56 protein-coding genes are annotated in these 49388 nt (G+C 33.7%); 43 read left to right on the top strand and 13 right to left on the bottom strand.

The window, feature by feature from the left end:
* Window positions 1–135: 135 nt before the first annotated feature.
* From FHL05_RS06825 to FHL05_RS06815, 3 genes are all read right to left on the bottom strand, one after another.
* Window positions 136–582, bottom strand: coding sequence for an SHOCT domain-containing protein (locus FHL05_RS06825; protein ID WP_153384554.1), 447 nt, complete (start codon window positions 580–582; stop codon window positions 136–138).
* A gap of 425 nt (window positions 583–1007) precedes the next feature.
* Window positions 1008–2270, bottom strand: coding sequence for an alpha-L-fucosidase (locus FHL05_RS06820; protein WP_153384555.1), 1263 nt, complete (start codon window positions 2268–2270; stop codon window positions 1008–1010).
* A 48-nt stretch (window positions 2271–2318) separates the two neighbouring features.
* Entirely contained in the window at window positions 2319–3032 is a 714-nt protein-coding gene (locus tag FHL05_RS06815) for a GntR family transcriptional regulator (RefSeq protein ID WP_153384556.1), read from the bottom strand.
* Between the two features lie 143 nt (window positions 3033–3175).
* Here FHL05_RS06815 and FHL05_RS06810 point away from each other — a divergent pair, with 143 nt between their 5' ends.
* From FHL05_RS06810 to FHL05_RS06775, 8 genes are all read left to right on the top strand, one after another.
* Window positions 3176–3580 (top strand): PTS sugar transporter subunit IIA, encoded by a 405-nt coding sequence (locus FHL05_RS06810; protein WP_153384557.1) that lies wholly within the window; start codon window positions 3176–3178, stop codon window positions 3578–3580.
* A complete protein-coding gene (locus tag FHL05_RS06805) occupies window positions 3580–4080 on the top strand; it encodes a PTS sugar transporter subunit IIB (RefSeq protein WP_153384558.1) in 501 nt (166 codons plus the stop codon). The genes FHL05_RS06810 and FHL05_RS06805 overlap by 1 nt, the downstream gene beginning before the upstream one ends.
* Window positions 4081–4899: a PTS mannose/fructose/sorbose/N-acetylgalactosamine transporter subunit IIC gene (locus tag FHL05_RS06800; RefSeq protein ID WP_153522329.1), complete on the top strand. Its 819-nt coding sequence runs from the start codon at window positions 4081–4083 to the stop codon at window positions 4897–4899.
* Window positions 4877–5686, top strand: coding sequence for a PTS system mannose/fructose/sorbose family transporter subunit IID (locus tag FHL05_RS06795; RefSeq protein ID WP_202879061.1), 810 nt, complete (start codon window positions 4877–4879; stop codon window positions 5684–5686). Before FHL05_RS06800 ends, FHL05_RS06795 begins: the two co-directional genes overlap by 23 nt.
* Window positions 5687–5703: 17 nt before the next feature.
* Complete coding sequence (locus tag FHL05_RS06790; protein ID WP_153384561.1) at window positions 5704–6405, top strand: SIS domain-containing protein; 702 nt, start codon at window positions 5704–5706, stop codon at window positions 6403–6405.
* A gap of 116 nt (window positions 6406–6521) precedes the next feature.
* Window positions 6522–7550: a serine hydrolase domain-containing protein gene (locus tag FHL05_RS06785; RefSeq protein ID WP_153384562.1), complete on the top strand. Its 1029-nt coding sequence runs from the start codon at window positions 6522–6524 to the stop codon at window positions 7548–7550.
* Window positions 7537–8616 (top strand): dipeptide epimerase, encoded by a 1080-nt coding sequence (locus FHL05_RS06780; protein WP_153384563.1) that lies wholly within the window; start codon window positions 7537–7539, stop codon window positions 8614–8616. The genes FHL05_RS06785 and FHL05_RS06780 overlap by 14 nt, the downstream gene beginning before the upstream one ends.
* On the top strand, window positions 8606–9376 hold the full coding sequence (locus FHL05_RS06775; protein WP_153384564.1) for a serine hydrolase: 771 nt from the start codon (window positions 8606–8608) through the stop codon (window positions 9374–9376). Before FHL05_RS06780 ends, FHL05_RS06775 begins: the two co-directional genes overlap by 11 nt.
* A gap of 48 nt (window positions 9377–9424) precedes the next feature.
* Here FHL05_RS06775 and FHL05_RS06770 read toward each other — a convergent pair whose 3' ends face one another.
* Window positions 9425–10024: a KpsF/GutQ family sugar-phosphate isomerase gene (locus FHL05_RS06770; RefSeq protein WP_153384565.1), complete on the bottom strand. Its 600-nt coding sequence runs from the start codon at window positions 10022–10024 to the stop codon at window positions 9425–9427.
* A 285-nt stretch (window positions 10025–10309) separates the two neighbouring features.
* On the opposite strand from FHL05_RS06770, the gene FHL05_RS06765 reads away from it, so the two are divergent.
* The 6 genes from FHL05_RS06765 to FHL05_RS06740 all read left to right on the top strand — a co-directional run bounded on the left by FHL05_RS06765 (window position 10310) and on the right by FHL05_RS06740 (window position 16078).
* Window positions 10310–10777, top strand: coding sequence for a PTS sugar transporter subunit IIA (locus tag FHL05_RS06765; RefSeq protein ID WP_153384566.1), 468 nt, complete (start codon window positions 10310–10312; stop codon window positions 10775–10777).
* Window positions 10778–10795: 18 nt separating this feature from the next.
* Window positions 10796–11083: a PTS sugar transporter subunit IIB gene (locus tag FHL05_RS06760; RefSeq protein ID WP_153384567.1), complete on the top strand. Its 288-nt coding sequence runs from the start codon at window positions 10796–10798 to the stop codon at window positions 11081–11083.
* A 39-nt stretch (window positions 11084–11122) separates the two neighbouring features.
* On the top strand, window positions 11123–12382 hold the full coding sequence (locus FHL05_RS06755) for a PTS ascorbate transporter subunit IIC (RefSeq protein WP_153384568.1): 1260 nt from the start codon (window positions 11123–11125) through the stop codon (window positions 12380–12382).
* 22 nt (window positions 12383–12404) lie between these two features.
* A complete protein-coding gene (gene dapA, locus FHL05_RS06750; protein ID WP_153522328.1) occupies window positions 12405–13304 on the top strand; it encodes a 4-hydroxy-tetrahydrodipicolinate synthase in 900 nt (299 codons plus the stop codon).
* Window positions 13305–13307: 3 nt separating this feature from the next.
* The gene (locus FHL05_RS06745) at window positions 13308–13940 is read left to right on the top strand and encodes a beta/alpha barrel domain-containing protein (protein WP_153384570.1); all 633 of its coding nucleotides are present in this window, start codon (window positions 13308–13310) and stop codon (window positions 13938–13940) included.
* Window positions 13941–14026: 86 nt separating this feature from the next.
* The gene (locus FHL05_RS06740) at window positions 14027–16078 is read left to right on the top strand and encodes a BglG family transcription antiterminator (protein ID WP_153522327.1); all 2052 of its coding nucleotides are present in this window, start codon (window positions 14027–14029) and stop codon (window positions 16076–16078) included.
* A 132-nt stretch (window positions 16079–16210) separates the two neighbouring features.
* Here the strand turns inward: FHL05_RS06740 and FHL05_RS06735 are convergent, their stop codons facing one another.
* Window positions 16211–16747: a hypothetical protein gene (locus FHL05_RS06735; protein WP_153384571.1), complete on the bottom strand. Its 537-nt coding sequence runs from the start codon at window positions 16745–16747 to the stop codon at window positions 16211–16213.
* Window positions 16748–16878: 131 nt separating this feature from the next.
* Window positions 16879–17640: a potassium channel family protein gene (locus FHL05_RS06730; protein ID WP_153384572.1), complete on the bottom strand. Its 762-nt coding sequence runs from the start codon at window positions 17638–17640 to the stop codon at window positions 16879–16881.
* Between the two features lie 130 nt (window positions 17641–17770).
* Between FHL05_RS06730 and FHL05_RS06725 the strand changes: the two genes are divergently transcribed.
* A complete protein-coding gene (locus FHL05_RS06725) occupies window positions 17771–18550 on the top strand; it encodes a TraX family protein (RefSeq protein WP_153384573.1) in 780 nt (259 codons plus the stop codon).
* Here the strand turns inward: FHL05_RS06725 and FHL05_RS06720 are convergent.
* Window positions 18547–18843 (bottom strand): hypothetical protein, encoded by a 297-nt coding sequence (locus FHL05_RS06720; protein WP_153384574.1) that lies wholly within the window; start codon window positions 18841–18843, stop codon window positions 18547–18549. The genes FHL05_RS06725 and FHL05_RS06720 overlap by 4 nt on opposite strands.
* A gap of 136 nt (window positions 18844–18979) precedes the next feature.
* Here FHL05_RS06720 and FHL05_RS06715 point away from each other — a divergent pair, with 136 nt between their 5' ends.
* Complete coding sequence (locus FHL05_RS06715) at window positions 18980–19327, top strand: universal stress protein (protein WP_153384575.1); 348 nt, start codon at window positions 18980–18982, stop codon at window positions 19325–19327.
* 36 nt (window positions 19328–19363) lie between these two features.
* Here the strand turns inward: FHL05_RS06715 and FHL05_RS06710 are convergent, their stop codons facing one another.
* Window positions 19364–19891 (bottom strand): phosphatidylglycerophosphatase A family protein, encoded by a 528-nt coding sequence (locus tag FHL05_RS06710; protein WP_153384576.1) that lies wholly within the window; start codon window positions 19889–19891, stop codon window positions 19364–19366.
* A 21-nt stretch (window positions 19892–19912) separates the two neighbouring features.
* A complete protein-coding gene (locus FHL05_RS06705; protein ID WP_153384577.1) occupies window positions 19913–20569 on the bottom strand; it encodes an HD domain-containing protein in 657 nt (218 codons plus the stop codon).
* Between the two features lie 170 nt (window positions 20570–20739).
* Between FHL05_RS06705 and FHL05_RS06700 the strand changes: the two genes are divergently transcribed.
* The 4 genes from FHL05_RS06700 to FHL05_RS06685 all read left to right on the top strand — a co-directional run bounded on the left by FHL05_RS06700 (window position 20740) and on the right by FHL05_RS06685 (window position 24432).
* Window positions 20740–21303, top strand: coding sequence for a peroxiredoxin (locus FHL05_RS06700; RefSeq protein ID WP_153384578.1), 564 nt, complete (start codon window positions 20740–20742; stop codon window positions 21301–21303).
* A 449-nt stretch (window positions 21304–21752) separates the two neighbouring features.
* Complete coding sequence (gene pnuC, locus FHL05_RS06695) at window positions 21753–22502, top strand: nicotinamide riboside transporter PnuC (RefSeq protein ID WP_153384579.1); 750 nt, start codon at window positions 21753–21755, stop codon at window positions 22500–22502.
* 82 nt (window positions 22503–22584) lie between these two features.
* The gene (locus FHL05_RS06690; protein ID WP_153384580.1) at window positions 22585–23499 is read left to right on the top strand and encodes an alpha/beta hydrolase; all 915 of its coding nucleotides are present in this window, start codon (window positions 22585–22587) and stop codon (window positions 23497–23499) included.
* A gap of 195 nt (window positions 23500–23694) precedes the next feature.
* Complete coding sequence (locus FHL05_RS06685) at window positions 23695–24432, top strand: MerR family transcriptional regulator (RefSeq protein ID WP_153522326.1); 738 nt, start codon at window positions 23695–23697, stop codon at window positions 24430–24432.
* A 59-nt stretch (window positions 24433–24491) separates the two neighbouring features.
* On the opposite strand, the gene FHL05_RS06680 is transcribed toward FHL05_RS06685, so the two are convergent.
* From FHL05_RS06680 to FHL05_RS06670, 3 genes are all read right to left on the bottom strand, one after another.
* Window positions 24492–25724 carry a GH25 family lysozyme gene (locus FHL05_RS06680; RefSeq protein ID WP_153384582.1) on the bottom strand — a complete coding sequence of 411 codons (1233 nt, stop codon included), beginning with the start codon at window positions 25722–25724 and terminating at the stop codon, window positions 24492–24494.
* A gap of 152 nt (window positions 25725–25876) precedes the next feature.
* The gene (locus tag FHL05_RS06675) at window positions 25877–26260 is read right to left on the bottom strand and encodes a YxeA family protein (protein WP_162000238.1); all 384 of its coding nucleotides are present in this window, start codon (window positions 26258–26260) and stop codon (window positions 25877–25879) included.
* 123 nt (window positions 26261–26383) lie between these two features.
* Window positions 26384–26719 carry a hypothetical protein gene (locus FHL05_RS06670; protein ID WP_153522324.1) on the bottom strand — a complete coding sequence of 112 codons (336 nt, stop codon included), beginning with the start codon at window positions 26717–26719 and terminating at the stop codon, window positions 26384–26386.
* A 334-nt stretch (window positions 26720–27053) separates the two neighbouring features.
* Here FHL05_RS06670 and FHL05_RS06665 point away from each other — a divergent pair, with 334 nt between their 5' ends.
* The 15 genes from FHL05_RS06665 to FHL05_RS06595 all read left to right on the top strand — a co-directional run bounded on the left by FHL05_RS06665 (window position 27054) and on the right by FHL05_RS06595 (window position 42670).
* Entirely contained in the window at window positions 27054–28001 is a 948-nt protein-coding gene (locus FHL05_RS06665; RefSeq protein ID WP_153384585.1) for a LacI family DNA-binding transcriptional regulator, read from the top strand.
* A gap of 93 nt (window positions 28002–28094) precedes the next feature.
* Window positions 28095–29756 (top strand): alpha-amylase family glycosyl hydrolase, encoded by a 1662-nt coding sequence (locus FHL05_RS12765; RefSeq protein ID WP_153522322.1) that lies wholly within the window; start codon window positions 28095–28097, stop codon window positions 29754–29756.
* Window positions 29757–29768: 12 nt separating this feature from the next.
* Complete coding sequence (locus FHL05_RS06655; protein ID WP_153522320.1) at window positions 29769–31064, top strand: alpha-amylase family glycosyl hydrolase; 1296 nt, start codon at window positions 29769–29771, stop codon at window positions 31062–31064.
* Window positions 31065–31232: 168 nt separating this feature from the next.
* Window positions 31233–32543 carry an ABC transporter substrate-binding protein gene (locus FHL05_RS06650; protein WP_153384588.1) on the top strand — a complete coding sequence of 437 codons (1311 nt, stop codon included), beginning with the start codon at window positions 31233–31235 and terminating at the stop codon, window positions 32541–32543.
* Window positions 32544–32571: 28 nt separating this feature from the next.
* A complete protein-coding gene (locus FHL05_RS06645) occupies window positions 32572–33432 on the top strand; it encodes a carbohydrate ABC transporter permease (protein ID WP_153522318.1) in 861 nt (286 codons plus the stop codon).
* The gene (locus tag FHL05_RS06640) at window positions 33432–34244 is read left to right on the top strand and encodes a carbohydrate ABC transporter permease (protein WP_153384590.1); all 813 of its coding nucleotides are present in this window, start codon (window positions 33432–33434) and stop codon (window positions 34242–34244) included. The genes FHL05_RS06645 and FHL05_RS06640 overlap by 1 nt, the downstream gene beginning before the upstream one ends.
* Window positions 34245–34266: 22 nt before the next feature.
* Window positions 34267–34923, top strand: a complete 657-nt coding sequence (locus FHL05_RS06635; protein WP_153384591.1) for a hypothetical protein — start codon at window positions 34267–34269, stop codon at window positions 34921–34923.
* Window positions 34924–35011: 88 nt separating this feature from the next.
* Window positions 35012–36115, top strand: coding sequence for an ABC transporter ATP-binding protein (locus FHL05_RS06630; protein WP_153384592.1), 1104 nt, complete (start codon window positions 35012–35014; stop codon window positions 36113–36115).
* A 66-nt stretch (window positions 36116–36181) separates the two neighbouring features.
* Window positions 36182–38425, top strand: a complete 2244-nt coding sequence (locus FHL05_RS06625) for a glycoside hydrolase family 65 protein (protein ID WP_153522316.1) — start codon at window positions 36182–36184, stop codon at window positions 38423–38425.
* A gap of 67 nt (window positions 38426–38492) precedes the next feature.
* Window positions 38493–39179 (top strand): beta-phosphoglucomutase, encoded by a 687-nt coding sequence (gene pgmB, locus FHL05_RS06620; protein WP_153384594.1) that lies wholly within the window; start codon window positions 38493–38495, stop codon window positions 39177–39179.
* Window positions 39180–39223: 44 nt separating this feature from the next.
* A complete protein-coding gene (locus FHL05_RS06615) occupies window positions 39224–40207 on the top strand; it encodes an aldose epimerase family protein (RefSeq protein ID WP_153384595.1) in 984 nt (327 codons plus the stop codon).
* A gap of 31 nt (window positions 40208–40238) precedes the next feature.
* On the top strand, window positions 40239–40622 hold the full coding sequence (locus tag FHL05_RS06610; protein WP_153384596.1) for a VOC family protein: 384 nt from the start codon (window positions 40239–40241) through the stop codon (window positions 40620–40622).
* Between the two features lie 220 nt (window positions 40623–40842).
* Window positions 40843–41424: an LbetaH domain-containing protein gene (locus FHL05_RS06605; RefSeq protein ID WP_153384597.1), complete on the top strand. Its 582-nt coding sequence runs from the start codon at window positions 40843–40845 to the stop codon at window positions 41422–41424.
* 21 nt (window positions 41425–41445) lie between these two features.
* Window positions 41446–42045 (top strand): sugar O-acetyltransferase, encoded by a 600-nt coding sequence (locus FHL05_RS06600; protein ID WP_153384598.1) that lies wholly within the window; start codon window positions 41446–41448, stop codon window positions 42043–42045.
* A gap of 1 nt (window position 42046) precedes the next feature.
* Window positions 42047–42670, top strand: coding sequence for a putative quinol monooxygenase (locus FHL05_RS06595; protein WP_153384599.1), 624 nt, complete (start codon window positions 42047–42049; stop codon window positions 42668–42670).
* Between the two features lie 64 nt (window positions 42671–42734).
* Here the strand turns inward: FHL05_RS06595 and FHL05_RS06590 are convergent, their stop codons facing one another.
* On the bottom strand, window positions 42735–43022 hold the full coding sequence (locus FHL05_RS06590) for a hypothetical protein (protein WP_153384600.1): 288 nt from the start codon (window positions 43020–43022) through the stop codon (window positions 42735–42737).
* A gap of 413 nt (window positions 43023–43435) precedes the next feature.
* Between FHL05_RS06590 and FHL05_RS06585 the strand changes: the two genes are divergently transcribed.
* The 8 genes from FHL05_RS06585 (at window position 43436) to FHL05_RS06555 (ending at window position 49254) form a co-directional block, all read left to right on the top strand.
* Window positions 43436–45070 carry a PTS transporter subunit EIIC gene (locus FHL05_RS06585; protein WP_153522314.1) on the top strand — a complete coding sequence of 545 codons (1635 nt, stop codon included), beginning with the start codon at window positions 43436–43438 and terminating at the stop codon, window positions 45068–45070.
* On the top strand, window positions 45070–45549 hold the full coding sequence (locus FHL05_RS06580) for a PTS sugar transporter subunit IIA (protein ID WP_153384601.1): 480 nt from the start codon (window positions 45070–45072) through the stop codon (window positions 45547–45549). The genes FHL05_RS06585 and FHL05_RS06580 overlap by 1 nt, the downstream gene beginning before the upstream one ends.
* Window positions 45550–45616: 67 nt before the next feature.
* A complete protein-coding gene (locus FHL05_RS06575; RefSeq protein WP_153384602.1) occupies window positions 45617–46075 on the top strand; it encodes a helix-turn-helix domain-containing protein in 459 nt (152 codons plus the stop codon).
* A complete protein-coding gene (locus FHL05_RS06570) occupies window positions 46072–46404 on the top strand; it encodes an IS3 family transposase (protein WP_153384603.1) in 333 nt (110 codons plus the stop codon). Before FHL05_RS06575 ends, FHL05_RS06570 begins: the two co-directional genes overlap by 4 nt.
* 56 nt (window positions 46405–46460) lie before the next feature.
* Window positions 46461–47234 (top strand): DeoR/GlpR family DNA-binding transcription regulator, encoded by a 774-nt coding sequence (locus FHL05_RS06565; protein WP_153384604.1) that lies wholly within the window; start codon window positions 46461–46463, stop codon window positions 47232–47234.
* 157 nt (window positions 47235–47391) lie between these two features.
* Complete coding sequence (locus FHL05_RS12710) at window positions 47392–47517, top strand: hypothetical protein (protein ID WP_272950435.1); 126 nt, start codon at window positions 47392–47394, stop codon at window positions 47515–47517.
* 90 nt (window positions 47518–47607) lie between these two features.
* A complete protein-coding gene (locus FHL05_RS06560; protein WP_153384605.1) occupies window positions 47608–48414 on the top strand; it encodes an HAD family hydrolase in 807 nt (268 codons plus the stop codon).
* Between the two features lie 96 nt (window positions 48415–48510).
* The gene (locus FHL05_RS06555) at window positions 48511–49254 is read left to right on the top strand and encodes an SDR family oxidoreductase (protein ID WP_153384606.1); all 744 of its coding nucleotides are present in this window, start codon (window positions 48511–48513) and stop codon (window positions 49252–49254) included.
* Window positions 49255–49388 lie beyond the last annotated feature (134 nt).

Below are 49388 nucleotides of genomic sequence, written 5' to 3'. Positions count from 1 at the left end.
CTTGCATCAAGACGAAAAACCTCTTTCATTGTTTGTGGAGAACTCCAATGATACCTGATTTTTTCGTCTTGGTGTTTTTATTTTGGAATTTTATTGAAAGTGGCTAACTTGATTATAAAATTCGCCATTAAATGATTATAAATTAAGTATTTCTTTCTTTTTATCGTCAAATTCTTCTTGAGTAATAGCACCGTCATCAAGAAGTTTTTTTAATTTGTCGATACTATTAATATCGTTATTGTTCATTGAACTGTTTTGAAATGGCTTGATATTATTATTTACATATTGTTTTGAAAGTAAAATATTTTTATCCGATTCACTTTGTGGTCTAAATCCCTTTTCGATTAAATCTTTTGTATACCATTGATTATAGAAAAAAGCGATTGCAATATGAGCAATTAGAGTACCAAATCCCAATGTAAAAGATGTTAGCAAAATATTTACGATAAACAAAATTGCAAACCATTTAAAATCCCCTCTAAACAATGGAGACAAACTTCCAAAAAAGAATTCTGTCCAAGAGAAACCAACTTTTACTTGCTTAGTCTGGTGAGTTAATTGGTTTGTTAAGAGTGCATGCATAATATAAAATCCCCCTATAAGTCAGCTTTTAGTGTCAATCAGATTTTGGACATTATATAAACAATTTAAATGAAGCATTATTTACATGACAACGTTTTATTAAAAAGTATAAAAAGAACCCATTAGTTACTAAAACAAAACATTCATTGATTTAGAAATGGGTTAGATCAATTAGTGATATAAATCATCAAGAATTAAAGAATAATTTCAAATTGATTTTTATATAATATCGGAAAAAGTTGCCAATACAGTAATTTATTACAATTATGATAACAAAAAATAAGCATATCATGTGAAAAAATTATAATAAAAAGTCAAAAAAACGTTTACAAAATATGAATAAAAAAGGTTTTAATATAAATTTATTTATTAATAAAAAGTGGATACATTAATTGACAATAATTAATGTATCCACTTTTTTTATATTATGATTTGAACTGTACTTTAGCTACTCTGATGATCCAGTTACTGCCATATGTGAAGCCATTAGCATCTATTGTTAGGAACCCATTTGATTTATCATGCATAAATTTTAAATCTTGATTATTATCCAGCCAAGTGATTTTGGAAATTGGTTTATAAATATTCGTGAAAGATCTTAAATTTGTACCTTCACCACCAAGTACAACATTATCGTTTCCAACATTACCTAGACCATCTATAAAAAGATATAACGAATTATTTTTATCTTTTACCATATTCAAAGTATGATTGAAATTGTTCAATCCAAAAGGTTTTACACTATAAATTGCTGATGAATTGGTTTTCAACCATTTACCGATTATCATCATGTAATCTTGACTAAATCTAGGTATACTTCCGTCTCCATTTAAACCTATATTAATCAGGATATTTGCGCCTACGCATCTGGCTTGAACAATTGACTTGATTATTTCAGCCGGTGATTTGTAATTTATATCATCTGTCGCAAGGCCCCAATGTTTATTTAAGGTTAGTGATATTTCGCCAGCAACATATTTCTTACCGTTTCCGATATGATTTATTGATTTAGGATTTCCTCTTTCATAAGTTAAAACATCAACATTTTCATTTTCAAGAATGCCACGTTTTTTAAGACCAGTGTTATTGATGATAATAGCTTCAGGTTGTTTCTTGCGTATTATTTCATAAAGTTTATCCATTTCCCAGTTTGCTTCTTTCTTATTCCAATTACCATCAAACCAAAATCCTCCAATTTTTCCATAATTTGAACAAAGAATATCAACTGACTTTCTTAAATATTTTAGATAATCTTCAAAATTTTTCTCATAGTTATCAGTGTGCCAATCATAAGTGGCCATATAAATAAATGGTTTGATATTTTCCTTGTGGCACGCATTTACAAATTCTTTAATAAAATCACGTTTTGCCGCACTATGAATTGAGTCAAAGTTGCTTAAGCCTTTGGAATCATATAAAAAGAAGCCTTCATGATGTTTAGATGTTAATACAATATATTTTGCTCCCATTTTCTTTGCTGATTGCACTATCTTATTTGCATCAAAATGAGTGGCAGTGAATTTTTGTATTAACTTTTCATAATTTTTTTTATCTCTATTATGAATTAATTCTGTCCATTCACCTTTACCAAGTAAAGAATATAATCCCCAGTGAATAAACAAACCAACACCCATATTTTCATAGTTTCGTATTCTTTTGATTGGTATGATTTTTGGATAGCTATTCATAATTAACACTCTTTTCATGATATTTAAAAAATAATTTAAAATTGTATATTAACTATTAAAATTGCCTCTGGATAGTATTTGATAAAAGAATTCTGTGTTTTTATAATCTTTTATAAACTCTAAAATAGATCCGTCATTTAAGTATGTTGTTCTTTCTTGAAGGAAACAGTAATTTGATTTCTTTGATTTGTCAAAAGAATTTATTAAAAAATGTGATGGTAGTGTTGTAATAGTGTTTCGTTGTGTAAAAGGAAGAACATATGCATTAATATTGAAATCACTTTTATAGAGTTCATAGATAGAATAAAAATCTTGAATTTTATTTAAATGCTTTTTATTTACATAATATTCAGGTATATAGGATAAATTAACATCTGAAATTATGTCATCACCAACAAAATAGATTCGTATTATTTCATAATAAAAACCTGTTATGTTTAATTTTTTTTGAATCTCTGAGTCTGATTTCTTTTTTACTGAGAGTACTTTAATATTTCTTATTAATTTATTTCTTAGAGGAATATCGGAAACTTGTAATAGTTCATTGTGGTTTAATTTATTGACATACGTTCCTTTTCCTTGAAATCTTTCAATTTTACCAAGGTTAACCAATGTTTCCATTACTTTTACTGCGGTAGTTGAACTGACATTATAGATAGATTTAAGTTGAGATTCACTATAAAATTTATCGCCCTTTTTAAAAATACCAGAATTAATTTTCTCTATTAAATCGTTAGAAATTATTTTATATTTGGGTTCCATAAAATCACCTCCACCTCTTTAAGTAATGATAAGGATATTAAGGTGTTAAGTCAATAATTAGTGAAAGCGCTTGCAACTATTTATTCATGGGGTTATCCTATAGTTGTTTATAAGTTAACACGTTAAGTCAGAGGGTGATAGAAATGAATTATATAATTAGTTCTCACGGGGGATATGCGATTGCTGCTTTACATAGCTGTGAGATGATTACTGGTGATTTACCAAACTTTTATACTTATTCATTTAAAGGTCAAAATAATATAAATGATGTTAAAAAAGATTATGAAGATATCATAGATAGAAATAATTTGAATTATAAAAGTACAATCATTTTAACGGACATTAATTCTGGCACACCAAATAATGCAGCAATAATGTTGGCAGCAGAAAAAAAGATTAAATCCATTTATACAGGTTTTTCCCTTAGTGATTTGGTCTTTATTGCTATGGGGGAAGAAATAGATAAAGTTTTTGAATCAAAACTTGAAAATTCAGGAAAAATTAAGATACCCGAAATTGATGAAAATGAAGAAGAGGAAGAAGACTAATGTCAGAAATTGAAGATCTTGGGATAAAGAACATTAGAATAGATGAACGTCTGATTCATGGTCAAGTGGCTACTATGTGGACCAATAGTTTGAAAGCTAGTCGGATTATGGTAGTGGGTGATGATGTCGTTCATGATAGTATTCAAAAAATGGCACTTAAAACAGCTGTTCCTGCCGGAGTTAAGTTGAGTATTTTAAAAGCACAAAGTGCTGCGGAAAAAATATTAAGTGGTAAATATAAAGGTCAAAGAGTCTTTATGTTAGTAAAGTCTCCGAAATGGCTAAGAATTCTTGTTGATAATGGACTTCCTATTGAAAAAGTAAATGTAGGAAATATGTCATCACGAGAGGGAAGTAAACAAGTGAAGAAATCAGTTGCTGTTACACAAACTGATATTGATGATTTTAATTATCTTAATGATCATGGTATTGAATTAATAGCACAAATGGTTCCTTCAGAAGATCCTGTGAAATTTATGAAGTTATTGGAGGATAGATAAATGCATATAGCAATTTGGCAAATTATAGTACTAACACTTTTAGCTGGCTGGATGATTATTGATCAATTAACTTTAGCAATTATTGGAAATTATCCTCTTTTGGTTGGTCTTGTAACTGGAATTATTATGGGAGATTATAAGACAGGTTTAGCCGTTGGAGGAACATTACAATTAATGGTTTTAGGAGTTGGAACATATGGAGGAGCAAGTGTTCCAGATTTTATGACAGGTTCAATTATTGGTACGGCTTTCGCTGTTGCATCAGGTAAAGGTCTAAGTTTTGCAATTGGACTTGCAGTTCCAGTTGGATTACTTATGGTTCAGCTAGATGTCTTAGCAAGATTTACAAACACGTTTTTTCAACATCGAGTTGATAAAAAAATTGACGAAATGGATGTTAAGGGTGTTCAAAGAAATATTTTATACGGTGCTATACCATGGTCATTTTCAAGAGCAATTCCAGTTTTGATAATGCTTACATTAGGTAACAGTATTATTAAAGTCATTTTGAAAGATATGCCAAAGTGGTTAACTAATGGATTAAGTGTTGCTGGAGGAGTTTTACCAGTTGTTGGTATTGCAATTTTATTGAGATATTTACCAACAAAACAATTCGTTACGTATTTGATTGTTGGTTTCGTTCTCGCAGCTTATATTAAAGTTCCTATGCTTGGAGTTGCCTTGGTTGGATTAGCAATGGCAATAGCATATTACAAAAATATGGAAAAATTAAATGAAAAAAACGTTGTAGAAACTGGAAATAATGTAGATACCAAATCTAATGAGGTGGATGACGATGACGAAGAGTATGAAGATTGATAAACAAAAGGCTAAAGAATTACATCAGGCAAATCGTAGATGGCTATGGGGAAGCCAAATAGGTTGGAATTATGAAAGAATGATGGCTTCTGGATTTCTATTTGCAATCCTGCCTACATTAAAACGTCTTTACAAAGACCCTGATGATTTAAAAGAAATGATGAAAATCCATAATCAGTTTTATAATACTAATCCGTTTGTGGGACCTTTAATTGTTGGTATGGATATAGCTATTGAAGAGGACAAAGGTGTCAAGTCTAAAGATGCTGTTATGGGGTTAAAAACAGGACTGATGGGTCCATTTGCTGGAGTTGGAGATACCATTTTTGGTGTTATCATACCTACAATTTTTGGATCAATTGGTGCATATATGGGATTACAAGGAAATGTATTTGGCGCTTTCCTTTGGATTCTAATGAATTTAGTGGTTTTATTTATGCGTTATCCATTACTTAGATTAGGATATGTACAAGGTGCAAAATTAGTTGGAGAATTTGGTGATAAATTAAATATGTTAACAAATGCAGCCATTTTGTTAGGTGTTACCGTGGTTGGTGCATTAATACCAACTGTTGTTAAAGCAAACGTGCCATTCATATATAAATCCGGAAAAGTTACTTTGAAAATGCAAAGTATGCTTAATCAAATCATGCCTAGTTTAGTTCCTGTAGCTTTGGTTGCTTTGGTATATTGGCTATTAGGAAAGAAAAATATTACATCTACTAAGATGATCATTTTTGTTTTGATTTTATCCATCGTATTAGGTGCATTTAAAATCTTGGGTTAATAATAAGGAGAAAAGCGATGCTAGAATTTTTTGATGAGGTAAGTAGACTTGCTCAAGTTTTAGAAAAAGATGAATCTGATCACATTCATCAAGCTGCACAAATTGTTGCTAAAAGTATAATGAGTGGTGGCATAACTCAAGCATTTGGTAGTGGCCATTCTTATGCAGCAGCTATAGAAGTTAGCGGTAGAGCAGGTGGTTTAATACCTTCTAAGATTATTCAAGACCCTGCAGGAGGATATTATGAGACTTGCGAAGGGGTTGGAAAGCATTTAATGCATAGAGTTGATTTGAAAAAGAATGATGTCTTATTTTTGATTTCAAATTCAGGTCGTAATCCAGAAATCCTTGAAATTGCTGATGAAGCAAAAAAAATAGGAACGAGCATAATCGTTGTTACTGCTTTAAAATCTTCTAAGATGTCTACATCAAGGTCGTCATTAGGAACTTTATTATATCAATATGGTGATGTAGTTCTTGATAATCATTCAAAATTTGGTGATGCAGCTTTAAATGTTCCAGGATTTGATTCTAAAGTATGTGGAACATCAACTGTATCCGCTACATTATTACTTCAGCAAGTAATTTTTGAAGCGATTAAATTAATGGTGAAAAAGGGATTTAATCCGCCAGTTTATAAAAGTGCGAATATTGATGGAGGACCTGAATACAACGAGAATTTGGAAAATAAATATGCAGATAGGATTTTTCATAGTTGATGAATTGTTTGATTCATTAACTATGATTATCTTAAGTGATTATTCACGTTATATTATTGAAAAATAAAAGAGGTGGTTCTTTAGAACTACCTCTTTTTGAAAAGGATTGATTTTAAATGATTAGGAATATTATTCCAATAGAATGCTTAATAAAAGATTCTGTTAATAAAGGCGAAATACCTGGAGCTTCATATTCACTAATATCCTCGGATGAGATTGAAAACCATTATATTGGTTATAAGACTTTAGATACAACTGGAGAAGCTCTTAGACCAGATATGTTATATGATTTAGCATCATTAACTAAAGTCGTGGGAACAACGACTAGAATTTTCCAATTATTGGATAGTAAAACTATCTTGTTAAATGATCCAATATCTAAATTCATTTCAGGTACATTATATCCAGATGTAACGGTGGAACAATTATTAATGCATAGTAGTGGATTGCCAGGTGATGTAGAAGGAAAACATTCAATGAATGAATCTCAGTTAATTTCCAAAATAAAGAATGAAAAATTAATTACAGAACCTGGTAGTGAAATTAGATATTCTGATCTTGGATACATATTACTTGGAAAAATTATTGAAAAAATTGACGGAGGACTTCAAAAAAGTTTTGAGAAAAATATTTTTGAGCCATTAAAAATGTTTCATACAATGTATAATCCCTTTCGTCTAAATCCTTCTAAAATCATTCCAACAGAGATTCAATCAAGTAGGGGTGGTGTCATTCAAGGAACTGTGAATGATTATAAAGCCTATTTAATGAATGGCATTAGTGGTCATGCTGGTTTGTTTTCTACACTTAATGACTTAAATAAATTTGTGATTATGTATTTAAATAATGGAATATATAATGGAAAACAAATTATTCCAAATTCGGCTTTTGATTTGATTGAAAATAATTATCAAGATGGTAGAACGTTAGGATGGAAATCATGGACTTCTAATAATTTTTATTTATGGCATACAGGTTTTACTGGAACATCAATAGCCCTTGATTTAAAGAATAAACGAGGCTTCGTGTGTCTAACAAATAGAATTTACCCTGATAGAAGTAAAAAAGATTGGATTAATACTAGAAGATTGGCAATTGGATTATTTTTTAATAAACAGGAAGCGATAATAAATGAACGTAATTAGTAAAATTAAGTGTGAGGTTATTCGTAAAAAATTAAAAAGTCCTTTTATAACTGCTCTTCATGAAGTAGACGAAATGCAAGCAGTAAAGGTCTATATTAAACTAAATAATGGTTTGATTGGCATCGGGACAGCAACACCGAATGAGAAAGTAACAGGTGACACTTTAAAAAGCACTTATTGTATTATGGAGGATATTATAAAACCCCAATTGCTAAAAAAATCAATTGACGAATGGAATAAACTATTATATTTATTACAAAACATAATTGCAAATAATACACCAGCTAAAGCCGCTTATGAAATTGCCTTGTATGATTTAAGAAGTAAGTTAGAAGGCGTATCTTTAACTTATATGCTCGGTAATGGGAAATATGAACCGATAACTACGGATTATACAATTAGCATTAAATCACATGATCAAGTTATAAGTGACGCTAAAAATAAAGTTAAAGAAGGATTTCATTTTCTAAAAATTAAACTAGGAAATGGTAATTTCAATAAGGATGTTCAAATACCAATGGATTTAGCAATCGATTTGCCAAATGATGTCTCATTTAGAATTGACATAAATCAGGCTTGGACTGTAAAGGAGACTTTGTATGCAATAAAAGAATGGACTAAATTTGGTTTAAATATTGATTTTGTTGAACAACCGGTTAATAAATTGGATGTATATGGAATGAAATTGATTACAGAGAAATCTTCTTATAATATCATGGCTGATGAAAGTGTATTTAGCCCTAGTGATGCTTTGTTAATGATACGTAATCATGCATGTGATTTGATAAATATCAAACTTATGAAAACAGGCGGTATAAGCCAAGCCCAAAAGATAAACGATATAGCTGAAGCTTCAGGAATTAAGTGTATGATTGGCTGTATGATTGAATGTCCTGAAAGTATATCTGCAGCCATATCATTTGCTTCTTCAAATGAAAATGTAATATATGCAGATTTAGATTCTGTAAATATGATTGATGAAAAAGAAGACTTTGGCTTTAGTATTAATAAAGATAAATTAATACCCTCAAAAAAAATTGGATTAGGTGGTACCAATGAGAAATAGTAATTATTTGGTAAAAGAAATTAATGATTTAAAAAGACCACGAGAAATTGATTATGCCATAAAAATTCAAAATTCTAATTCAAAAATTATCTTTGAATATAATAGTGATTTAACATTTAATGCTGCTAGTTTAATAAAAATCGTAATTGTTGATTATTTATTAAACAACAAGATAAATAAATCAAGTTTTTTTAATAAGGTACTGCCGATAACATCTCAGGATATTGTTGGTGGAGCCGGAGTACTTAGAGGATTGAGTATTGATAAATTAAAGGTAAGAGATCTTATTTATCTTATGTTAAGTATTTCAGATAATACTGCTACTAATGTGTTATTAAAACAATTACAATTGCAAAATCTTTCTGAATGGTCAAAAAATAAATTTAAAAATATCAGAATTGAAAGATTTATGATGAATAATTCCGTCGAGAATAACATTATTAATTTAAAAGAATTTATGAATGTTTGGACTGAAATATTGAATAGTAATGATGAATTAGGTTCAATTGTAAGAGATGCTCTTAGTCATTCACTAACAAGGAGTAAATTACCAGCTTTGATTTCTAAAAGTGGATTTATTGGTGAAATATATACTAAAACTGGAGAATTAACTCATGAGGAACATGATGTATCAAGGTTTGAATATGATGATGAATTTATTGATTGTGCAGTTCTAACGCATTTTAATTATGAAAGTCAAAGAATAGATTGTATACGTTTTATTCAAGAAATTGGTCTTATTATAAGTGAAATTTTTTGACCAATAATAAAAGGCATTCCAATGATGGAATGCCTTTTATTATGTAATTTATTTTGTACTTAACAATTTTTTTCCTAATGCTCCTCCTGGATGGAATGTAGCAAAATCGTCTTTTGAAAAACCTTTTAATTCTGACAATGTACAGGCAATTGCATCTCCTACAACTAATACTGCTGTGGAACTATTGGTAGGAGCTAAATTAAGCTTGTCAGCTTCTTTATTAACATGAATCGTAAGAGTTAAATCACATAATTTAGCTAATGTGGATTCCGGATTTCCTGTAAAGGCAATGGTCTTTGAACCAATAGTATTTAGTGATTTTATCGGAGCAATGATTTCTTTAGTTTCACCACTATTAGAAATTAGAATAACCGTGTCATTTTCTTCAATCATGCCAAGATCCCCGTGAACACTTTCAGTTGCATGAACAAAAAATGATGGAGTTCCTGTGCTTGAAAAAGTTGCTGCTAATTTTCTACCTATTAATCCGGATTTTCCAACTCCCATAAATATTAATTTTCCCTTTATATTTAAAAGTTCATCCACTATGGGGTCAAATTCGTTTTCGGATTTTTCATTAACATTGTTTAATGCTGCAATTTCTTCACCTATAAAATTATGTATTAATGATGAATATGAATTAGTCATTATTGTTCCTCCTTAGTTGAGTATCTAAGGTTATTATTATTTCATAATGATTTTTAAACAATAACAATTGATTCCTATTTGTGTAAAGAAATCAACAAACATTAAAAGTAAGCGGTTTCATAAAATCTACTTGTCTACAGCAAGAGGAGTTTTGGAAGTAAAATGTTGATTTACAATTGTATTATTTGTTGAAGCAATAACAAAATATGATAGCAATAGCAATTGAAGCGCTTACATAAATAAACATATAATAATTCATGTAAAAGAGATTAGGTGGTGTTGTCAATGATTGAAAAAATTATAAAACAAGATTTGATAAAATTGCATGTTAAAGCTGATGATTGGAAAGATGCAATAAGGTTATCGGCACAGCCATTATTAGATGATGATATTGTTACATCTAATTATGTAGATGAAATTATTAATTCCGTAAAAGAATATGGTCCATATTTTGTAATAGCACCACATGTAGCATTGGCACATGCACCTGGTAAAGCTGGGGCTAAAGAATTAGCAATGGGAATTACAGTTTTAGAACCCGCGATTAAATTCCATAATGAGGATAATGATCCGGTTTCTTATGTATTCACATTGAGTGCACCTGATAATAATTCTCATCTCAAAGCAATGCAAGAATTGGTTGGTTTATTAACAGATGAAAAATTTTATCAAGTATTATCTGATTCTAATGAATCCAGTGAGATTTTACAGTTTATTCAGGATTCGGTATTAAAAAATAAAGTCGAAAAATAAAGAGAGGAAGTATTTATTATGATTAAAGCTTTAGTAGCATGTCGTGCAGGAGTAGGTTCAAGTTTAATGTTAAAAATTAAGTTGAATGAAGTTATTGATGAACATAAATTGCCTGTTCAAGTTGAACACTCATCTTTGGATGGATTACCAAGTTTTAATGGACCAATTGTTATTGCCTTGAGTGACGTGGCACAAGAATTAAAGGATCAGGGAATCGACAAGGTTGTCGTTGGTATCAAGAACATTCTTGATAAAGATGAGATTTATACAAAATTATCCGAAGCATTAAAGCAAGTACAATCTTAATTTTTTAAATATTACAAAATTTGAGGGGAGTAAATTAATATGCACTTTATAGTTAGTTTATTATCAAATCCCGCTATTCTATTGGCAATAGTTTCTTTTATAGGATTGGTGGCACAGCATAAAAAAGCAACAGATGTTTTAAAAGGAACATTTAGAACTGCTATCGGTTTTCTGATTTTTGGTGTCGGAGCTAGTACCATGACAACGGCTCTTCAAAATTTTAACGTGATGTTTCAAAAAGGCTTTCATTTAACAGGTGTTATCGCTTCGCCTGAAGCAGCAACTGCTTTAGCACAAGGAAAATATGGATTCGTAGTTTCAGTTACTCTTATCGCTGGATTCATTATGAACCTTGTCTTTGCAAGAATTACACCATTTAAGAACGTATTCTTTACTGGTGGTCACAGTTTATTCTTTGCCTGTGTTTTAGCCTTAATTTTAAAGGCTCACGGTATTGGAAATACTTGGGCAATTATTGTTGGTGGAACAATCTTAGGATTTGTTTCTGCTGCTTTGCCTCAATTGTGTCAGCCATTTATGAGAAAAATTACTGGTGGAGATTTTCAGGCCATTGGTCACTTTAACATGATTGGTTATGCTCTATCAGGTTTATTAGGCAATACATTTAGTAAACATAAGGATGAAACAACAGAAAATATTAAGTTCCCAGAATGGTTGTCATTTTTTAAAGACTTCCTAATGGGTGTAGCGGTCGTTATGATTGTAATCTTCTATATTGCTGCCCTAGCCGCTGGTAAAGTAGTTGTTACAAAATTGGCCGGAACAACTGATTGGCTAGTTTATCCAATGATTCAAGCTTTGACATTTACAGCTGGAATTTCAATATTGATGACAGGTGTTCGTATGTTTCTTGCTGAAATCACTGCAGCCTTTGTTGCAATTTCAGAGAAGTTTATTCCAGGATCACGTCCAGCTTTGGATGTACCAACAATTTTTCCATTTGCTCCAACAGCCGTTTTAGTTGGATTTTTAAGTTCATATGCAGCAGGATTGTTAGCAATTGTAGTTATGGTTTTACTCAAATTTCCGATTGTAATTATTCCAGCCGCTCATATTTGTTTCTTCTCAGGTGGCACAGCAGGTATATTTGGTAACTCTACAGGTGGTTGGAGAGGAGCAATCCTTGGATCCTTTGTAGTTGGATTATTATTAGCGTTCTTACCAATATTACTTTATCCAGAATTCTCATCATTAGGTATCACAGGTTCTACATTCCCTAACGTCGATTATAACGTTGTTGGATCATTATTAAATTGGTTCTTAGGAATCTTTCATTAATCATTAGAAAGGAGATTGTATTTTGGCAGATGTTTCAGGGATTATTGTTGCAATGGTTACACCATTGGATGATGAACAGAAAATTAGTTATTCAAAAACAGATAAATTATTAAATAAACTTTTATCATATGATATAAATGGAATATTTATATTAGGAACAAATGGGGAAGCATATTCATTCACAGAAGATGAGAAATATGGTTTCGCAAAGCATGTCATTGATTATGTGGGTAATAAAACTCAAATTTTCGTTGGTACTGGTTTGAATAGTACTTCTGAAACTATTAGTTTTAGTCAAAAAATTTCTCAATTGCATCCTGATGCATTATCAGTTGTTACTCCATATTTTGTTCCAAATACACAGGATGAATTAATAAACAATTTTAATGATTTAGCTAATTCAGTAGATGTACCAATTATTCTTTATAATATGCCCGGTAAAACAGGAGTAAATATTGATCCCAAAACTGTCGCGGAATTATCTAAAAATCCGAATATTGTTGGAGTAAAAGATAGTTCAGGTGACATTGAAAATATGCGTGGATACTTGAAGTTAAGGAATAATAATAATTTTGGAGTTTTATCAGGCTCTGACTCTAAAATCCTAGAATTATTGGAAGCGGGTGGTGATGGTGCAATCGCTGCTACAGCGAATCTCTTAACTCAAAATGATGTTAATATTTATAAATACTTTAAAGATGGAAATATAGAGAAGGCAAAAAAGAATCAACAGAATATTGAACCTCTAAGGAAAATTCTTCATACCGGAACTACACCATCATCTTTGAAAGCTTCTGTAACATTGAGTGGAATCGATGTTGGCTCAGCTAAAAAACCAGTTATTATGCCAGATAAAGAAGAATTAAAAGAAATAAATAAAATGATTGAATATTACAGAACTAATAAAATCATTGAGGGGTAGTTTATGAAAAAATTAGATTACATGAATAGAATTTACGATAGTGGTGCTTTAGCGGTAGTTCGAGCTGATACGAAAAGGGTACTTGAAATTGCTGAAGGAATTGTAAAAGGTGGAGTTGACGTTATGGAGGTCAGTTACACAATTGATAGCGCAGCTGATTCTATAATAATTCTCAGGAAAAAATTTGGAGATAAGTTACTTGTAGGAGCTGGAACAGTTTTGGATGGTGAAACCGCTAAAGATGCTATTAAATCAGGTGCACAATTTATATATTCTCCAATGTTTGATAAGGAAGTTGCAAGACTTTGTAATCAGTATCAAATACCATATGCTCCAGGTTGTACATCAGTAACTGAAGCCGTTAATGCATTACGAGAGGGTGCGACGTTTATCAAAATTTTCCCTTACGGAGGAATAGTTGGCCCAGATTTAATTAAAACGATTAAAACTCCAATCCCTTATTTACCACTTATTGAGTCCGGTGGTGTCAATACTGAAAATATCATAGACTGGTTAAAGGCTGGAACTGATATTGTAGGTATAGGTGGAGCGTTATCAAAAGGAAATATTGATGATATTGCTGATAATGCAAAACAGTTTAGAAATAAAATTGATGAGTATCGTAAACAAAAGTAAAATAAGATTGAAAAGGTTGATAGTCAGAAGGCTAGCAACTTTTTTGGCTTTATTTTATAAAATGGACTTTCTGGGGGGGAAAAATAATGTTAGATAGAAAACAGCTTATTATTATAGATAGATTGATTCAGAATCCGATTTTAACCAAGGATGAACTAACCGAGAGATATTCATTGTCAGATCGACAAATTGATTATTCTATAGATAAGCTTAATCAGTATTTGGAGTCAAACAATAAGGAAAAGATAGATGCTGATGGTGTCTATATTAGTGTTCCTAGTAATACATATGAATACTTGTTAAAAACTAGAGTATCTAAAAATTTAACATCGTTAAAAAGCTATGTCTTAAGTACAAAGGAACGACAACTTTTTTTGATTTTACTTTTGTCTACGAGTAATAAATATTTATCATTAATTCATTTACAGGAATTATTGCAAGTCAGCCAATCTACAGCATCAAAGGATTTAAAACAATTAGAGTATTTCTTATTATCTAAAAAGTTAAGAGTAAGTTATGACCGAAAAACAGGATACCGGATTGTTGGAAGGGAAGATGCAATAAGAGGATGTCTGATAAAAAGTATATCTGATGAATTAATTGAAAATAAATCAGAGCTGCTAAATGACTTTATAGATTCAAATTGTAAATATGGTCTTAAAGAAGTTATCAATTTAGTAACCGGTTTAAAAGAGAAGTTTCATATAGATTTCGTTGAGAATAGGCTTAGAGAATTTTGCTATATTTTGACTATTGTTATTAATAGAGTTTCGAAAAGGCCGAATTATGTTCCAACAAATGTCAAAAAATTTTCAATAAAGGAAACAAACGAGTACAAGTTTACGGAAGAATTATTAAAGGATTTAGGTTATACAAATTCAAAGACCATTTTATATTTTTCAACCGTTGTTTTGTGTTTGAGTATTGGTGATAATAAAGATCTTCAAGTTGACGATCATATCTATAAAATAACTGAGCAGCTAGTTAATAGATTCTCTATTATTTCCGGTGTTAATTTCTCGGATAATAAAAAAGTTATTAGTCAGATATTTACACACTTTAGATCAATGTATTTTAGACTTCAATTTAAATTTCCAATCACAAATCCATTAACAAAGCAGGTAATTAAAGAATATAATGCAATATTTAAATTGTTATCGCAAACGATTGATTCTTTTAGTAAAGAATTAGGAAAAGTTCCTGATGAGGAAATAGCATATTTAACAATCCATTTAATAGGATTTATTTATGAAGCTAATCAAACTAAAAAAAATTATCTAACTGCCGCAATAGTTTGTCCTAATGGAATAGGTAGTTCAGCGTTAGCTTACTTACAATTAACCAGTATTTTCCCTAATATTAAATTTTTAATGCCTTTTCCTTATACAGATTTAAATGAACATTTGGATGAAATAGATATGATTTTTTCAACTTTTTATCGCAGTGATCTTTTTACATTAAATAAACCTTGCTTTGTGATAAATCCGGTTCTATCAAGTGAAGAAAGATATTCAATCATCCAAAAAGTGAATAGCAAATTTTCAGCAAATAACTTTGTTTCACCAACATTAGATGCTGTAATGAAAGTTGTTAATAATAATGTTCACAATGAGATTACACTTAAACGAATTAGAAAGAGCCTTTCTGAAGAAGTTTTTCAAACACATCCAGTTTTCGATGTAAAAAAGCTTTCCTTAAAGGATATTATTGTTCCAGAATTTGTTCAATTAAATTTGAATTGTAATAATTATAATGAAGCTATAAATAAAAGTTTTCAACCTTTTTTGAATGATAAGATTATTTCTTCAAAATATCTATCAGCAATTATTCATGAAGTGGAACATGGGGCGAGTTTTTTAATTGCACCTGAAATCTCATTACCACATGCTAATCCTAAAAATGGAGCAAAAAAGATTGGAATTGGAATTACAACATTAGCAAATCCAATTAAATTAATGAATCAGGATGAAAAAGTTAAATATATCTTTTCGTTAAGTGCCATTAACTCTACTGATCATCTAAATGCTTTAAATGATTTAATGAATTTTATTAAAGATGCAAAATTTATTAAGTTACTTGATGATAAATCAACTGAGGTTGAAGATGTTTTAAAATTTATTAAACAAAATAGTAAATGATGTAAAAAATATGACTTGAATAAATTAAATGTTTTTAGAACAATTAAAGGCCCAACATAAATAATTAACCGAGTAATAATTATGTTGAGCCTTTTTGAGTAAATAAAATTTTAAATATCTTTTTAGGAGCAGCTAATCGTGCCAAATCAAGTCTTTATGATTCAAAAATTCAGTTCGTCCTAATGCAGTCCCATCACAAAAAATATGAGCGAATAAGCCTTCAAGATGTTCTTCTCGTGTGACAGCCCGATAACTTTCTAAGCAGTCTAAGGTTAAATGCTGTGCCATTGCTATCACTTCACGTCGACTATTTTGCGACAGTTCTTTAAAATTAGATGTTACATAAATTTCTAATTGAGAATTCTTCAAATAATTAATTTTCTTAACAAACTGAGACCAATACTGTTGAATATTAGAGAGCTTCTTTTTGGAGAGGCTCTTTTCCTCGTCAAGAACTTTTGTGACAGCATTGACATTTTTGTATAATCGGCGATTGATAGTTTGATTGATCTTCTTCGTTTGATTAGAAATTTGTGCTGATTTTTTCATGTTAGTGGCGGTTAAATAATTTTCAATCGGATTATTAGCCGCAGAAACCGAGGTTGTTTTACAATTTACAATTACAATTAAGGCTAATGTGACAGTTAAAAAGAGCATTTTCTTTTTCATTGAGACTCCCAAAATATTTTTTCTAATTATATCTGAGATGTCTCAAAGAATTCCACTCGGATTTGATATAGATTAGAATTTAAAAAGCTTTATTAGTTTGCTTTCAAAATTTTTACTACATTATTAAAAATTTATTTAAATTTTTGGTGAGCTTTCAAATCATTAATTTCTTGACGCAGTTGTTTATTTTCCGACTCGATTTTATCTAACTTGACTAAAATTTTATCCAATTTATCTTCACTTTCGACGTTATTTTCTTGCGTGAAATAACTCGTTATGGTACTAGTTAAAGTTCCAATAAATCCAATGCCAATAATCATCAAAGAAATGGCAGCTAAACGTCCAACGAGAGTTTTTGGAGCAACATCGCCATAACCAACCGTTGAGGCGGTGACGATAGCCCACCAAAATGAATCGCTCAAAGAAACGTTTTCGGCCAAAGAATACATGATAGTGGCAGTAACTAAAACGATGCCACAGATGATTATTAAATAGAAGAAACCGTTTATTTTGAGAATTTTTTTGGCATTTTTTTGTAGTTTTCCAGCTGTCCCAATAAAACGGATGAGCGTAAATATTTTGGTAAGGCTGATAATATTGACTACCCGAAAGATTCGAAAAGCATTGAAGATGGTATTGAAAGGCAAAATTGCTAATAAATCGACAATGTTTTTGCGTAAGAATTTGACCTTATTAGGTGCTAAAAATAATCTTACAAAATAATCGAATGAAAAAATTACTAAGGTCAAAATATCGATTTGCAAATAGGGGAATCTGGAGACATCAAATCCCGGCAAATAACTTAAGACAAGGACGACTAGAGATGCTAGTCCAGTCACGACAATAAGTATGTAATAACCATTTGAGTGTAAAAGCCTTTTGATTTTTTTCATTATATTATTAATCTCTATTCATTAATAATCTTACTGATTTGTAATGCCGTACTAACACTTATGTCAGGTATATTTACAGTTGATTTCTTTTCCTAGATAATCAATTCATAACAGTAAAGGAGAAGAAAAAATGCAACAATTCACACCCAATCTTACATCGAAATCGATTAATCGGGAAACGTTTAAAATCATCTTAATGCTCTTAATGGTCCTAGATCATATTGACGTTTTTATTTCACCATATTTAGCAGATTTCTTTCACATTATTACTCGTGTTGTGGCGGTCGGATTTGCCTATTTAGTAGTTGAAGGTTTGCATTATACCCACAGTCGGAAAAATTATTTAAGTCGATTATTACTTTGGGGAGTGGGGATGTCAGTTGGTAACTGGTTACTTAATTTATTTGTTTTACGAAAACATAACGTGATGTCTATCCTTGGAGACAATATTTTCCTAACTCTTTTTTTAGGTGCGATAGTTTTGATATCTTGGAATAATCAAAATAATAATCCATCTTTAAAAAAAGTTTTGAAAAGTTTGGCAATAGTTTTATTGATTGCAAGTTTAATAATCCCTTTGGAAGGAAGTTTCGTGGTTGTTCCCTTCATGTTTATTACACAATTGACTTATGGAGACGTCAAACGAAGAAATCGAGCATATCTAATTTTGATGATGGTATTTGCTTTGATTGAATTACCAATGGCTTTAACAATTCCTAATTTAAATGGCATTATGATTTTTGATACGATTGCGATGAATGCGAGTGATATCTTTTTTATTTTGATTATTCCATTGCTACACTATTATAATGGCAAGATTGGATCTCTTAATCAAAAATTAAAATATGGATTTTATTTATTTTATCCCTTGCATTTGTGGGTGATACATCTGATTGCTAATGTCCTTTAAATTTCAACTGCTTTATTTTGATGATAATCCTTTCCAGCATAGTCGAGCATTTCCTGCCATGAAGAGAAAATAGTAGTTTTGTGGACTTGTTTTTCCAAAATTGCCTGACCAATTCTTTCTAATGAATTTCGATTGATTATCCCTAATGACTTTAAAAAATCTTCAATGCAAAAAAATTGTGTATATTTTTCCATAAATCGGTTGCTGAAATAGTGCGTGAATTCTATTTTTTTAAGATTATTTCTTATTTGACATTCATGTTGAATCAAAGCTGAACGTTCCTGACTTGACATAATAATCCCTCTTAACAAAAATAATCATTTCTACCGATTAGTATATCAAATGTATAGTCTTTTGATAGCATATAAATGTCTTATTTTTTCCTAAGTTGCTAGAATTTGGCTAAAGCTATTAGGAGGTGCATTCACGATGTATGAAAAAATTTTAGTTGCTATCGATGGCAGTCAAAGTTCGTATAATGCTTTGAATTCCGCTATTTCATTAGCTAAGCACTTTCAATCAGAATTATATTTAGTTTCGGTTGTCAATACAGCCAATTTACCAATGAACGTGGGAGTCTCATTTGCACCTGGTCTGACTAAGGATTTGGAAGATGGTGCTAGGCATGATTTGAAAAAAGCTGAAGATATCGTTAAAGAAAGCAAGTTAGATTACCATGTGAGTTTGTTGAATGGCGAACCTAGGGAACAATTGACGAAATATCCATACGAATATCAATGTTTTACTAGTAGTATAAAAAAAATTCAAAAGTCTTAATAACTGATATTTCAGTCAAAGATTTTTGAATCCTTTTTATTTATTTTCTTTTTTCAATAACTCTTGAACTTCGCGTTCATTATGAGCTAACCAACCACAAGCAGCTGCAGCGATGGCACCGACTAAATCGTCCAAGAAGACATTGATTTTTCCAGTTGACTTGTCGTTTAACTTGCCTAAAACGCCATATTTGATTTTATCGACATAACCATAATTAGTTACGGAAACTGAACCATAAAGACTTGCTAAAGTGATAGCAATATTTTCGTCAATTCCATATGTTGACTCGTCAGTTTCCATGATTCGTTGCATAGGCTTTGACAAAAGACCCTTTTCGGCCAAAATATCGAGGTCGATTCCAGTCATAATAGCATTTTGGGCCTCACGCTTGTGCAAAACTTTATTGATAGCGTGAATAGAAATCTCCTTATCAAGCCCAGGAACATAATCTTTTTCCAAAAAAATCACGATGTCCGCAATATCGGTTAACTTAACGCCACGTTCATTTAAATTTCTGATGATGTGATCATAATATTGTTTATCTTGTTCTTCAAATGAAACCAAAATTTATTACTCCCTTTATGATTATTTTTTTGCATCCCATTCCGCTTTAAACTCCGCTAAGAAGCCCAACATATATTGATTTCGACTTTGAGCAATTTTCTTAGCAGATGACGTATTCATCATATCAGTTAATTTCAATAATTTCTCGTAAAAATGATTGATGATCGTCTCATTATTCAAATTACGATATTCTTTCTTATTCATCTTTTCTCTTGGCAAAATTTTAGGGTCGTAGATAGTATCTGAATTAGCGCCACCATAGTAAATTGCACGAGTAATACCAATAGCACCAATCGCATCCAGTCGATCAGAGTCTTGAACGATTTGACCAGCGAGTGAAAGTTTAGGAGGATTGGATCCCAAAGACTTGCTAAATGACAGATTGTGAGTAATAAAAATGATTTCTTCAATTTGTGTGTTGCTGAATTGATTATCTTTGAGAAAATCTCTAATTTCTTTTTCGAGTTCAGCAGGATCACTGACTAATTTATCATCTGCCACATCGTGCAAATAGGCTGCACTTAAAGTGATAAGTGGGTCGGCAGCTTCAGTCACCAAAATTTTTTTAGCAGTTTTGACGACCCTTTGGATGTGATCGAAGTTATGTCCGGTAGCGTCGCCGCTCATTTTTTGATAAGAAAAATCTTTTACAGCTTTTAGTTGTTCATCATGTGTCATAATTTCAAGCCTTTCCTAATCGAATAGTTATATTGTCACATAAAGGGCTTTATTTTTAAATTAAAACTAAATTTCTGTTAAGATATAAATGTTTAAACAAATATTATGAAATGTTGACGTTTCATATGTTTTAGAATTATAATTAAGACATAATTTAGGGAGGCCTAAGAATGAACTATATTAATAAAGAAATACCAGAGTTCAATGTTAATGCATATCAAAAGGGTGAATTAAAGACCTTTAACAAAGCTGATTTGTTAGGAAAATGGTCAGTAATGTTTTTCTACCCAGCAGATTTTTCTTTCGTATGTCCAACCGAATTAAGCGATTTTGAAGATTCCTATAAAGACTTCAAAGAAAGTAATGCCGAAGTCTATTCCGTTTCAGTCGATAGCCAATTTTCGCACATGGCATGGGCTCAAGCAACTGATACCATTGGAAAGGTTGAATATCCAATGTTGTCAGATCAAAAGCATCAATTGACTGATTTCTTCAATATTTTAGATGAGAAGAGTGGTCAAGCTTACCGTGGCGTCTTCATCATTGATCCTAAGGGTATTATCAAGTCATATACTATTAATGACATGGGAATAGGTAGAAATGCTAAGGAAATTCTCAGAACGCTCCAAGCAGCCCAATTCGTCGAAGCACATGGTGACAATGTTTGTCCAGCCGATTGGCACAAGGGTGAAAAGACTATCAAACCTAGTGGCGATTTAGTTGGTAAGATTTAACTAATAACTTTAAAGTATAAAAACATAAAGACTCAGTAATCGAAAAATGATTGCTGAGTTTTTTGTTTTGAAGCTTAAATATATTAATGTGCCAAAAATTATTTTTATCCTGAAACTATCTTTTATAAATATCTATATTATGACGATATCTAGTGGTGCATTTCGTCCGTTATAACAATATATAGTGATATGAATTCAAAAAAATCTATATCTTGTATCAGATGATAAACTTCCCATTTGACAGGAGGGGTAAGCGTTTTACACCGATATGGCTTCCGTATACTTGAAATCATCATTAACAAATCTATCAAAAAAGGTGGTATGATTTTAGCTGTCGGTTAAATTGATATTTTAATTAATACAATTTGAGGGATAAATAAAATTTGATTAATTATCAATATAATGAACTACAATCGTATATTGATGGTTAGTCCAGAGGAGAAGAAACAATGAGTATTTTCAACCCAAAATGGTATGTTGAACAAATGAAACATTGGAGTTTCAGAAGTTACATGCTATTAATGTTTGGTTTAGGGGCCATAACAGCTTCAACACTTTCACATTCAATTAACGCTATCGCTATTTGGACATGGCTAGCCGCAATTTTAGGATTCACATGTACTGTCGCTATTACCAATGCCAAGCCTTTAAATGGTGTTTTAGGATTAGTTTCCGCACTTATTTATATTTACGTCGCTATCAATGCTAAGAACTTCTCAGATGTTGTTCTTCAGTTAAGTTACATCGTCTTACTAGATATTCCTGTTTTGATCAGTCCACAATGGGCTAAGGATGCTGAAAAGCATATTCATGGTTTAACAGGTCTTAAATGGCTTCTAACAGCTGTTTTCTTCTTCGTTGCTTGGGGATTGTTGTATTTGATGGATACAAACCTATTCATCAGTCCACGTCCTGTAATTGATTCAGTTTCAGCTGCTATTGGTTTCACAGGTGCATTATTATGTACTTTGCGTTTCCGTGAACAATATTATTTCTGGACAGCTCAAGGTATTATGTCTATCGTTCTTTGGGGCGTTACAGCTACTCAAGGAGATGCTAGTCCAGTCTTGTTCTTGACATACATTATGTACTTCATGAACGATATGATTGCCTTTTTCGATTCACATATTCACTGGTTCCACAGCAATGCTACTGAGAACCGTGTGCGTGACGAAAAGCTTTCAAACCAAGAAATATAAAAATTTTAATTTGCAATTAGTTTACCCGGAAGCTTATGATTATTTAGCGACACTAATTTTTAAGTTCTAAGTAGGGTAGATTATGAGAGTAAAAAAGTATATTAAAGTAATTCTTTTGGTAGTGGTCAGTTTAGCTTTAGTGGCTGATATTGCTGCCAGTGGCTACATGTTTAATTTTGCTTTTAGCAAGAGCGGATATGGGAGTCAGCTCGGTGGACCAATGACCAAAGATGATCATTGGTTTGCTAATCAAAAGACACAGATTTGGCAACAAAAAAGTAAAGACAACTTGAAATTGAAAGCTCGCTATTTACCCGCTGCACATAAAACAGCCAAGACGGTTGTTGTAATACACGGTTACGGAAGTGCAAGTAAGTACATGGGTTCTTATGCTAAGATGTTTCATAAAGCAGGCTATAACGTTTTAACACCTGACAATCGATCATTTGGAATGAGTCAAGGTGAGTATTCAGGTTATGGTTGGAAAGACCGTAACGATATTGCCAAGTGGATTCAAAGAGTTAATCAAAAGAATGGTTCGAAATCTGAGGTTGGATTATTCGGTGTCAGCATGGGGGCTGCCACAGTAATGTATACCTTAGGGAAGCAGTTGAAGAATGTTAAATTTGCGATTGCTGATTGTGGATATTCAACGATTGCCGGAGAATTGAAGTATGAATTGAAGGAAAAATTCAATTTGCCAAGTTTCCCAATCGTGCCAACAGCTAGTTTGTTCGCCGATGTACTTGCAAAATATAACTTCTATCAAGCAGATACTAAGGATACTCTGAAGAATAATAAAGTTCCGCTCTTTATCATTCAGGGATCAATAGATCACTTTGTTCCGACTTCCAATGCATATAAGAATTATAGCTACGACCACGGTCCTAAGAAATTATGGATTGTTAAGGGCGCAGCGCATGCTGAGTCAATGAAAGTTGCTGGCCAAAAGTATATTAATAAGACAATTAATTTTGCCGAAACTTACTTTAAATAGAAAAGATTGCAGAGGTCGTTGGTTCGATCCTCTAGTATAAAAAATCCGATGATGAAATTTTTGATTTCATTCATCGGATTTTTTTGTATCATATAAATGACAATATAACGGCGTTATTATAAAAAAATGGTAAAAAGCCTTGCTAACGACCTAACGTAATAGTCTATAAAAGAAGTATCAAAGGAAGTGAAATCTATGTCAGAATACACAACTGGTGAACTTGCAAAAATTGCTGAAGTATCTGTTCGGACGTTACAGTACTACGACAGAAAAGAATTACTTAAACCGAGCCAAGTTTTAGATAATGGCAAGAGAATTTATGATGATAATGATTTACAACGTTTAAAGATGATTTTGTTATTAAAGGCGTTAGGAATTTCTTTAAAAGCAATTGCCGAGATTCTTGAAAGTCCTAATTCAGTGACAATTTTGAATCTTTTGTTGGAACAGCGACAAAAAGAATTGAAGGCTACTATCAAAGATTCTAAATCCAAATTGAAGACGGTCGAAGATCTGCAACGTAATTTACCACAAATCAGTCAAATCCAAATCGAGACGATCGATGACATAGAAAAGATTATGGACAATAAGAAAAAATTGCGTAAGGTACATTTAATGATGATTTTATACGGTATTCCCTTGGACATTTTGGAATGGGGCAGCTTATTTTGGGGTGTTTTTAAAGGAGTCTGGTGGCCATTTATTGTAGCAATTGTAATTGCAATCATTGTAGCTAGTGCTTTGACCTATTTTTACTACAAAAATACTGCTTACATTTGTCCCAATTGCAATTCTCAAATCAAGCCAAGTTTTAAAGAGATCATTTTTGCCAAACATAATTTAAAAACGCGTAAATTAACCTGTCTCGTTTGTGGTAAAAAAGATTACTGCGTTGAAGTTTATGATGATAGAAATTTTTCAAAACAAGCGTAAAAAAATATCTTGAAACCTCAATTGATTTCAAGACATTTTATATTTATTTTATTAAATTATTAACTAATGACATAAGTTGAAGCGACCCATTCGTTAGTAGCAACACGATAATAAGTTACGCCATCAACAGTTTTAGTTTGATCAGTAACCCAAGAAGTATTGTTACCTAAAGCACGGTTAGAAACAGTCTTCATTGTGCCATCGTCTTGTAAAGCCATCAATGTGACATATGCAGAAGATGAATCACTGACTTTGATTACGTCAGTATCACTTGAAGCTGAATCAGTCGAACTGCCTGAATTGCCACTAAGATATTTAGCATTGACCCATTCATTAGTAGCAACACGATAATAAGTTACGCCATCAACGGTCTTTGTTTGATCAGTAGCCCAGGAAGTATTGTTACCCAAGGCACGATTAGAAACAGTAGCCATTGAACCATCATTTTGCAAGGCAACTAGTGGAACGTAACTGCCGGATGAATTTGAAACGGTGATTGAACCTGTACCAGAGTTTGAGCCACTGTCAGTTGTAGCAGAAGAATCTGAGGAACTAGAATCTGAACTATTATCACCAGTTGTTGTAGTAGTTGATCCAGTAGGTGATTCATAACTAGTAAAGTAATCGTCATAAAGTTCAGAAACATCGAAGTTACCGTAACTGCCACTAAATTGATAAGTACTTGACCATTGCCATGCGTGATAGCCGGTATACCATTCTTGACCAGCTGGATTGTAAGGATAAGATGCAATCCAACCGTCATCGACGGTCATTTTTGAACCGACCCATGAGCCCATAGTGTAGATACATGAACGGTACCCGTATTTAGCAATTTCTGTCATAAAGGCTTTATTATTAGCGTCATTTTGAGCTGTTGTTAAAGAACTCTGTTCAGAACTCTCCACATCAGTAGCTAAGACAGCTCCTGTTGGCAATCCATCAGCCTGAGCTGTCTTACCAGCAAAATCAGCTTCAGCAATGGCACCACTGACAGTACTATATCTAGCGTAGTGATAGCCATTGACATAAAGTCCAGCTGCTTGTGCATTCTTGATTGCAGTTGCAGCATCAGCATCTTTATAAGAAGACCCTTCACTAATTTTAGTAACCATTGACTTTACGCCGTAGTTACTATACATATCTTGAAAATTTGCGAGTGTCATAGAACCATTGTTGTTAGAGACATCGACCATATCTGTACGTGCAGCGTCAACATTGGTTGCACAAAAGAACAACGTGATCATTGACATCATCATAGCAAGAGCTACGACAAATTTTTTCTTAAAAACCATAAACCCTTTCTCCCTTTTGTTGCTTTAGCAACATAAGAAAGTATAGTCATTATTTAGATCAAATATAATGAAAGTTACACAATTGTTCTCAGAAATTAACATCGTAATAAACGTGTAATCAAAAAGTAAAAAAAATCTATTGAAATTTGTAACTAATTTGTGGCATTATTTATAAGTCTGTCTAAAGTTTTCCGAGGTACTTGATTTTTTTTGACCTTCTCCCAAGACAAGACGCGCTTGCGATGATCATTATAAGAGATTTTTATATAATTATTTGGTTTAATCGGACGACCAATGGCACTATCAAATTTTAGTAATTTTTTGGTTCCGTTTCTATTGAAAGAATCCTGGTTGTAATAATAAGTTGGAAGTTCATTACCTGAATCATCTTTTTCAATAACTTCTTTATAAGATTTACCAATATAGGTGTAATAGTCATCCCCAGTGTAGTTAGGAACATACCACAATTGATAAATTAAAATAGGAATTAATAAAACAATTATGATACTTAATCCGCTTAATAATTTTTTACTCATAAAATAATCCTCCATGATTCTTAAAAAGGATATCATGCACCTTAATGACTTGATACTAACGTTTTTGTAAGGTTTGTAAGATATCGTAAGAAAAACTGTTTACAGAGGGTTAAGTAATGTTAGTTATAAAGGAAAATTGTTTTCGTATTGTCCAATATCATCATGATATTTGATTAGAGCATTTATGGCAGAATTTGGACCTATATTATAGAAGAAAGATTGTCCAATTGGAATAATTTTTCCGTCTAAAGGAATAGTTTCTTGATCGATAATGAGTTGGTCTAATTTGATTGGAATTTGACCAATATTTCTAATTTCCAATTGTTGCTGATTTCTCAAACAAACTAAATAAGGGCGACTGGATTGAAAAAGCATTTTATTTCGCAATTTAACAGACTTGGCCATTTGAAAGAGCGTGATGCTGACTAAGATAGTACCAACAATTAATGTTATTGCCATAATGATTCCAGAAATTATCAGAAGAATCTGGGTGGAGTGATCCATGATTTTGTTCCTTTCACATTTAGTCTTACGTTTTTGTCACATTTTGCTAACAATTTAGTCATAGAACTAAAAAGATATTTACAACTAATATTTTAGCATTGATAATGAAATTCGATAGATGTTAACAGCATCTACCTAATAAAAAACACACCAATAGTTACTGGCTCCGTAACTGTTAAATCATCCATTTTATAATGGGTGATTTTTTTTCTTCCAAAAAATAATAAAAATAGCGTTGAAAGGGGTTTAAATTGTTATAATTAAATTGTGATATATGGGGGGAAAGAACATGACTACTTTACTTGATGTAGCTAAAAAGACCAATGTTTCTAAAATGACAGTATCACGCGTTATCAATCATCCAGAAAAGGTCACAGATGAACTGAAAAAGTTAGTTTATCAAGCGATGCATGATTTGGACTACCATCCAAACATGATTGCTAAGGCCTTGGTCAATAAAAATACGCGGATTGTCAAACTCTGCATTTTGGAAGATATTGATACAACAGAACCATATTATATGAATTTAATGATTGGAATTGCGAAAACTTTGGATCTACATCAATATTCTTTGCAGTTAGTCACACGTCGGAATTTCGATATTGGTAATTGCGATGGCTATATCATCACAGGTATGCGTGAACATGATGTCGACTGGATTAAGAAATTAGAAAAGCCAGTGATTATGTTTGGTGAGAACCGCTATGGGTTAGATTATGTTGATACTAACAATAAAGCGGGAACTTATTTATTATCGCAATTAGCTTTAAAAAAGGGTTATGACAAATTAGTTTATATTGGCATCGATAGTAAGGAATCGTTTGAATATTCTCGTGAAGCTGGTTATTTGCAACAGGTTCAGGAAAAAAGAATGATGCCCGAATTGCATCGATTTGAGAATCATAGTCATTTGGCTTCAGATTTCATCAAGGATAATTGGCAAAAGATTGAAAAGAATACTGCTTTTATCTGTGCTTCAGATCGATTGGCAATCGGAGTTGAACGGGGAATCATGCGCTGTGGAGGTGATATCCCCAAAGATTTTGGCGTTACTGGTTTTGATGGAGTATTTTTGAATCAGGTCGCTTCGCCTAAAATCACGACTATTAAACAATCAATCATTGAGATGGGCAGTGCTTGTGGTGAGAATCTGTTAGACAAGATTGATGGCAACGAAACTCAAGGTTCCTTAATTTTTCAGCCTAAGTTGAGCTTAGGCGGTACGCTTCGAAAGTAAACTGTTACCGATAACATCAGTTAAAACCTTGCTAGTGTGAGGTTTACTTTTTTATACTGAGGTGTAAGGGTTTACAAAGAGGGGGAATGTATTGTGAATTGGTACGACAAAGCAATCATTTATCAAATCTACCCCAAAAGTTTCCAAGACACCAACAATGATGGTATCGGAGATCTCAAAGGGATAATCAAGCGTTTAAATTATGTAAAGGATATGGGTTTCAACACGATTTGGCTCAATCCTATCTTCGTTTCACCACAAGTCGACAATGGATATGACGTTTCAAATTATTTTGCGATTGATCCTATTCTCGGGGATACGAATGATTTTTCAGAAATGATAGAAAAGGCTCATCGTTTGGGTTTGCATATCATTTTAGACTTGCCGATCAATCACACATCTGATCAGCATCCTTGGTTTCAAGATGCTGTAGAAAAAGATAATAGTATTTTTAAGGATTATTATATTTGGCATAAAGAAGTAAATGGCCATGAACCTAATAATTGGGGCTCTTTTTTCGGCGGCAGCGTCTGGGAAAAGAATCCTCACAATCCTAAAGAATATTATTTCCACTTATTTGATAAGAGAATGCCTGATTTGAATTGGAAGAATCCAGAGGTGCAAAAGTCAATCGCTGATATTGCTAAGTTCTGGATTGAAAAGGGCGTCGATGGTTTTAGATTAGATGCCTTTATTCATGTTGCGAAGGCAAATTTTGCTCAAAATTCACTCGATAACTCGACCAAGTTTCCAATCGATGATCAATTTTATGCAAAATTACCGAAAGTTAAGAACTATATGGCAGGTTTTGTTAAAGAAATCAAGCAAATAAAGCCGGACGTCTTCTTATTTGGGGAAGCATCTTCAGCCACTGCTCGCGATGCCGCTGAATATACTCGACCAAACGAACATGTCTGCGATGTGGTTGTTAATTCAGATAACTATGGAGAAATTTTTGACGATAGTAATGCCGATATACCTAGATTTTTCCAATCACGAAAATTATCGCTTGATTCTTTGAAGAAAACCTATGTAACTTGGGAAAGCGTCTTAGATCAAGTTAGTTTGCCAACGTTGACTTGGGGCAATCATGATATCAGTCGGGTATTGGATCGCTTGAATTTACCAGTTAATGATTCGAGAGTAACTAAGTTATTAGCTACCTTATTATTCCTTCAAAGGGGCATCCCTGTAATTTACTACGGCGAAGAAATTGGGATGCATGGATTAAAATATGAACATATTAGTAATTTTCATGACCAAAGAGCTCTTGATTTAATTAAGACATTACGTCAAAAGGGATATAAAGATTCAAATATTTTGCAATTATTGAACAATCAAGATGAGATGACGGCACGTGGTCCAATGCAATGGGATACCTCGAAATATTACGGCTTCTCGAAAAAACAACCATGGAATTGGGCAAAAACTGAACCAATTTGTGTTGATGAGGAGATAAAAAATTCCAATAGTATTATGATGTTCTATAGAGAACTGTTGAAAATCAAACAGCATGACTGTTTTACAAATGGGAACTTTCAATTATTGATTACTAAACCGCAATTTTATGCTTATTTGAGAAAGACTCCGCAACAAAGTGGATTAGTTGTCGTTAATTTTTCAGATCAAGAGAGTAATTTCAATTTGCCAGTTGGCAAGTGGCATACAGTTCTGGCCAACTCTGACGTCCAAGTAGTCGATGGCGTTTTGAAAATTCAACCATGGGGAAGTTGTGCTTTTGAAACTAAATCATAGAGGGGTGTAAAAATGGCAAGTCAGACAGATATAAAATTAAGAAAAATGCAAATTTATAGTATTTTTGTCAGAAATCATACAAAAGAAGGAACTTTAAAAGCAATTGAACCAGATTTACAACGAATCAAGGATTTAGGGACAGATTGTATTTGGCTGTTGCCTATCTATCCGATCGGTCGCAAAGACAGAAAGGGTAAATTAGGCTCACCATACTCAGTTAAAGATTATCGTGCTGTCGATCCTAAATTGGGAACATGGCAAGATTTTCCGGAATTAGTTAAGAAGATTCATGAATTAGGGATGAAAGTGATGCTTGATATCGTCTATAATCACACATCACGCGATTCAGTCTTGCTACAAGTTCATCCAGAATGGTTTTTACACGATCACAATGGAAATTTGATCAATAAGAATCCCGATTGGACTGATGTGGCTGAATTAGATTATTCTCACAAAGCACTTTGGAATTATCAAATTGAGACGTTAAAACGTTATGCCAAAATCGTCGATGGCTTCAGATGCGACGTTGCTCCCCAAGTGCCAATCGAATTTTGGAAAGAGGCTCGTAAAGAAGTTGCTAAGGTTAACCCCAAGACGATTTGGCTAGCAGAATCAACAAGTAAAGACTATATAAAAGAACTTGGCCAAAAGGGCTATCACGTCTCATCAGATAGCGAATTATACAGTGCTTTTGATATGACGTATGATTACGATATCGATTCAATTTGGAGAAGCTATGTGAAAGGCGACATCACCTTAAAGAAGTACGTTGATGCTTTGAATACTCAAGGTGTTATTTATCCTGCTAATTATATCAAGATGCGGGGCTTAGAGAATCACGATCAGCCAAGAGCTCACAGTATTTTCATTAACGAAAACGATATGTACAATTGGACAGCTTTTTCAGCTTTCCAAAAGGGTTCAACTTTAGTTTATGCTGGGCAAGAATATGGCTTCAAGCATACGCCAGATTTGTTCAACAGCGATAAATTAGATTGGGATTCACCTAAGATGGATTTAACAAATCTGATTAAGACGATGCATGAATTAAGTCAAAGCGACATTCAAACATCTGGTTTCTATCGGATTACCGCACTTTTTGACGATATTGTGGAAGTTACTTATCGTTTAGGGAATATTTTGAGAGTTGGTCTCTTTTCACTTAAGGGTGGTTCAGGTGAAGTACCTGTTAATCTACCAAGTGACAACTATACCAATATGATAAATAATTCCTTAGTTCAGGTCCAAGATGGTATTTTACAGATTGACTATGACCCAATTATTATTCAAGGAGAACCATTAAGGTAAGACTAAAACAGCAATCCATTAGGATTTAGCTGTTTTTTTTTGCTCAAAATTGGGCAATTTTAAATTGTGTTATCGGTAACATTCTGAAAACGGTTGCAAATAAACCATTTGGGACCAATAATAAAAAGTGTAGTAAAGATATAATAATTTTTATAGGGGGCTTTGGAAATGAAGAAGAACTTCTGGAAGCGTTTAGGAAAACGCCTAGGAATTGTTGCTTTAGCTGCTGGGGCAGCGTTTATGTTAGCCGGTTGCGGAAACAGTTCGTCTTCGGGCAAGAACGTTAAGATTACGATCCTTCAAGGGAAGGTCGAGAATAACAAGCAATTCAAACAAATTGCTAAACAGTACGAGAAGAGCCATCCAAATGTAACTATTGAAGTCACATCTATCGGTGGTGGTACTCAATACGATCCTGTTTTAAAGACCAGAATTTCATCTGGTAATGCACCAACAATTTTCAGTTTGGCTGGTCCTGCTGATGTCAAGCAATTCAAGGCACATGAAGCAGATTTGTCAGATACAAAAGCTGCTAAAGCAGCTCAACCTGGAACATTGGATGCCGTCAAGAACGACCAAGGTAAGGCCGTTGGACTACCATTCAACGTTGAAGGTTATGGATTCGTTTATAATAAGAAGGTCTTTGAAAAGGCTGGTATCGATCCAGAAAGCTTGACAACAGTTGACAAACTTGAAGCTGCTGTTAAACAATTGGATGCTCAAAAGAGTGAATTAGGCATTAAAGGCGTCTTTGCTTTACCTGGTAAAGAAGCTTGGATCATGTCTGATCACTTGGCAAATCTTTATATTGCACAAGATTATAATGGCAATGCACAAAAACTTTACAAATCAAAGAAAATGCCATTTACAAAAAATGCTGATATGAAGACAATGCTTGATCTTCAAAAGAACTACTCAATCAAGCCAGTTATGCAATTGGATTATTCTGCACAAGTTAACCAATACTTCTCACAAGGTAAGACAGCCATGATTCAACAAGGTGACTGGATTTATCCAACAGTTGAAGGTATTGATAAGAACTTCGCACAAAATGACATCGGTATGATTCCTATTCCTGTACCTGGTGAAGAAGGCAAATTGCCAGTTGGTACATCATTGTACTGGGCTGTTAATAGTCAAAAGTCAAAGACAGAACAAAAAGCTGCTAAAGACTTCTTAGATTGGCTATACACATCTAAAGCTGGTAAGAAAGATGTTGTTAATAAATTGCACTTCGTACCTGCTTACAAAGGTTTCAGCAACTACAAGATGAGTGATCCATTAACATCTGTAGTCTTCAAATATACTCAAGAACACAAGACAACAGGCTGGGCATTCCCAGGATACACTGGTACTTCATGGGATCCAGACGTTGCACAACCAAATCTACAAAAGTACTTATCTGGCAAACAAAGCTGGGATAAGACAGTACAAAATATGACTGATGGTTGGGCTAAACAACAAAAATCATCTAATTAACTAAGAGTTACAAAAGAGGGCAATGAATATGAAAAATAGAAGTCTTTCGTTTTGGCTATTTTTAACGCCAACCCTCGTTGCGTTAGCTTTGGTAGTATTTATTCCGGTAATTGAAGGGCTGTTCTATTCATTTACCGACTGGGACGGTTTAACTTTTACCAAAATGGTAGGATTTCAAAATTACATTACATTGCTTCACGATAAGGCGTTTGTTAACGCCTTTTGGTTTACAGTGGGGTTTGTAATTGTCACTGTCATAATGCTGAACGTAATAGGCTTGGGATTAGCACTATTAGTTACACAAAAGTTTAAGGGAAACAACTTTTTACGTACGATTTTCTTCATGCCAAATATGATTGGTGGTTTAATTTTAGGTTTCATCTGGCAATTCATTTTTACTCAAGGCTTCCAGGCTTTAGGTAATGCTTTGCATATGGATTGGCTACAAAATTGGTTGACTAATGAGGTCACTGGTTTTTGGGGCTTAGTAATTGTTACGGTATGGCAAATGAGTGGTTATATCATGATCATTTATATCGCCTATCTACAAAATATTCCTGGTGAAATCATTGAAGCTGCAAAGATTGATGGAGCTTCTGCATGGCAACGTTTCACAAAGATTACGTTCCCAATGATCGCTCCAGCATTTACAGTTTGCATGTTTTTAACATTATCAAACGGTTTTAAGATTTATGATCAAAACTTGTCATTGACAAATGGTGGTCCATACAATTCAACACAAATGTTAGCGATGGATATCGTTAATACCGCTTATAATTCAGCTAACTTCTCCTTGTCAGAAGCTAAAGCTATCGTGTTCTTTGTCATTGTTGCCGCAATTTCGCTTTTGCAAGTTGCTTATAACCGTAAGAGGGAGGCTGATCTCTAATGACTAAGAAAGGTAGAACTATCATTGGAATCATCGGACTCTTAATAGGTATCTTATGGCTGTTCCCATTTTATTTAATCGTGACGAACTCATTTAAGACACCTAAAGGGATTTTCGCTTCAGTACTATCGTTACCACATCCTAGTACCGGCGATAACTACGTCAATTCATTTCAGGCTTTGCACTTTATCGCTTCATTGACGAATTCGCTAATTATTACCGTTTGCAGTGTATTGGTCCTCATTTTATGTTCTTCGATGGCTGCATACGCACTTCAAAGAAATCACAGTAAATTGAGCAGTGGATTGCTTCTATTGTTTATTTCCGCAATGTTGATTCCATTTCAATCAGTTATGATTCCTTTAACAGCAAACTTCGGTGCTGTACATTTTCTAAATATGTGGGGCCTAGTTATTATGTATCTCGGATTTGACTGCAGTTTGTCAGTCTTCTTGTATCAAGGTACATTATCAAGTATCCCTATCGCAATGGATGAATCAGCTGAAATGGAAGGGGCAAGTCGTTGGCAGATCTTTACCAAGGTAATCTTCCCAATGCTTAGTCCCATCACAGTTACAGTTGCAATCTTGAACATCATTGCTATCTGGAATGATTATCTATTGCCATCACTAGTATTGCCACAAGCACAATACACGATTCCACTTCAGATGTTCAATTTTTTTGGTGAATACACAAAGCAATGGCATTTGGCCCTAGCTGGTATCACCATCTCCATCATCCCAGTTATCATCTTCTATCTATTTGCTCAAAAATGGATTATCAAAGGTGTTACTGATGGTGCTGTTAAGTAATTAAAGAAAGGACGAAATTATTGTGATCAATTTAAAATCTAAGAATGGTCAAAAATTAATGGCGAGTGGGAATTGGCTTTGGTCGTTGTTTACGATTAATTTCTCATTCTTCATTCTGAACTTTTCGTTAATTTTAACCGCAATAGTTTTGTTCAATTTAAAATTATCAGTCATGTTTTACATGATGTTATTCATTCTTTGGTTAATGTTTTCTGTTTTCACGATGCCCGGTCTGACTGCAAGTTTTGCGACAGTTCAAGAGTGGCAAGTGAACGGCAGCGTAAGTTTCTTCAAGTATTTTTTTAAAAAATGGTTTGATTTTCAGAAAAACTATCGAATCAATTTTGGATTAGGATTAGTTGCTAGTATCTTCATTGTGTTGAATAAGATTACTTTTGGAAATACTCAGTGGCACACAGTTGTTTTAACTTTTACCTTTGTATATTTCATGGTATTGGTAGCGACAAACTTTCAACTGGCGACCCACAAATTTAACAACATTTTGACTTTACTAGTTTCTAAACCCCTACCAATCATAGTTTCCGTAATTGTATTTTTAATCTTGATCTTGATGAATTTTGTTTTGCAACTGGCTTTTCTAAGCGCGGTCTGCAGCGTATCGCTTGCAACATACATATCTTACAGATTGCTTGGTGGTCAAATAGCTAAAAAGGATTGACTTTGGGTGTGGGTTACACATCTAGATTGATTAGTAAGATTAAACTTATTAGTTAACTGGAAGTCAAAAAATAAAAGGAGCGTTAGAAATGGTAAAAATAAATTTGGAACACATTTATAAACGCTATCAAGGTAATACTGACTATTCAGTTAGTGATTTCAACCTAGACATTAAAGATGGTGAATTTATTGTCTTCGTTGGACCTTCCGGGTGTGGTAAATCCACCACATTGCGCATGATAGCGGGTTTGGAGGATATTACAAAAGGCGACTTCAAGATGGACGGCAAAGTCATGAATGAAGTCCAACCAAAAGATCGTGATATCGCGATGGTTTTCCAAAATTATGCTTTGTATCCACATATGACCGTTTACGATAATATGGCCTTTGGTTTGAATATCCGTAAAAACGATAAAGCAGATACTAAAAAACGTGTTGATGATGCTGCTAATATTTTAGGCTTGACACCTTATCTAAAACGTAAACCTGCTGCTCTTTCAGGTGGTCAAAGACAACGTGTTGCCTTAGGACGTGCGATTGTCCGTGATGCAAATTTATTCTTGCTCGATGAACCATTGTCAAACTTGGATGCTAAATTGAGAGTTCAGATGCGTACTGAATTGGCTCAATTGCACCAACGTTTGGGACGTAACTTTATCTATGTTACTCACGACCAAGTTGAAGCTATGACTATGGCGGATCGAATCGTCATTATGAATGATGGTAAGATGCAACAAGTCGGAACACCTGCTGAATTGTACAGCAAGCCAGCTAACAAGTTCGTTGCTGGGTTCATTGGTTCACCTGCAACTAACTTCTTTGATGTCAAAATTCAAGACGGCAAAATTGTCAATAATGGCGGTTTAAACATTGCTGTTCCTGAAGGTCAATATAAAGTTCTCGAAAAGAAAGGCTATGTTGGTAAGGAAGTTACTTTCGGTATTCGTCCAGAAGACGTTCATGCTGAAGAAGTTGCTATTCAAGCTTTCCCTGATGCCTTAATAAATGCTAAGATCCAAGTTTCAGAATTACTAGGTGCTGAATCAATTCTTTATTCAAAAGTCGGCGGAACTGACTTTGTTGCAAAAGTTGATTCACGTGATCATCACAAACCTGGCGATGACGTTCAAATGGCTTTTGAAATGACAAAAGCACATTACTTTGACAAAGATACAGACGAAACGATTCTTTAAGGATTTTTAAAAGGTAATTGGGTATTGTTTACCTGATTACCTTTTTTAGTAGGAAGGTGTAAATTAATGCAAAGAATTTTTGAGGTCGATCCTTGGAATATTGTGACCCACAAATTAGATAAGAAAAATAAACGACTCCAAGAGAGTATGACCAGCCTTGGAAATGGCTACATGGGCATGCGTGGTAATTTTGAAGAAGATTATTCTGGTGATAGTCTTCCTGGAACTTACCTTGCTGGTATTTGGTATCCAGATAAAACCCGTGTCGGCTGGTGGAAAAATGGCTATCCAAAGTATTTTGGAAAAGTTATCAATGCTGTCAACTTCATAAAAATGAATTTTTTAATTAATGATTCAAAATTAGATTTAAATAAAGATACGATCAGTGATTTTAAATTAGATTTAAATATGCAAAACGCCACCTTGACGCGTAGTTTTGTCGTTGAAAAAGGCGATGCCAAAGTTAAGTTTAATTTTAGAAGATTTTTAAGCAGCGCTCAAAGAGAGTTATCGATTCAAAAAGTTAGTTTTGAAAATTTATCTAAAGACCCAGTCGATATTAAAGTTATTTCTGCTTTAGATGCTGATGTCAGAAATGAAGATGCTAATTATGATGAACGCTTCTGGCAAGTGTTAGAAATTACTGACGACAGTATCATTGCAGAAACCAAACCAAACGATTTTGGAACGCCTAGATTTACTTCTGGCATGCAAGCAAGTTATGTTACTGACCTCACGCAAGTTGGACATGAAACAACCGATTTAGAAACCAGTCAAATCTTTTTAGATACCTTGCAGCCTAACGAGACTAAAACTATTGAAAAGCGTGTCGTTGTGGTAACTTCTCGTGATTATGACTCGGTCGACGATCTGCGGGATGCAATGGAAGGCATTTCTGCAAAAATTTCCAAAGTTTCATATGATGATTTATTTGCATCTCATCAAAACGTTTGGGAACAACGTTGGAATCAATCAGATATTAAAATTGATGGCGATGTTGATGCTCAACAAGGGATGCGGTTTAATCTCTTCGGATTATTCACCACATACTCTGGAGCCGATTCACGTTTGAATATTGGCCCTAAAGGATTTACTGGCGAGAAGTATGGCGGTGCAACTTATTGGGATACTGAAGCATTCTGTATTCCAGTTTATCTAGGAATCACTAATCCGGAAGTATCGCGTAATTTGTTGATGTATCGTTATAATCAATTGGATGGAGCCTTTGTTAACGCCAAGCAACAAGGTTTAAAGGGTGCTCTATTTCCAATGGTCACCTTCAATGGTATCGAATGTCATAACGAATGGGAGATTACCTTTGAGGAAATCCACCGTAACGGCGATATAGCTTTTGCAATTTATAATTACACACGTTATACCGGCGACAAGTCTTTCGTATTAAAGGAAGGCAGCAAGATTTTGACAGAGATATCACGCTTTTGGGCTGACCGGGTCCACTTTAGCAAACGTAAGGGCATGTACATGATTTATGGCGTTACAGGTCCTGACGAGTATGAAAATAATGGCGACAACAACTGGTACACGAATTTCTTAGCTAAATGGACTTTGAAATATACCTTAAAAGTTCTTGGCGAAGTTTCTGCAGAACAAGCTAAAAAGTTAAATGTCTCCGATGAAGAAAAAGCTCAATGGCAAGATATTATCGAGAAAATGTATTTGCCATTTGACGAAGATCTCGGAATTTTCGTTCAACAGGATGGCTTCTTGGATAAAGATATCAAACCTGTTAGCTCCATTCCTAAGGATCAATTGCCAATCAATCAACATTGGTCCTGGGATAAGATTTTACGTTCGCCTTATATCAAACAAGGAGATGTTCTTCAAGGCATTTGGGACTTTATTGATAAGTTTACTGAACGTGAGAAGAAACGTAACTTCGATTTCTATGAACCATTGACAGTCCATGAATCCAGTCTTTCACCTGCAATTCATTCTGTTTTGGCATCTGATTTGCACTATGAGCAGAAAGCGGTTGCATTATATGAGAGAACCGCTAGACTAGACTTAGACAATTATAATAATGACACCGCAGATGGTTTGCACATTACTTCAATGACCGGTGGATGGCTCGCAATGGTTCAAGGGTTCGCTGGAATGCGTGTTCATGATGATGGAACCTTGAGTTATAAACCATTTTTACCAGAAAAATGGAATGGTTATTCATTTAGACAAGTCTTCAGAGGACGTGTAATTGAAGTTTGTGTTCAAAAGGATGGATCTCACTTCAAACTTATTTCTGGAGAACCACTTCAAATTGAAGTGCATGATAAGCCACTTTTGCTTAAATAATTGTAAAATAAGAGTGTCTGGATAGATATATTCAGGCACTCTTTTATCAAAGGAGCTAATATAAAATATGGGAAAATTCGAACAGATCAAGGGATTTATCTTCGATTTAGATGGTGTGATTGCTAATACATCAGTCTACCACGCCAAAGCTTGGCACCAATTAGCTGATAAAGTAGGAGTTAGTTGGACAACAGATTTGGCAAACCAACTTAAGGGTGTTGGCAGAATGGATTCATTGAATCTTATTTTAAAATCAGGCAATAAGGAAAATGACTATTCTGACGAGCAAAAGGCAAGTCTAGCTGAAGAAAAAAACGACAACTACTTGCAGCTTTTGAAGTCACTAGACAAATCTGAAATTTTGCCTGGTATGGAGAAGTTCATTGAAGATTTGTCGGCTCATAATTATTTGATTTCTTTAGCTTCATCTTCAAAGAACTCGCCTCGAGTTTTGGAAGCTTTAGATTTGAATAAATATTTTGATGCGCGTGTCGATCCTGCTACTTTGAAACATGGCAAGCCAGATCCAGAAATTTATGTTCGTGGAGCTCAAGTTCTTAATCTTAAGCCAGAAGAATGTATTGGTTTAGAGGATGCTGTTGCCGGTATTACTTCGATTAATGGTGCTGGTGAAATTTCAGTTGGTATTGGCGATCCTGAAATTTTGAATGAAGCTGATATTAACTTCAAAGACACATCAGAAGTAACTCTAGAGAATATTGAGTCAGCAATGAAACGTAAATTAAATGTCTGATTCAATAGAAGATATTAGATAATTGTAGAGAAGCGAGGGTAAATATGTCAGTAACGAAAACAACTTTTGGAAAAATAGGTACAGAACCAGTCTACCTTTATAAAATAACGAATCAGAATCAAACTAGTATCAGCGTTTTAAGTTATGCTGCAACCTGGCAAAATTTTGAAGTTGTTGAAGATGGTGAGAAGCATTCACTGATTGAACACTTCGATAATTTGACCGATTACATCAAGACGCCTTATCAAGTAGGTAAGACGATTGGACGAGTTGCTGGTCGAATCAAAAATGCTGAATTCTCGATTGATGGTATTGATTATCAAATGAAACCTAATGAAGGTCAAAACTTGCTGCATGGTGGAGAAAATGGTTTACAATATCAAAACTTTAATGAAGCAGCAGTTGATGATAATTCGGTCTTTTTAAGTCATACTGTTAAAGGAGAGGATGGTTTTTCAGGTACTCTAAAAGTTGAGGTTCGTTATAGTCTCAGTGAAGATGACGAAGTTTCTATTACTTATCATGCTAAGACTGATCACGATACATTATTTAATCCAACTTGCCACGTTTATTTTGATGTTGGTTCAGAAAATATTCGTCAGCAACAATTACAAATTAATTCCAAGCATTTCTTGGATGTTGATGAAGGCAAGGTGCCAACTGGGAAACTATTAACAACAACTAATGCTTATGATTTCAACGATTTTAAGACAATTGGTCAAGGCTTGAAACAACTGAAGCCATTGCGTAAATATGAATTCGATGACGTTTTTGTAGTTAGTGATAAAGCAGCAACAATTAAATCTGATAAACGCGCCGTTGACCTTTATACAGATCGAAACGGCATGGTTATTTTTACAGCCAATCCAAAAGATGAGGCAAAGAACAAAAATTATGATTATAGTTCTTTAGCTATGGAGTTACAGACCTTACCTGACGCTATCAATCACGATGATTTCGGCAATACTGTTTTGAAAAAGGGTGCAGAAGTAAGTTACACTAATAAATATCAATATCGTAAATTATAATCGGTAATTAAGAATGAAATAGAGGGGTTTTATGCAAATCGAACATGTAGGTTTATTCGTTCACGATTTAAAAAAGACAGTCGACTTTTATGAGACATTTTTTAAAGCTACTGCCTCAGCTAAATATCACAATCCGGTAACGACCTTTTCGTCACAATTTTTGACTTTTCCTGATGGAGCAAGACTAGAAGTCGGGACTCGGGAAGATCTAAATAAGCATCGGGTTTCTGGTTATCCAGTTGGCTACATGCACATTGCCATGTCACTAGGCTCTAAGGAAGAAGTTGACAGCTTGACTAAAGAAATTGAGGCTGCTGGCTATAAACACCTTAGTGGTCCACGTGTCACCGGGGATGGCTATTATGAAAGCGTAGTTTGTGACCCTGAGGGAAATCAAATTGAATTAACAGTTTAAACGAAAGCAGGATATAATCTGGTCAGCTTTCGAGCATTAAGGAAAATAAGCTAAGGTAATCGATTTTGATTGCCTCGGCTTATTTTGTTTTAAGTGGGAAAAAAGTTAATTTCCATTCGCTTTTTATCATATTCATTAATTGAATAACTGCCAATGTGATATAAGTATTAGACAAGTCCAACAGATGCGATTAGTCTTGGAATATAGGAAGTGTTAAAAAATGGATGAGTCAAAAAATTCTACGCTGGAAAAAGCTCTCAAAGGTGGGAAACTAGATTATACGCAAACGGATTTTGAAATAATCGATCGAATTGTTGAAGAGAATTCCAAAATTATTACTAAAATCAATCAAACCTATCATTCTAAAAATGAAAGAAGACAATTATTCAGTCATTTGTTTGGTTATCAAATTCCTAGCACAACCGATATTAAAGCACCATTTAATGCCGATTTAGGTTGTCATACTTTCGTTAAGGATAATGTTTTTATTAATAAGGATTGTTTCTTTATTGATTTGGGTGGAATTTGGATTGATTCTAACGTCAAATTAGGACCAAGAGTAAATCTAATAACAGCTAATCATGATGAGAATCCTAGTAAACGGCAGAATTTAATCACTCATGCTATTCACATTAAAAATAATGCTTGGTTGGGCGCTAATGTAACCGTCCTACCGGGTGTAACGATTGGCGAGAATTCTATTGTTGGAGCTTCTTCAGTTGTGACCAAAAATGTTGAACCCAATAGTATTGTTGTTGGAAGTCCAGCTAAAAAGATTCGCCAAATTAATTTTGAAAAATAACTTTTTAAGGGAGCATCTAGTATGTCAATGACTGAACACGAAAAACTATTAGCAGGAAAAGATTATGATTATCGCGATAAGGAGTTGCAACAGATGATTGCTAAAGGTAAACGATTAGTTCAAGCAATCAATACAGAAACAGATCAAGCAACTCGAGAAAAAGATATTAAAGATTTGTTTGGTAAAGTTGGGCAACGTTTGACAATTAATGGAACTTTTGGAGCTGTCTATGGTGCACATATCAGTTTTGGGGATGACGACTTTATCAATGGCAACTGTTACTTTCAAGATTCTAATCGAATTACTTTTGGCGACCGCGTAATCGTTGCTCCAGATGTAAAATTTTATTGCGGCGAACATAATATGGACGCTACTAAACGTTTTGGGACTAGAGAAGATGGCAGCCATTATTTGATTAGTTATACGCAACCCATTTCAATTGGCAATGATGTGTGGATTGGTGGCAATGTCACTATTATTGGTGGAGTTCATATTGGCAATAACGTCATTATTGGAGCAGGAGCTGTTGTGGTAAAAGATGTACCTGATAATACAGTTGTCGGTGGCGTTCCAGCCAAGGTTATTGAAAAATTGCCAGCTTTAAAAAGTGAAGGTGATTAAGATGGAATTACAAAAGATACCAATTTTTCGAATGTATCGTCTGATAACTAATGAAAAAGATCGTGATGATTTTGTTGCAGAAGGCGTCAATAATTTACTCACTTCACATCAAAATGAAGCAGGAACTTTGGCTATGTATGCTACCCATGCTGATAAAAGTGGCACCATCAATTACATTTTTGAAATGTACCAAGATCAAGCACATTATCAAATCCATGCTGAGTCGCCGCAATTTAAGCATTTTGCTAAAGTTGCTCAAAAAATCGTTACTGGACGTGATGTGACAGAATTACAGCCGGAAAGCTTGTTAAGTGGAAATAAGGGCTTTTCCGTTAGTGGGGAAAATCCCTATTTGGCCCGATTGGTTGAATTCTCAACTGATTCAGCAAATAAATCAAAAATTAAAACGGAATTATCAAAGTTAAATAGTCAAATAACCAGCTATAAAGCTACTATCAAAGATCAGCCTAATCAGTTTGTTTTATTCGATATTTATAAGAATCAAAACGATTTAAATGAAAGCCTTGATCAACTTAAGAAAATCCTAATCGGAGTTTCTGATTTGGAAATCAAGACTTTAAAAGTTGATACAATGGTCAGTCAAAAAAATATTAATTTAAATTAAAATAATAGACCCCTACTACCTAAAACAATAATAGATAGTAGAGGTCCTTTTTGTTGTTCCATAATTATGCCAAAATACTTTGCATAAGATGCTCTTTGAGATAATCAAATTCACCGAAACCGCTATAAATAAAGGAATATTGCTCTTTGTTATAAGTAAATTTAATACGATTCCAACTGTAATAATTATCTTCTGAAATATCAGAAATTTGTGATATTGGAATCTTTATAACAGGTGAATGTTTCATACCTTTTAATGTAGTAATGGATAAGACGTCGTTGGAGAAAGCAAAATTGACATATCCATAAGAAACTTTATTTTGACTATCAATAATTTGAATATATGCAAACACGTTTTCCACGCACCTTTCTTAATTCATCTTTATAGTAGTTTATCGAACGCGTTTCACAGCAAGTGTAAATGCTCAAAAATATGAAAAAATGTAAAATAACTGGCCCAATTCCTAGAATCTGAAAATATTACAGGCAATTAATTGTTTAAAAGAATTGAATCAGCATTTAAAAAAGTTTAAAAACGCTGCTACATAAGCATTCATTGAATAAAATTGAGCTAATGCTTATTTAAAATAAGCGTTAAATTCTTCAAATGCTGAAAAGTACTGAAACAGTTTTCAGAAATACAATCGTTTTAAGTATCTTGGCGATGAATCATGCTAGTATAGAAATTGTTAATTAACGAATGAAAACATGTACATTGAAATTTTACTTGGTTATCGATAACCGTCTTAAATAAGAGGGTTTGAATATGTCAAAAAATAAAGGTGGAAGTAAAACTTTTGCAGCGTTGCAAAACGTTGGTAAAACATTTATGCTTCCGATTGCTTTATTGCCAATCGCTGGATTGTTCCTAGGGGTTGGTGCTTCATTTACAGGTGCTTCGTTTATTAAAATGTATCATTTACAAGCAATTTTAGGACCAGGTACCTTTTTAAATAGTTTATTAACAATCTTCAATGATTGTGGAAGTGTTATTTTTAATAATTTAGGTCTACTTTTTGCTGTTTCAGTTGCATTAGGTCTAGCTAAAAGTGAAAAGGGTGTTGCTGCTCTTTCAGCATTAGTTGGTTACTTTATGATGTATGCCACAATGACTAGTGCCATTACTAACTTTGGTGAATTGGAACGTTTGAAGAAGATTGGTGGACTCTTAACTAATATGCTCGGTTTCACCAATACTATGGATACAGGTGTTTTCGGTGGTATCTTTATCGGATTGATCTGTGTTTGGTTACACAATAAGTATTACAAGATTAAATTTCCTGATGCCATTTCATTCTTTGGTGGGACACACTTTAGTCCTATTGCCGGAGCTTTAGCTGGTATCGTTGGTGGATTTTTGATGGCTTGGTTATGGCCATATATCGCCATGGGGATTTCTGGTTTAGGTTATTTGATTGGTAAAGCTGGCTATGTAGGAACATTCTTCTATGCTTACGTTTACCGTGCACTGATTCCATTTGGTTTGCACCACGTCTTTTATCTACCATTTTGGCAAACAGCCGTCGGTGGAACAGCACATATTGCTGGTAAAACAGTTGTTGGAGCTCAAAACATTGTCTTTGCACAATTGGCTGCCGGACAACATATCTCATGGCAAGCTGCTAGATACTTTGCCTTTGAATTCCCAGTTATGATTTGTGGTTTCCCAGCTGCAGCTTTAGCAATGTATCACTGTGCTAAAAAGAACAAGCGTAAGGATGTTAAAGGATTGTTGCTTTCATCATCTTTGACATCAATTTTAACTGGTATTACTGAACCACTAGAATTCACTATTTTGTTTGCTTCACCATTCTTATTCTGGGGCATTCACTGTGTACTCTTTGCATTTTCTGCAGTCTTTGTTTCACTATTAAAAGTTGGTGTTGGATTCACATTCTCTGGTGGCTTGCTAGATATGATTCTTTACGGAATTTTACCTGGTCAAGCACGGACTAATTGGATGGCTTTGATTCCAATTATGATTTTCTATTTTGCTTTGTATTACTTTGTATTCAGATTTGCGATTCAAAAATTCAATCTCAAGACTCCTGGTCGTGAAGATGATGATGAAGAAGCAACTCTACACACAAAACAAGAATATGTTGATGACAAAAAGTCAGACAACGCAGTTTCAACTGGTTCAAATAACTCTGATGATGCTATTTCAGCAACTATCGTTGAAGGCTTAGGTGGAAAGACGAATATCAGTACACTGGAAGCTTGTGCCACACGTTTACGTGTAAGCGTAAAGGATCCATCGAGCGTTAAGAAGAATTTACTTAAGTCAACTGGAGCTGTCGGAACAGTAATTCACGGCACTGGTGTCCAAGTTATCTATGGAACGAAAGTTTCGACTATTGGACCCGAAGTCGAAGATTATTTAGGAATTGAGGACGAATAATGGGATTGTTTAATTTTAAAGGAAAAACTGATTTCTATGCACCTGTCACTGGTGAATTAGTGGATTTAAAGGATGTTAGCGACGAAGTTTTTGCAAGCGGTGCCATGGGTGAAGGCTATGGCGTTAATCCTAAAGACTCAACGATTTATAGTCCAGTAAAAGGGCAAATCAGCCAATTATTTCCAACTAAGCATGCTGTTGGTTTGCAATGCGGAAAAATGGAAGTGTTAGTTCATATTGGGATTGACACTGTTGATTTGAAAGGAAAACCTTTTGAAACTTTAGTCAAGGTCGGCGATAAAGTTGATAACAGTACTCCTTTAGTAAAAGTCGATTTTGACCAAATCAAACAGGCTAAAAAAGATCCAGTGACTTTAGTGATGATTACTAATTCAAAGGATGTCATTAAAAACTTTCAATCTCTAGTTGCTGCTAAAACTGAGGTTAATCACGATACCAAAGTTGCTGAAACGAAATAATATCTTAAGGTAGTAGATATTTGAGGTAATCCTCCCGTAATCAAAAGAGATTATAGGAGGCGTTACTTTGACAAAATTTAATTTAGATTTGAAATTAAAAGTTGTACATGAATATTTGAATGGTGAAGGGTCAGTCGTTTTGGGCCGAAAATATCAAATCAGCAGCTTCAGTATTTTCAATTGGGCGCAACGTTATCAAAAGTATGGTGTCGCTGGATTGAAAAAAAGAACCTCTGGATACGATTATGATGGCGATTATAAGCTAAAGGTTTTAAAATGGAAGAGTAAGCATAATGCTAGTTATTCCAAAACTGCTTTGAATTTTGATATCAGTAATCCTGGTACGATTGCCAATTGGCAAAAGAAACTGAATATTGGTGGAGTCAGTGCACTGTATAGTCAGCGGGATAAAAAGAGCAAGAATAAATTTGAATTCGACAAATTAGATAAATTAGAGCAAGAAAATCGTAATTTACACATTGAGAATGCTTATTTAAAAAAACTTCACGCCTTAATTCAGCAATGAAAAATACTGAATTAGAAATTAATGCCGTCAAAGAATTAAGGCGTGAATCAGACTTCAAGGTATACGAGATTTTGCCATTTACATCTATTAATAGTGAGATTTATTACGCTGATAATTTAAATGACCATGTCGAAGAAAAAGTCGAGTTTGATGAAGAGATTTTAAAACAAATCAGAAGAATCAAAACTAAACACCCTGAATACGGCTACCGGACTGTCACCAATGAGCTTCATAAATCTGGCTATCAAGTTAATCACAAACGAGTTTTTAGACTTATGAAAAAAGATAATTTAACTGTTAAGAAAAATGAATATCAAGTTGATTACTAGTTAGGATTACTTCAAAAATACTACTTTTTATTAATGAACTGGAAGGAGAATCGTCCATGATTCCAAGAGAAAAACGAGAAGCCCAAATCATGGAAAAATTAGAAAGCGATGGATGGTTGTCGACTAAACAAATAGCTGATTACTTTAATGTTGCTTTTGATACGGCTAGAAGAGATATTTTACATTTAACCTCTACTGGTCAAGCTTTAAGAGTCCATGGTGGCATCATGGTCAATACTGAAAATGAGGTCCCTGAATTTTTAAACCGGAAACACATTCTTTCTCCAGTCAAATCCGAAATGGCAAAAATTGCTGCTTCATATATTCTCCCAGGAAGATTATATTTCATCGGTTCATCGACAACCTTGGTTCAATTGTGTGATTTGTTAGGACAAGTTGACACAACTATTGTTACTCATGGCATTGACAATGCTGAACATTTGATGGCTAATAAATTTCCTAAAATTGAACTTTTAGGTGGTGTCGTTGATCGAATCAATCGTTATGCTTCTTCATTAGATACCTTAGTAAGACTAAACGATTTTGTCTTTGATGGAGTCTTTATCGGTGCTTCAAGGATTACCGATGAAGGCGATATTACGGTGATGGGTAAAGCTGATGCGGCAATTTTAAGAAAAGCTATTCAACGGGGTAAAAAAATAGTATTAGTAACCCAGGAATACAAGTTTACTACCACTAAAACTTCGCCTTATGTTGTAACTAACTGTCAACAAGTTGATGTTTTAATAACGGATAAAGAATTGAATCCTAAATTTAAAACTTATTTTCGTGACAGCGCCGTTTTTCGTGTGATTAAAAATTCTAAATAAGATAAGAAATAAGGATACTCCCTAGTAAATGGAAGTATCCTTTTTGAGTTAAAAAAATTAAAGTAAGTTCATTAAAATTGATACGGCTGTAAGTGCAAATATGTACTTATGTTAAAATTGATTCAGGATTATTAGAATTTTAAGGAGGATGAATTTTATGAAAAAGGGCAAAAATATAAAAGCATCAGACCTAAAAGATGATTTGGAAATTATTTTTTACATCGTAGGAAGTATAATTGGCTTAATAGTTTTGATTGGTCAATGGACTCACCATACCGATTAGAGTATTATTCTCAAAATAAAAAGTAATCGGTTTCAATAATTTGCTACAATAGAAGGTATAATTATCTAATATATTATGAGGAAGATAGCTATGCCAAAATATTTAGTTTTTATGGATCTTGATGGAACGCTGTTGTCAGCTGACCATAAACATATTTCTAAGCGAACGAAATCGGTCATTGAAAAGTTACAAAAACAAGATGTGCAATTTTATATTGCCACTGGCAGAATGTATGAATTGGCAAGGATTACTCAGGAATTGTTGAATCCCAAAGTCAAGATGATTACTTCTAATGGAGCAGTCTTTGACGGTAGGAATGGTCAAGAAATTACTAAATTGGGTGGAAAAGTTGTTGAAATGGCCTATAAGATTACTCAGGTCAATAAGTTGCCAATGATGTTGTTTACACCTAAAAAGGCCTACTTTACTGAAAGAATCCCTGATTTTATTGCTCAAAATGCTGGTAATTTTGACGATTCATTTGGTTATAGGGAAATCAATAATTTGTCAGAACTTAAAGAGATTGAGGATGAAATTACCAATGGCGTCGTATTGAGTCGTGGGAAAGATTCTGAATTAAAAGAAGCGCACGACAATTTGTTGAAAACAAAGATGTTGCGAATCTCATCGTCAAATCCTCGTAATTTAGAAATGATTCCACTTAAAACTGACAAAGGAACAGCTGTTAGACAAATTCAATTGGAGCAAAATGTAGATTCCAATCACACCTTCGTTTTTGGCGATGGCATGAATGATGTTGGGATGATGCAAGAGGCTAAATTATCAGTCGCCATGGGTAACGGCCTAAAAGAAGTTAAAAAACAAGCTAATTATGTGACGGAAGCTAATGTAAATGACGGATTGGCTATCTTTTTGGAAAATTATTTTAAATTATAATTAAAAGTTATCAATTACCATAGAATATAAGTATTTAACTATTTTTGAAAGGGCTCTTACAATTAATGTGAAAACAAAATTGGAGGGCCTTTTTATATGATTAAAGATAAAGTTGTTATTATTACAGGCGCATCCTCTGGTATTGGTGAGGCTACGGCTAAAAAGTTGGCTCACGAAGGTGCGAAAGTTGTTTTGGGTGCTAGAAGCACTGATAAATTAAGTAAAATTGTTAGTGAAATCAAGGATGCTGGCGGTCAAGCAGTTTATCAAAAAACGGATGTGACCAAACGTGAAGACAGTCAAAAGCTGGTCGATTTTGCTAAAGAAAAATTTGGTCATGTCGATGTCATCTATCTAAATGCTGGCGTGATGCCAAATTCTCCATTATCAGAACTTCGTGTTGAAGATTGGGATTTGATGATTGACGTCAATTTGAAAGGCGTTCTTTACGGAATTGCTGCTATCTTGCCAGAATTTCGTAAACAACATTCTGGACAAATCATTGCCACATCTTCAGTTGCTGGCATAAAGGCCTATCCAGGCGGTGCCGTTTATGGTGCCACTAAATGGGGCGTCAAAGATTTGATGGAAGTTTTGAGAATGGAATGTGCCCAAAATAATGAACACATTCGGACTTCAGTTATTTACCCAGCTGCCGTTCATTCAGAATTAACTAGTCACATTCCTGATAAAGCAGTTGCTAAAGGTGAAGCTGAAGTGAGAGCTCAAACTGAACTCTCAGCTGATAAAGTGGCTAATGTCGTTGCTTTTTCTATCGATACGCCAGAAGACACAACTGTCAATGAATTTACTGTTGGTCCTGTTGATCAAGCTTGGTAAAATAAAAAATGGCTGTTCGTCAAATTAAGTTGATGGCAGTTTACATAAGCAGTTAGATCATAATTGGTCTAGCTGTTTTTTATTTGGCTGACGAGCTTGCTCGGAGCCAAAAAATTTGAAGATTGATACGCTTA

Source organism: Companilactobacillus halodurans (genome assembly GCF_009600995.1).
Classification (GTDB): domain Bacteria; phylum Bacillota; class Bacilli; order Lactobacillales; family Lactobacillaceae; genus Companilactobacillus; species Companilactobacillus halodurans.
The sequence above is the reverse complement of the archived record's forward strand: the minus strand, read 5'-3'. Positions and strand labels throughout refer to the sequence as shown.

Coding starts and splice junctions, on each gene's coding strand:
- FHL05_RS06735 (WP_153384571.1), bottom strand. CDS start 16,747: ATGAAAAAGAAAATGCTCTTTTTAACTGTCACATTAGCCTTAATTGTA.
- FHL05_RS06615 (WP_153384595.1), top strand. CDS start 39,224: ATGTCAGTAACGAAAACAACTTTTGGAAAAATAGGTACAGAACCAGTC.
- FHL05_RS06585 (WP_153522314.1), top strand. CDS start 43,436: ATGTCAAAAAATAAAGGTGGAAGTAAAACTTTTGCAGCGTTGCAAAAC.
- FHL05_RS06815 (WP_153384556.1), bottom strand. CDS start 3,032: ATGGAACCCAAATATAAAATAATTTCTAACGATTTAATAGAGAAAATT.
- FHL05_RS06560 (WP_153384605.1), top strand. CDS start 47,608: ATGCCAAAATATTTAGTTTTTATGGATCTTGATGGAACGCTGTTGTCA.
- FHL05_RS06775 (WP_153384564.1), top strand. CDS start 8,606: ATGAGAAATAGTAATTATTTGGTAAAAGAAATTAATGATTTAAAAAGA.
- FHL05_RS06690 (WP_153384580.1), top strand. CDS start 22,585: ATGAGAGTAAAAAAGTATATTAAAGTAATTCTTTTGGTAGTGGTCAGT.
- pgmB (WP_153384594.1), top strand. CDS start 38,493: ATGGGAAAATTCGAACAGATCAAGGGATTTATCTTCGATTTAGATGGT.
- FHL05_RS06715 (WP_153384575.1), top strand. CDS start 18,980: ATGTATGAAAAAATTTTAGTTGCTATCGATGGCAGTCAAAGTTCGTAT.
- FHL05_RS06640 (WP_153384590.1), top strand. CDS start 33,432: ATGACTAAGAAAGGTAGAACTATCATTGGAATCATCGGACTCTTAATA.
- FHL05_RS06790 (WP_153384561.1), top strand. CDS start 5,704: ATGCTAGAATTTTTTGATGAGGTAAGTAGACTTGCTCAAGTTTTAGAA.
- FHL05_RS06570 (WP_153384603.1), top strand. CDS start 46,072: ATGAAAAATACTGAATTAGAAATTAATGCCGTCAAAGAATTAAGGCGT.
- FHL05_RS06555 (WP_153384606.1), top strand. CDS start 48,511: ATGATTAAAGATAAAGTTGTTATTATTACAGGCGCATCCTCTGGTATT.
- FHL05_RS06610 (WP_153384596.1), top strand. CDS start 40,239: ATGCAAATCGAACATGTAGGTTTATTCGTTCACGATTTAAAAAAGACA.
- FHL05_RS06740 (WP_153522327.1), top strand. CDS start 14,027: ATGTTAGATAGAAAACAGCTTATTATTATAGATAGATTGATTCAGAAT.
- FHL05_RS06595 (WP_153384599.1), top strand. CDS start 42,047: ATGGAATTACAAAAGATACCAATTTTTCGAATGTATCGTCTGATAACT.
- FHL05_RS06665 (WP_153384585.1), top strand. CDS start 27,054: ATGACTACTTTACTTGATGTAGCTAAAAAGACCAATGTTTCTAAAATG.
- FHL05_RS06685 (WP_153522326.1), top strand. CDS start 23,695: ATGTCAGAATACACAACTGGTGAACTTGCAAAAATTGCTGAAGTATCT.
- FHL05_RS06800 (WP_153522329.1), top strand. CDS start 4,081: ATGCATATAGCAATTTGGCAAATTATAGTACTAACACTTTTAGCTGGC.
- FHL05_RS06805 (WP_153384558.1), top strand. CDS start 3,580: ATGTCAGAAATTGAAGATCTTGGGATAAAGAACATTAGAATAGATGAA.
- FHL05_RS06770 (WP_153384565.1), bottom strand. CDS start 10,024: ATGACTAATTCATATTCATCATTAATACATAATTTTATAGGTGAAGAA.
- FHL05_RS06810 (WP_153384557.1), top strand. CDS start 3,176: ATGAATTATATAATTAGTTCTCACGGGGGATATGCGATTGCTGCTTTA.
- pnuC (WP_153384579.1), top strand. CDS start 21,753: ATGAGTATTTTCAACCCAAAATGGTATGTTGAACAAATGAAACATTGG.
- FHL05_RS06680 (WP_153384582.1), bottom strand. CDS start 25,724: ATGGTTTTTAAGAAAAAATTTGTCGTAGCTCTTGCTATGATGATGTCA.
- FHL05_RS06745 (WP_153384570.1), top strand. CDS start 13,308: ATGAAAAAATTAGATTACATGAATAGAATTTACGATAGTGGTGCTTTA.
- FHL05_RS06755 (WP_153384568.1), top strand. CDS start 11,123: ATGCACTTTATAGTTAGTTTATTATCAAATCCCGCTATTCTATTGGCA.
- FHL05_RS06655 (WP_153522320.1), top strand. CDS start 29,769: ATGGCAAGTCAGACAGATATAAAATTAAGAAAAATGCAAATTTATAGT.
- FHL05_RS06675 (WP_162000238.1), bottom strand. CDS start 26,260: ATGAGTAAAAAATTATTAAGCGGATTAAGTATCATAATTGTTTTATTA.
- FHL05_RS06565 (WP_153384604.1), top strand. CDS start 46,461: ATGATTCCAAGAGAAAAACGAGAAGCCCAAATCATGGAAAAATTAGAA.
- FHL05_RS06625 (WP_153522316.1), top strand. CDS start 36,182: ATGCAAAGAATTTTTGAGGTCGATCCTTGGAATATTGTGACCCACAAA.
- FHL05_RS06600 (WP_153384598.1), top strand. CDS start 41,446: ATGTCAATGACTGAACACGAAAAACTATTAGCAGGAAAAGATTATGAT.
- FHL05_RS06785 (WP_153384562.1), top strand. CDS start 6,522: ATGATTAGGAATATTATTCCAATAGAATGCTTAATAAAAGATTCTGTT.
- FHL05_RS12710 (WP_272950435.1), top strand. CDS start 47,392: ATGAAAAAGGGCAAAAATATAAAAGCATCAGACCTAAAAGATGATTTG.
- FHL05_RS06670 (WP_153522324.1), bottom strand. CDS start 26,719: ATGGCAATAACATTAATTGTTGGTACTATCTTAGTCAGCATCACGCTC.
- FHL05_RS06760 (WP_153384567.1), top strand. CDS start 10,796: ATGATTAAAGCTTTAGTAGCATGTCGTGCAGGAGTAGGTTCAAGTTTA.
- FHL05_RS06645 (WP_153522318.1), top strand. CDS start 32,572: ATGAAAAATAGAAGTCTTTCGTTTTGGCTATTTTTAACGCCAACCCTC.
- FHL05_RS06765 (WP_153384566.1), top strand. CDS start 10,310: ATGATTGAAAAAATTATAAAACAAGATTTGATAAAATTGCATGTTAAA.
- FHL05_RS06705 (WP_153384577.1), bottom strand. CDS start 20,569: ATGACACATGATGAACAACTAAAAGCTGTAAAAGATTTTTCTTATCAA.
- FHL05_RS06725 (WP_153384573.1), top strand. CDS start 17,771: ATGCAACAATTCACACCCAATCTTACATCGAAATCGATTAATCGGGAA.
- FHL05_RS06720 (WP_153384574.1), bottom strand. CDS start 18,843: ATGTCAAGTCAGGAACGTTCAGCTTTGATTCAACATGAATGTCAAATA.
- FHL05_RS06795 (WP_202879061.1), top strand. CDS start 4,877: ATGACGAAGAGTATGAAGATTGATAAACAAAAGGCTAAAGAATTACAT.
- FHL05_RS06820 (WP_153384555.1), bottom strand. CDS start 2,270: ATGAATAGCTATCCAAAAATCATACCAATCAAAAGAATACGAAACTAT.
- FHL05_RS06730 (WP_153384572.1), bottom strand. CDS start 17,640: ATGAAAAAAATCAAAAGGCTTTTACACTCAAATGGTTATTACATACTT.
- FHL05_RS06825 (WP_153384554.1), bottom strand. CDS start 582: ATGCATGCACTCTTAACAAACCAATTAACTCACCAGACTAAGCAAGTA.
- FHL05_RS06630 (WP_153384592.1), top strand. CDS start 35,012: ATGGTAAAAATAAATTTGGAACACATTTATAAACGCTATCAAGGTAAT.
- FHL05_RS06780 (WP_153384563.1), top strand. CDS start 7,537: ATGAACGTAATTAGTAAAATTAAGTGTGAGGTTATTCGTAAAAAATTA.
- FHL05_RS06650 (WP_153384588.1), top strand. CDS start 31,233: ATGAAGAAGAACTTCTGGAAGCGTTTAGGAAAACGCCTAGGAATTGTT.
- FHL05_RS06580 (WP_153384601.1), top strand. CDS start 45,070: ATGGGATTGTTTAATTTTAAAGGAAAAACTGATTTCTATGCACCTGTC.
- FHL05_RS06605 (WP_153384597.1), top strand. CDS start 40,843: ATGGATGAGTCAAAAAATTCTACGCTGGAAAAAGCTCTCAAAGGTGGG.
- FHL05_RS06700 (WP_153384578.1), top strand. CDS start 20,740: ATGAACTATATTAATAAAGAAATACCAGAGTTCAATGTTAATGCATAT.